58 protein-coding genes (2 of these 58 cut by a window edge) are annotated in these 53,747 nt (G+C 68.3%); 31 read left to right on the plus strand and 27 right to left on the minus strand.

The genetic code is table 11. The annotated features are described in order from the left end of the window. On the minus strand, positions 1–986 hold the 5' portion of the coding sequence (locus FOF45_RS08350) for a pyridoxal phosphate-dependent aminotransferase (RefSeq protein WP_158983857.1). 265 nt of this gene lie to the left of the window's left edge; only the first 986 of its 1,251 coding nucleotides appear in the window; it begins with the start codon at positions 984–986; its stop codon lies off the left edge, out of view. A gap of 192 nt (positions 987–1,178) precedes the next feature. Between FOF45_RS08350 and rsgA the strand changes: the two genes are divergently transcribed. The 4 genes from rsgA to FOF45_RS08370 all read left to right on the plus strand — a co-directional run bounded on the left by rsgA (position 1,179) and on the right by FOF45_RS08370 (position 6,857). Beyond that, positions 1,179–2,312 (plus strand): ribosome small subunit-dependent GTPase A, encoded by a 1,134-nt coding sequence (rsgA, locus tag FOF45_RS08355; RefSeq protein WP_425481906.1) that lies wholly within the window; start codon positions 1,179–1,181, stop codon positions 2,310–2,312. A 323-nt stretch (positions 2,313–2,635) separates the two neighbouring features. Next, positions 2,636–3,898, plus strand: a complete 1,263-nt coding sequence (locus FOF45_RS08360) for a flavohemoglobin expression-modulating QEGLA motif protein (protein ID WP_158983859.1) — start codon at positions 2,636–2,638, stop codon at positions 3,896–3,898. 320 nt (positions 3,899–4,218) lie between these two features. Further along, the gene (locus FOF45_RS08365; protein WP_158983861.1) at positions 4,219–6,522 is read left to right on the plus strand and encodes an NADP-dependent malic enzyme; all 2,304 of its coding nucleotides are present in this window, start codon (positions 4,219–4,221) and stop codon (positions 6,520–6,522) included. 128 nt (positions 6,523–6,650) lie between these two features. After that, positions 6,651–6,857 (plus strand): hypothetical protein, encoded by a 207-nt coding sequence (locus FOF45_RS08370; RefSeq protein WP_158983863.1) that lies wholly within the window; start codon positions 6,651–6,653, stop codon positions 6,855–6,857. A 197-nt stretch (positions 6,858–7,054) separates the two neighbouring features. On the opposite strand, the gene FOF45_RS08375 is transcribed toward FOF45_RS08370, so the two are convergent. Continuing rightward, entirely contained in the window at positions 7,055–8,881 is a 1,827-nt protein-coding gene (locus FOF45_RS08375; protein WP_158983865.1) for an SLC13 family permease, read from the minus strand. 148 nt (positions 8,882–9,029) lie between these two features. Here FOF45_RS08375 and FOF45_RS08380 point away from each other — a divergent pair, with 148 nt between their 5' ends. Beyond that, complete coding sequence (locus FOF45_RS08380) at positions 9,030–10,148, plus strand: DUF1254 domain-containing protein (protein WP_233264099.1); 1,119 nt, start codon at positions 9,030–9,032, stop codon at positions 10,146–10,148. A gap of 6 nt (positions 10,149–10,154) precedes the next feature. Here the strand turns inward: FOF45_RS08380 and FOF45_RS08385 are convergent, their stop codons facing one another. Continuing rightward, positions 10,155–12,227: a TonB-dependent receptor family protein gene (locus FOF45_RS08385; RefSeq protein WP_158983867.1), complete on the minus strand. Its 2,073-nt coding sequence runs from the start codon at positions 12,225–12,227 to the stop codon at positions 10,155–10,157. Positions 12,228–12,321: 94 nt separating this feature from the next. On the opposite strand from FOF45_RS08385, the gene FOF45_RS08390 reads away from it, so the two are divergent. The 4 genes from FOF45_RS08390 (at position 12,322) to FOF45_RS08405 (ending at position 17,645) form a co-directional block, all read left to right on the plus strand. Further along, on the plus strand, positions 12,322–12,657 hold the full coding sequence (locus FOF45_RS08390) for an EF-hand domain-containing protein (RefSeq protein ID WP_158983869.1): 336 nt from the start codon (positions 12,322–12,324) through the stop codon (positions 12,655–12,657). A 462-nt stretch (positions 12,658–13,119) separates the two neighbouring features. Further along, complete coding sequence (gene aceE, locus FOF45_RS08395) at positions 13,120–15,819, plus strand: pyruvate dehydrogenase (acetyl-transferring), homodimeric type (protein WP_158983871.1); 2,700 nt, start codon at positions 13,120–13,122, stop codon at positions 15,817–15,819. A 226-nt stretch (positions 15,820–16,045) separates the two neighbouring features. Next, a complete protein-coding gene (locus tag FOF45_RS08400; RefSeq protein WP_233264100.1) occupies positions 16,046–17,053 on the plus strand; it encodes an alpha/beta fold hydrolase in 1,008 nt (335 codons plus the stop codon). 352 nt (positions 17,054–17,405) lie between these two features. Further along, complete coding sequence (locus tag FOF45_RS08405) at positions 17,406–17,645, plus strand: XAC0095 family protein (RefSeq protein WP_158983873.1); 240 nt, start codon at positions 17,406–17,408, stop codon at positions 17,643–17,645. 9 nt (positions 17,646–17,654) lie between these two features. On the opposite strand, the gene FOF45_RS08410 is transcribed toward FOF45_RS08405, so the two are convergent. The 6 genes from FOF45_RS08410 to FOF45_RS08435 all read right to left on the minus strand — a co-directional run bounded on the left by FOF45_RS08410 (position 17,655) and on the right by FOF45_RS08435 (position 22,456). Next, the gene (locus tag FOF45_RS08410; protein WP_158983875.1) at positions 17,655–18,593 is read right to left on the minus strand and encodes an HNH endonuclease; all 939 of its coding nucleotides are present in this window, start codon (positions 18,591–18,593) and stop codon (positions 17,655–17,657) included. A 115-nt stretch (positions 18,594–18,708) separates the two neighbouring features. Beyond that, positions 18,709–19,038, minus strand: a complete 330-nt coding sequence (locus tag FOF45_RS08415) for an excalibur calcium-binding domain-containing protein (RefSeq protein WP_158983877.1) — start codon at positions 19,036–19,038, stop codon at positions 18,709–18,711. 80 nt (positions 19,039–19,118) lie between these two features. Continuing rightward, a complete protein-coding gene (locus tag FOF45_RS08420) occupies positions 19,119–20,588 on the minus strand; it encodes a tetratricopeptide repeat protein (protein ID WP_158983879.1) in 1,470 nt (489 codons plus the stop codon). A gap of 118 nt (positions 20,589–20,706) precedes the next feature. Then, positions 20,707–21,594 carry a hypothetical protein gene (locus tag FOF45_RS08425; RefSeq protein ID WP_158983881.1) on the minus strand — a complete coding sequence of 296 codons (888 nt, stop codon included), beginning with the start codon at positions 21,592–21,594 and terminating at the stop codon, positions 20,707–20,709. Positions 21,595–21,652: 58 nt separating this feature from the next. Beyond that, positions 21,653–22,060 (minus strand): DUF2784 domain-containing protein, encoded by a 408-nt coding sequence (locus tag FOF45_RS08430; RefSeq protein ID WP_158983883.1) that lies wholly within the window; start codon positions 22,058–22,060, stop codon positions 21,653–21,655. Between the two features lie 9 nt (positions 22,061–22,069). Next, positions 22,070–22,456: a hypothetical protein gene (locus FOF45_RS08435; protein WP_158983885.1), complete on the minus strand. Its 387-nt coding sequence runs from the start codon at positions 22,454–22,456 to the stop codon at positions 22,070–22,072. A 248-nt stretch (positions 22,457–22,704) separates the two neighbouring features. On the opposite strand from FOF45_RS08435, the gene FOF45_RS08440 reads away from it, so the two are divergent. Beyond that, entirely contained in the window at positions 22,705–23,931 is a 1,227-nt protein-coding gene (locus tag FOF45_RS08440; protein WP_158983887.1) for an MFS transporter, read from the plus strand. Between the two features lie 3 nt (positions 23,932–23,934). On the opposite strand, the gene FOF45_RS08445 is transcribed toward FOF45_RS08440, so the two are convergent. Next, positions 23,935–25,155 (minus strand): serine hydrolase domain-containing protein, encoded by a 1,221-nt coding sequence (locus FOF45_RS08445; RefSeq protein WP_199244457.1) that lies wholly within the window; start codon positions 25,153–25,155, stop codon positions 23,935–23,937. A gap of 162 nt (positions 25,156–25,317) precedes the next feature. Here FOF45_RS08445 and FOF45_RS08450 point away from each other — a divergent pair, with 162 nt between their 5' ends. After that, complete coding sequence (locus tag FOF45_RS08450; protein WP_158983889.1) at positions 25,318–26,457, plus strand: PAS domain-containing sensor histidine kinase; 1,140 nt, start codon at positions 25,318–25,320, stop codon at positions 26,455–26,457. Between the two features lie 9 nt (positions 26,458–26,466). Here the strand turns inward: FOF45_RS08450 and FOF45_RS08455 are convergent, their stop codons facing one another. Beyond that, entirely contained in the window at positions 26,467–27,000 is a 534-nt protein-coding gene (locus FOF45_RS08455) for a DUF6630 family protein (RefSeq protein WP_158983891.1), read from the minus strand. A gap of 124 nt (positions 27,001–27,124) precedes the next feature. On the opposite strand from FOF45_RS08455, the gene FOF45_RS08460 reads away from it, so the two are divergent. Beyond that, positions 27,125–27,283: a hypothetical protein gene (locus FOF45_RS08460; protein ID WP_158983892.1), complete on the plus strand. Its 159-nt coding sequence runs from the start codon at positions 27,125–27,127 to the stop codon at positions 27,281–27,283. A 21-nt stretch (positions 27,284–27,304) separates the two neighbouring features. On the opposite strand, the gene FOF45_RS08465 is transcribed toward FOF45_RS08460, so the two are convergent. Next, the gene (locus FOF45_RS08465) at positions 27,305–28,078 is read right to left on the minus strand and encodes a response regulator transcription factor (protein WP_158983894.1); all 774 of its coding nucleotides are present in this window, start codon (positions 28,076–28,078) and stop codon (positions 27,305–27,307) included. A gap of 383 nt (positions 28,079–28,461) precedes the next feature. Here FOF45_RS08465 and FOF45_RS08470 point away from each other — a divergent pair, with 383 nt between their 5' ends. From FOF45_RS08470 to FOF45_RS08480, 3 genes are read left to right on the plus strand one after another with little or no spacing between them, the layout of a single operon-like run. Next, complete coding sequence (locus FOF45_RS08470) at positions 28,462–28,863, plus strand: SRPBCC family protein (protein WP_158983896.1); 402 nt, start codon at positions 28,462–28,464, stop codon at positions 28,861–28,863. 46 nt (positions 28,864–28,909) lie between these two features. Beyond that, complete coding sequence (locus FOF45_RS08475) at positions 28,910–29,296, plus strand: YybH family protein (RefSeq protein ID WP_158983898.1); 387 nt, start codon at positions 28,910–28,912, stop codon at positions 29,294–29,296. A 49-nt stretch (positions 29,297–29,345) separates the two neighbouring features. Next, positions 29,346–30,482, plus strand: coding sequence for a helix-turn-helix domain-containing protein (locus FOF45_RS08480; RefSeq protein ID WP_158983900.1), 1,137 nt, complete (start codon positions 29,346–29,348; stop codon positions 30,480–30,482). Here the strand turns inward: FOF45_RS08480 and FOF45_RS08485 are convergent. Beyond that, the gene (locus tag FOF45_RS08485; protein WP_158983902.1) at positions 30,394–31,050 is read right to left on the minus strand and encodes a DUF2306 domain-containing protein; all 657 of its coding nucleotides are present in this window, start codon (positions 31,048–31,050) and stop codon (positions 30,394–30,396) included. The two genes, FOF45_RS08480 and FOF45_RS08485, sit on opposite strands and share 89 nt — an antisense overlap. 81 nt (positions 31,051–31,131) lie before the next feature. After that, a complete protein-coding gene (locus FOF45_RS08490; RefSeq protein WP_199244458.1) occupies positions 31,132–31,551 on the minus strand; it encodes a GFA family protein in 420 nt (139 codons plus the stop codon). 135 nt (positions 31,552–31,686) lie between these two features. On the opposite strand from FOF45_RS08490, the gene FOF45_RS08495 reads away from it, so the two are divergent. The 5 genes from FOF45_RS08495 to FOF45_RS08515 all read left to right on the plus strand — a co-directional run bounded on the left by FOF45_RS08495 (position 31,687) and on the right by FOF45_RS08515 (position 35,782). Further along, complete coding sequence (locus FOF45_RS08495; protein WP_158983905.1) at positions 31,687–32,289, plus strand: TetR/AcrR family transcriptional regulator; 603 nt, start codon at positions 31,687–31,689, stop codon at positions 32,287–32,289. Next, positions 32,286–32,744, plus strand: coding sequence for a PaaI family thioesterase (locus tag FOF45_RS08500; RefSeq protein WP_158983907.1), 459 nt, complete (start codon positions 32,286–32,288; stop codon positions 32,742–32,744). Before FOF45_RS08495 ends, FOF45_RS08500 begins: the two co-directional genes overlap by 4 nt. Before the next feature lie 42 nt (positions 32,745–32,786). Beyond that, complete coding sequence (locus FOF45_RS08505) at positions 32,787–33,977, plus strand: acetyl-CoA C-acyltransferase (protein WP_158983909.1); 1,191 nt, start codon at positions 32,787–32,789, stop codon at positions 33,975–33,977. Positions 33,978–34,014: 37 nt separating this feature from the next. Next, complete coding sequence (locus FOF45_RS08510) at positions 34,015–34,728, plus strand: SDR family oxidoreductase (RefSeq protein ID WP_158983911.1); 714 nt, start codon at positions 34,015–34,017, stop codon at positions 34,726–34,728. Between the two features lie 67 nt (positions 34,729–34,795). Further along, positions 34,796–35,782 (plus strand): NAD-dependent epimerase/dehydratase family protein, encoded by a 987-nt coding sequence (locus FOF45_RS08515; protein WP_158983913.1) that lies wholly within the window; start codon positions 34,796–34,798, stop codon positions 35,780–35,782. A 118-nt stretch (positions 35,783–35,900) separates the two neighbouring features. On the opposite strand, the gene FOF45_RS08520 is transcribed toward FOF45_RS08515, so the two are convergent. The 3 genes from FOF45_RS08520 to FOF45_RS08530 form a co-directional block, all read right to left on the minus strand. Beyond that, complete coding sequence (locus FOF45_RS08520; protein WP_158983915.1) at positions 35,901–36,485, minus strand: hypothetical protein; 585 nt, start codon at positions 36,483–36,485, stop codon at positions 35,901–35,903. Positions 36,486–36,645: 160 nt separating this feature from the next. Then, the gene (locus FOF45_RS08525; RefSeq protein WP_233264101.1) at positions 36,646–36,981 is read right to left on the minus strand and encodes an RcnB family protein; all 336 of its coding nucleotides are present in this window, start codon (positions 36,979–36,981) and stop codon (positions 36,646–36,648) included. A gap of 289 nt (positions 36,982–37,270) precedes the next feature. Then, on the minus strand, positions 37,271–37,645 hold the full coding sequence (locus FOF45_RS08530) for a YciI family protein (protein WP_158983919.1): 375 nt from the start codon (positions 37,643–37,645) through the stop codon (positions 37,271–37,273). 188 nt (positions 37,646–37,833) lie between these two features. Between FOF45_RS08530 and FOF45_RS08535 the strand changes: the two genes are divergently transcribed. From FOF45_RS08535 to FOF45_RS08545, 3 genes are all read left to right on the plus strand, one after another. Beyond that, positions 37,834–38,094: a DUF2798 domain-containing protein gene (locus FOF45_RS08535; protein WP_158983921.1), complete on the plus strand. Its 261-nt coding sequence runs from the start codon at positions 37,834–37,836 to the stop codon at positions 38,092–38,094. A gap of 125 nt (positions 38,095–38,219) precedes the next feature. Next, the gene (locus FOF45_RS08540) at positions 38,220–39,158 is read left to right on the plus strand and encodes an ABC transporter ATP-binding protein (protein ID WP_158987368.1); all 939 of its coding nucleotides are present in this window, start codon (positions 38,220–38,222) and stop codon (positions 39,156–39,158) included. Next, on the plus strand, positions 39,155–39,916 hold the full coding sequence (locus FOF45_RS08545; protein ID WP_158983923.1) for an ABC transporter permease: 762 nt from the start codon (positions 39,155–39,157) through the stop codon (positions 39,914–39,916). Before FOF45_RS08540 ends, FOF45_RS08545 begins: the two co-directional genes overlap by 4 nt. Positions 39,917–39,922: 6 nt before the next feature. On the opposite strand, the gene FOF45_RS08550 is transcribed toward FOF45_RS08545, so the two are convergent. Beyond that, entirely contained in the window at positions 39,923–40,474 is a 552-nt protein-coding gene (locus tag FOF45_RS08550; RefSeq protein WP_158983925.1) for a DUF3016 domain-containing protein, read from the minus strand. 256 nt (positions 40,475–40,730) lie between these two features. Between FOF45_RS08550 and FOF45_RS08555 the strand changes: the two genes are divergently transcribed. After that, a complete protein-coding gene (locus FOF45_RS08555; RefSeq protein WP_158983927.1) occupies positions 40,731–41,447 on the plus strand; it encodes a M23 family metallopeptidase in 717 nt (238 codons plus the stop codon). A gap of 30 nt (positions 41,448–41,477) precedes the next feature. Here the strand turns inward: FOF45_RS08555 and FOF45_RS08560 are convergent, their stop codons facing one another. The 3 genes from FOF45_RS08560 to FOF45_RS08570 form a co-directional block, all read right to left on the minus strand. Beyond that, positions 41,478–41,726 (minus strand): DUF3297 family protein, encoded by a 249-nt coding sequence (locus FOF45_RS08560; RefSeq protein WP_158983929.1) that lies wholly within the window; start codon positions 41,724–41,726, stop codon positions 41,478–41,480. Positions 41,727–41,792: 66 nt separating this feature from the next. Next, complete coding sequence (locus tag FOF45_RS08565; protein ID WP_158983931.1) at positions 41,793–42,263, minus strand: DUF4019 domain-containing protein; 471 nt, start codon at positions 42,261–42,263, stop codon at positions 41,793–41,795. 49 nt (positions 42,264–42,312) lie between these two features. Continuing rightward, positions 42,313–42,597 (minus strand): DUF4031 domain-containing protein, encoded by a 285-nt coding sequence (locus FOF45_RS08570; RefSeq protein WP_158983933.1) that lies wholly within the window; start codon positions 42,595–42,597, stop codon positions 42,313–42,315. 243 nt (positions 42,598–42,840) lie between these two features. Here FOF45_RS08570 and FOF45_RS08575 point away from each other — a divergent pair, with 243 nt between their 5' ends. Then, positions 42,841–43,050, plus strand: a complete 210-nt coding sequence (locus FOF45_RS08575) for a cold-shock protein (protein WP_158983935.1) — start codon at positions 42,841–42,843, stop codon at positions 43,048–43,050. 139 nt (positions 43,051–43,189) lie between these two features. Here FOF45_RS08575 and FOF45_RS08580 read toward each other — a convergent pair whose 3' ends face one another. From FOF45_RS08580 to FOF45_RS08590, 3 genes are all read right to left on the minus strand, one after another. After that, a complete protein-coding gene (locus tag FOF45_RS08580; RefSeq protein ID WP_158983937.1) occupies positions 43,190–43,597 on the minus strand; it encodes a DUF3037 domain-containing protein in 408 nt (135 codons plus the stop codon). Beyond that, entirely contained in the window at positions 43,584–44,351 is a 768-nt protein-coding gene (locus FOF45_RS08585) for a HipA family kinase (protein WP_199244552.1), read from the minus strand. Before FOF45_RS08585 ends, FOF45_RS08580 begins: the two co-directional genes overlap by 14 nt. 96 nt (positions 44,352–44,447) lie before the next feature. Next, on the minus strand, positions 44,448–45,722 hold the full coding sequence (locus FOF45_RS08590) for a CynX/NimT family MFS transporter (protein ID WP_158983941.1): 1,275 nt from the start codon (positions 45,720–45,722) through the stop codon (positions 44,448–44,450). Positions 45,723–45,999: 277 nt separating this feature from the next. On the opposite strand from FOF45_RS08590, the gene FOF45_RS08595 reads away from it, so the two are divergent. Continuing rightward, positions 46,000–46,446: a PepSY domain-containing protein gene (locus FOF45_RS08595; protein ID WP_158983943.1), complete on the plus strand. Its 447-nt coding sequence runs from the start codon at positions 46,000–46,002 to the stop codon at positions 46,444–46,446. A 170-nt stretch (positions 46,447–46,616) separates the two neighbouring features. Beyond that, positions 46,617–48,278: a M28 family metallopeptidase gene (locus FOF45_RS08600; protein ID WP_158983945.1), complete on the plus strand. Its 1,662-nt coding sequence runs from the start codon at positions 46,617–46,619 to the stop codon at positions 48,276–48,278. A 60-nt stretch (positions 48,279–48,338) separates the two neighbouring features. Here the strand turns inward: FOF45_RS08600 and FOF45_RS08605 are convergent, their stop codons facing one another. Further along, positions 48,339–48,911 carry a cysteine hydrolase family protein gene (locus FOF45_RS08605; protein WP_158983947.1) on the minus strand — a complete coding sequence of 191 codons (573 nt, stop codon included), beginning with the start codon at positions 48,909–48,911 and terminating at the stop codon, positions 48,339–48,341. A 96-nt stretch (positions 48,912–49,007) separates the two neighbouring features. Here FOF45_RS08605 and FOF45_RS08610 point away from each other — a divergent pair, with 96 nt between their 5' ends. After that, positions 49,008–49,442: an Lrp/AsnC family transcriptional regulator gene (locus tag FOF45_RS08610; RefSeq protein WP_158983949.1), complete on the plus strand. Its 435-nt coding sequence runs from the start codon at positions 49,008–49,010 to the stop codon at positions 49,440–49,442. A gap of 4 nt (positions 49,443–49,446) precedes the next feature. Here FOF45_RS08610 and FOF45_RS08615 read toward each other — a convergent pair whose 3' ends face one another. After that, entirely contained in the window at positions 49,447–49,773 is a 327-nt protein-coding gene (locus tag FOF45_RS08615; protein WP_158983951.1) for a DUF6249 domain-containing protein, read from the minus strand. Between the two features lie 142 nt (positions 49,774–49,915). On the opposite strand from FOF45_RS08615, the gene FOF45_RS08620 reads away from it, so the two are divergent. The 3 genes from FOF45_RS08620 (at position 49,916) to FOF45_RS08630 (ending at position 52,365) form a co-directional block, all read left to right on the plus strand. Beyond that, complete coding sequence (locus tag FOF45_RS08620) at positions 49,916–50,491, plus strand: RNA polymerase sigma factor (protein WP_233264102.1); 576 nt, start codon at positions 49,916–49,918, stop codon at positions 50,489–50,491. Further along, positions 50,488–50,994 (plus strand): hypothetical protein, encoded by a 507-nt coding sequence (locus FOF45_RS08625; protein ID WP_158983953.1) that lies wholly within the window; start codon positions 50,488–50,490, stop codon positions 50,992–50,994. The genes FOF45_RS08620 and FOF45_RS08625 overlap by 4 nt, the downstream gene beginning before the upstream one ends. Before the next feature lie 87 nt (positions 50,995–51,081). After that, on the plus strand, positions 51,082–52,365 hold the full coding sequence (locus FOF45_RS08630; RefSeq protein ID WP_158983956.1) for an aminopeptidase: 1,284 nt from the start codon (positions 51,082–51,084) through the stop codon (positions 52,363–52,365). A gap of 202 nt (positions 52,366–52,567) precedes the next feature. Here FOF45_RS08630 and FOF45_RS08635 read toward each other — a convergent pair whose 3' ends face one another. Further along, positions 52,568–53,747, minus strand: the 3' portion of a protein-coding gene (locus FOF45_RS08635) for an RtcB family protein (protein WP_158983958.1). 44 nt of this gene lie beyond the right edge of the window; the window shows 1,180 of its 1,224 coding nt (coding positions 45–1,224); its start codon lies beyond the right edge, outside the window — the gene reads right to left on this strand; it ends in the stop codon at positions 52,568–52,570.

Below are 53,747 nucleotides of genomic sequence, written 5' to 3' on the forward strand. Positions count from 1 at the left end.
GCGACCAGCTGCAGGTGGCTGCTCTGCGCGACCGATTCGATCACCGCGCGGCGTGCCTCGAACAAGCGGCCGCCCGGCGCGCACAGCGGTGCGATGGTGTCCTCGCCGTGCAGCGCCGCTTCGATCGCGAACTGACCCGGCACGTTGGCGCACAGGCGCAGCGCGCCGAGCAGGTCCATCGCGTGATGCAGGTTGCCGCTGGCGACGGGGTCGCCCGACAGCACCGCCCAGCCCACGCGCCAGCCGCAGGCGCGATGCACCTTGCTCAGGCCACCGAACGACAGGCACGGCAGGTCGCCGGCGATCGGTGCGATCGGCGTGAACTGCGCGTCGCCGTACAGGATGGAGTCGTAGATCTCGTCGCACATCAGCAGCAGCTTGTGGCGCTGGGCGATGGCGACGATCTTCTCCAACAGCTCGCGCGGATACGCGGCGCCGGTCGGATTGTTCGGGTTGATCAGGACGATCGCGCGAGTGCGGCTGGAGATCAGCGAAGCGATCTCGTCCGGATCCGGCAGGAAGCCGTTCTCCGGCAGGCAGCGGTAATAGACCGGGCGACCGTCGTTGAGGATGGTCGCCGCCGACCACAGCGGGTAGTCGGGCGAGGGCAGCAGCACTTCGTCGCCCGGATTCAGCAACGCGCGCAGCGACAGGTCGATGAGCTCGCTCACGCCGTTGCCGACGAACACGCGTTCCGGACTCGCGTTCGGAGTGCCGCGCTGCTTGTGGAACGCAGCAATGGCCTCGCGCGCCGCCGGCAGGCCCTGCTGGTGGGTGTACGGATCGGTGTCGGAGATGCGGTCGGCGATCGCGCGCTGCAGGTGCTCCGGCGCGCGGAAACCGAATGCGCCCGGATTGCCGATGTTGAGCTTGATCAGCCTGCGCCCCTGGGCCTCCAGCTCGCGAGCTCGCCGGGCCAGTTCTCCGCGGATTTCGTAACGGACTTCGGAGAGGCGTTCGCGGGTCTTCACGGGAGGCAGGGACATCGCAGCAGGACAGGTAGGGGATGGAACCCCAGACTAGCCGAAACTTTGGCCGTTAACAGCGAAAATGGCCGCACTGGCGTGCATCTTCTTCGAAACATCGCGACCGGTTCCGATATCGGGAGCGGACGCGAACCGCCCCATGTGCGGCGGCCCGCACTAGAATCCGGGCATGACCTCGACCGCCCTCCGCCCTTGATCTCCGCGTTCGACGCGCTCCGCGCGATCGGCTGGCCGCTGGGCGCGGACGAGCCGGCGCCTTCCGGCGCGCACCCCGAAGACGCGATCTGGCGCGAGCTGATGGCCGCACATCCGCAGGCCCGTCCGGCGCGGGTGGTCGAACAGCACCGCAGCGGCTACGTCGTCGCCGACGGTCCGGAGCATTCCTACCGGGTCGAATCGCTGCCCGAATGGCAGCGCCCGCCGGGTTTCCGCAAGGGCACTGTGGGCATCGACCAGCGCCCCGGCGTGGGCGATTGGCTGCTGGTCGAAGGTCGCAAGGCCGTGGCGCTCCTGCCGCGTCGCACTACGATCAAGCGCGGCGCGGCCGGCGAGCACTACCAGCAGCAGCTGATCGCAGCCAACGTCGACACCGTGTTCGTGGTGTGCGGGCTGGACGCCGACTTCAACCCGCGCCGGATCGAGCGCTACCTGCTGCTGGTCCGCGGCGGCGGCGTGGAGCCGGTGATCGTGCTGACCAAGGCCGACCAGACCGCCGCGATCGACGCCGATGGCGCGATGGCCGCGCTGGTCGAGCTGGCCGCGCAGGGCGTGGCCGTGCGCGCGGTCAACGCCAAGGATCCGGACAGCGTGGCCACGCTGGACGAATGGCTCGGCCCGGGCCGCACCGCGGTGCTGATCGGCAGCTCCGGCGCCGGCAAGTCCACGCTGACCAACACCCTGCTCGGCATCGAGAGGATGAAGACCGGCGAGGTGCGCGAGCACGACTCGCGTGGTCGCCATACCACCACCCACCGCGCGCTGATCCCGCTGCCGACCGGCGCCTGCCTGATCGACACGCCCGGCATGCGCGAGCTCAAGCCGACCGGCGAGGAAGACGTCGCCGAGAACTTCAGCGACATCGAGGTCCTGGCCGAGCAGTGCCGCTTCCGCGACTGCAAGCACGCCAAGGAGCCCGGCTGCGCCGTGCGCGCGGCGATCGAAGGCGGAAAGCTCGATCCGCAGCGCTTCGCCAACTACCTGAAGTTGAGCGACGAAGTGGCCGGCGCGGCGAACCGCCTCGCCCACCGCCGCGCGCAGAAGGCGGAAGAGAAGGTGCTCGGCAAGGCGCTCAACAAGCGCCTGGACGAGAAGTATGGAAAGCATTGACGCCAAAGTGCCGCGCGTTTTTCCCTCCCCCCTCGTGGGGGAGGACAGATCGCCGGAGGCGGTCGGGCACGTCGCCCCCTCTTCCGGCGCTTCGCGCCACCTTCTCCCGCGAGGGGAGAAGGGAATCGCAACAGCAACAGCTGCAGCAATGGCAACGACGACCAGCGTCAATGCGCTTCCCCTCTCCCCTTGCGGGAGAGGGACAGGCCGCCGCAGGCGGCCAGGGAGAGGGGTGGGGCGCAGCAACGGTACGTCGCTGCGGATCGCCCCCTCATCCGGCGCTTCGCGCCACCTTCTCCCGCGAGGGGAGAAGGAGTAGCGACATGACCGACCTCGCGCCCGACATCGCCCATCACGCCGCGCTCGATGCGCGCATGGTCGAGGCGGCGCGCGAGATCCGCCTGCTCGCGCGGGTGAGCTGGCCGGCGGGGCAGGAACAGCATTTCCTCGCCGATTACGCGCGCGGCGTGGTCAAGCTGCCGCAGCCGGAGTATCCCAAGCTCGACAACAGCGCGACGCGCGCCGAACTCGACGCCATCGCCGCGCAGGCCGATCCGCAGCATCCGCTCGGCCAGTACCTGATCGAATCCGCGCGCAGCTGGTCGATCGCCGCCGCGCTGTGCGAGCGTTTGGGCACGCCGGAGGTCTGCGAGCAGTCGGTGATCCTGTTCGGTCGTCCCGACGAATGCCTGCCCGGCGACGGCCCGACCACGCGCGACGCCGCGCGGCACTTCATTTCCATCGCCGACGAACTCGACCACGAGCTGATGGCGCCGGCCGAGCACGTCACCATCTCGGCCACCGCGCTGCAGCTGCAATTGCAGCGTGAGCTGGACGATTACTTCGACGGACGCATGATCGAAGTGGTGCTGGACCCGGACCTGATCGCCAAGGCCGCGGCCGGCGCGACCCGGATCCGCCTGCGCCACGGCGCCGCGTTCAGCGACTACGACCGCCACCAGCTGCTGCAGCACGAGGCGTTCGTGCATTCGCTGACCGCGTTGAACGGCCGCGAACAGCCTGTCCTGGCGAGCATGGCCCTGTCCTCGCCGCGCATCACCGCGACGCAGGAAGGGCTGGCGACCTTCGCCGAGCAGATCACCGGCGCCATCGACATCGGCCGCATGAAGCGCATCAGCCTGCGCATCGAGGCGGTGGCGATGGCGTTGGGCGGGGCGGATTTCATCGAGGTCTTCCGCTACTTCCTCGGTGCCGGGCAGACCCCGGAGGACAGCTTCGCCTCGGCGCAGCGCGTGTTCCGCGGCGTCCCGACCACCGGCGGCCACGCTTTCACCAAGGACACCGTCTACCTGCGCGGGCTGGTCGGCGTGCACACCTTCTTCCGCTGGGCCCTGCGCGAACAGAAGCTGCAACTGTGCCGCTGGCTGTTCGCCGGCAAGATGACCCTGGCCGACGTGCAGCGCTTCGAGCCGCTGTTCGCGGCCGGCGTGCTCAAGCCCGCGCGCTGGCTGCCGCAGTGGGTCGCCCGCGCCAACGGCCTGGCCGGGATGCTGGCGTTCTCGCTGTTCGCCAACCGGATCCGCCTGGACCGGATCGTGGCCGACGGCCACGTACCGGATCTGTGACCGCGCGAACCCGCCCCGTAGCCCGGGTAAGCGAAGCGCACCCGGGAAACCACGAGCGAGGGCAAGCCCCGGGTGCGCTTCGCTTACCCGGGCTACTTCGTCCTGGTTTGCGAAAAACGGGCACTGCGGCCCAGCTTCGCCATACCCCTGCGTCCTCGCCGTTCACTCGAAGCAAGCCCCGGGTGCGCTTCGCTTACCCGGGCTACTTCGTCCTGGTTTGCGAAAAACGGGCACTGCGGCCCAGCTTCGCCATACCCCTGCGTCCTCGCCGTTCACTCGAAGCCGCTAGAATCGGCGGCCCGTCCGTGGTTTCCGCCCTGATGTCCGAACAGTCGCCGTCCGCCGCCAACGAGCTCAAGCAAGCCGCGCTCGATTACCACCGCCTCTCGCCTCCGGGCAAGATCAAGGTCACCGCGACCAAGCCGATGGTGACCCAGCGCGACCTCGCCCTGGCGTACTCGCCCGGCGTGGCCTTCGCCTGCGAGGCGATCGTGGAGGACCCCAACCGCGCCAGCGAGCTGACCGCGCGCGGCAACCTGGTGGCGGTCATCAGCAACGGCACCGCCGTGCTCGGCCTGGGCGACATCGGCCCGCTCGCCGGCAAGCCGGTGATGGAAGGCAAGGGCGTGCTGTTCCAGAAGTTCGCCGGCATCGACGTGTTCGACATCGAGATCGACGAGCGCGACCCGGACAAGCTCGTCGACATCATCGCCAGCCTCGAGCCCACCTTCGGCGGCATCAACCTCGAGGACATCAAGGCGCCGGAATGCTTCATCGTCGAGCGCAAGCTGCGCGAGCGGATGAAGATCCCGGTCTTCCACGACGACCAGCACGGCACCGCGATCATCGTCGGCGCCGCGGTGCTCAACGCACTGGCGGTGGTCGGCAAGGACATTGGCACGGTGAAGGTGGCCACCACCGGCGCGGGCGCGGCGGGCATCGCCTGCCTCGACATGCTGGTCGCGCTGGGAGTGAAGAAGGAACACATCACCGCGTTCGACCGCGACGGCGTGATCTACGCCGGCCGCGATCATCTGGACCCGGACAAGGCCCGTTACGCGCGCGATACGAACGCGCGTTCGCTGGCCGAGATCGTGGCCGGCGCGGACATCTTCCTGGGCCTGTCGGCCGGCGGCATCCTCAAGCCGGAGATGGTCGCGACGATGGCGGACAAGCCGGTCATCCTCGCGCTGGCCAATCCGTATCCGGAGATCCTGCCGGAGGACGCGAAGAAGGTCCGCCCGGACTGCATCATCGCGACCGGCCGTTCGGACTACCCGAACCAGGTCAACAACGCGCTGTGCTTCCCCTACATCTTCCGTGGCGCGCTCGACGTCGGCGCGACCGGCATCAACGAAGCGATGAAGCTCGCCTGCGTGCACGCCATCGCACAGCTCGCGCGCGAGGAATCGGCCGACCTCGGCGCGGCCTACGGCGGTGAAGCGCCGGAGTTCGGCGCCGAGTACCTGATCCCGCGTCCGTTCGATCCGCGCCTGCTGGTCAAGCTCGCGCCGGCGGTTGCGCGCGCGGCGATGGAGTCGGGCGTGGCGAAGCGCCCGATCGAGGACATGGTCGTCTACGAGGAAAAGCTCGGCCAGTTCATCTACCGCACCGGCCTGGTGATGAAGCCGGTCTACGACCGCGCGCGCAGCGATCGCAAGCGCGTGGTCTATGCCGAGGGCGAGGAAGAGACCGTGCTGCGCGCCGTGCAGACCGTGATCGACGAGAAGCTCGCCGATCCGATCCTGATCGGCCGCCCGGACGTGATCGACACGCGCATCAAGCGCCTCGGCCTGCGCATGCGCGCGGGCGTGGATTTCGAACTCACCAACATCAACGACGATCCGCGCTTCAACGACTACTGGCAGCAGTACCACGCGCTGACCGAACGTCGCGGCGTGTCGCCGGCCGCGGCGAAGAACCTGCTGCGCTCGCGTCCGACGCTGATCGCCGCGCTGATGGTCGAGCGCGGCGAAGCCGACGCGATGATCTGCGGCCTGGTCGGCCGCTTCCACAAGAAGCTGGGCTACCTGCGCAGCGTGTTCGACTTCGACCGCGGCGTCACCGGCACCGCGGCGATGACCGGCGTCATCAACGACCAGGGCGTGTGGTTCTTCCTCGACACGCACGTGCAGTGCGAGCCCACCGCCGAACAGATCGCCGAGGCGACGCTGCAGGCCTCGTTCCGCCTGAAGCTGTTCGGCATCGAGCCCAAGGTCGCGCTGCTCTCGCACAGCAACTTCGGCAGCCACGACAACGCGTCGGCGGCGAAGATGCGCAAGGTGTTCCAGCTGATCAAGCAGCGTTATCCGAAGCTGGAAGTCGACGGCGAAATGCAGGCCGACACCGCGTGGGACGAGGAGCTGCGCCACCGCATCTTCCCGAACACGCTGCTCAAGGGTCGCGCCAACCTCTTCGTGATGCCCAACCTCGACGCCGCCAACATCACCTACAACATGGTGCGGGTGATGACCGAGGGCGTGGCGATCGGCCCGATCCTGATGGGCCTGGACAAGCCGGCGCACATCCTGACGCCGGCTTCCACCCCGCGTCGCGTGGTCAACATGACCGCGATCGCGGCCGTCGACGCGCAGATCCGCGCGTCGCTGGCGCATACGCCGTAAGGCCAGCAGGCCGTGCGGCGACCGCGCCGCACGGCCACGACCTCCCGTCGGATCGACGGCCGGGAACGCCCGTTTCCCGCCGGCGACGGCTTATGCTCCGGCCAGCGCTTTCCACAAGGAGGTTGGCCATGAAGCTGCGAACGATCCCGGCCCTGCTGCTGTTGCTCGTCCTCACCGCCTGCGCCACCGACATGTCGCGCACGGCGAGCGTGTCGTCGGCCGCGCCTTCCGCGCAGGATGCCGCCGCAACTGCCGAAGCCCGCCAGCAGGCGCGCAAGCAATTCCAGGCGAGCCCCATCGTGCATCCGCCCACCATTCCTGTAGGCGATAAGTAAGGTCGTATCGCGAAATCGCGTTCGCGCTGACAGTTTTGCTCGCCATCCCCGCGAAGGTGGGGATCCACGCTTGCGCGCATCACGCTCCAGCCAGACCTGACGCATCGGACAGTTGGATTCCCGCCTTCGCGGGAATGACGAGCAAGGGCAAAAGGTCGCCGTAGCCCGGGTAAGCGCAGCGCACCCGGGGTCCGTTTCTAGAAGCCAAAGAACAGCGGCACCAGTGCGACCGTCACCACCATGACGAGCACCGCGAGCGGTGTGCCGATGCGGATGAAATCGATGAAGCGATAGCCGCCGGGACCGACGACGAGTGCGTTCACCGGCGACGACACCGGCGTCATGAACGCGGTCGATGCGGCCAGCGCAACGGTCATCGCGAACGCCTGCGGCGATGCGCCCATGTGGTCGGCCAACGCCAGCGCGACGGGCGCCATCAGCACTGCGACGGCGGTGTTGGAGATGAACATCCCCAGCACGGCGGTGACGAAGAACAGCGCTGCGAGCACCACGCGCGGACTGGCCTCGCCGACGGCGCCGAGCAGCACGGAAGCCGCAAGGTCGACGCCGCCCGTGCGCTGCAGCGCGATCGAGAACGGCAGCACGCCGACGATCAGTACCAGGCTCGGCCAGTGAATCGCGCGATACGCACTGCGCAGGTCGACGCAGCCGAACGCGCCCATCAGCAGGCAACCGATCAGTGCCGCGTGCACGTTGGGCACGATGCCGGTCACCATCATCGCGATGGTCGCCAGCAGGATCAGCAGCGCGAACGGCGCGCGCGCCGCGGCCGGTGCGACGTCGTCGAACTCCGCCGGAAGCCCGAGCAGGATCAATCGGCTCGGACCCGATCCAAGCGCGCGGATCACCGCCCACGGTCCGGCGACCAGTAGCGTGTCGCCGATCTCGAAGCGCTCGTCGCCGACGTTGCGCACTTCCGCGTTGCGTCCGTGCTTGAGGCCGATCACCGCCAGCTCATGGCGCGCACGCAGCCGTGCCTGCCGCGCGGTCGCGCCGACCAGCGGCGAATTCGCGGGGATCATCATCTCCGCCATGCCGATGTCGTTGGTGTATCCGGAAAAATAGCTGCCCGACAGCGGCAACGGTTCCACCCGCAGGCCACGGAACAGCATCACCGAGTCCACGCGCGGATCCTGGATGTCGAGCAGCAATGCATCGCCCGCGCTCACCCGCGCGCCCATCGGCGAGGACAGCAGCGTGCGCCCGAACCGTCCCGGCTGTTCCACCGCCAGAACCAGCAGACCCTTGAGCTCGTCGTCTTCCAGTTCCGAAGCCGCACGCCCGACCAGCGGCGAATCCTCGCGCACGCGCACCCGGTACGCGCGCGCGGCGAGGGCGTAGTCGTGGATCCAGTCGGCAAGACGCGGCTGGCTGGAGGGGCCGTGCGTCGTCGCACCGGTCGCGAGCCAACGCCGCGCGATCAGCATGTAGCCGATGGCGACGATCAGCACGATCACGCCGAACGGCGTGAAGTCGAAGAACTGGAAGCCCTGGTGCGCGTCGCGGATCAGTTCGGCATTGACGACGAGGTTGGGCGCGGTCGCGACGAGCGTCATCATGCCGCTCACCAGCGCCGCCGCGCTGAGCGGCATCATCAATCGTCCCGGCGCGATCCCGCTGCTGCGGCAGATGCGCAGCACCACCGGGATGAAGATCGCGATCACGCCGGTGGAACTCATCACCGATCCGACGATCGCCACTACCGTCATCAGTGCGACGATCAGCCGCGTTTCGCTGTCTCCGGCATGGCGGACGATGAGTTCGCCCAGCCGCTGCGCGACGCCGGTGCGCACCAGCCCTTCGCCGATCACGAACAGCAACGCGATCAGCACGATGTTCGGATCGGAGAACCCGGCGATCGCATCGCCGATGTCGATCGCGCCGGTGAACGGCAGCACCGCCATCATCATCAGCGCGACCACGTCCGTGCGCGGCCGTCCCAGCGAGAACATCACGATCGCGCCCGCCAGCAGGAACAGGACCAGCTGCAGTTCGGTGGACATCGTCGGGCCCGTGCCTCGACCGGTCGGGGCGTCCGCACAATGTAGGCGCGACCGCCATCACCATCCTTCACGCGCCCTTGGCAAGCGCCGGAGTTGACTGCTGGCCCGAACGGCCGCCGCCGTGGTGGTCCGTACAAGGAGCGTCGCCATGCGTATGCGTCTCGCCGCGAGTGCAGTGGTCCTGGCCCTCGTTTCCACTGCATGCGGGCCGCGCGATGCACCTCAACCCACGGGCGATGCCGCGCAACCGGCACCCGTGCCGACACCCGCGGCCACACCGCCGGAGCCCGCTGCGACGCCTGCACCGGTGCCGGGCGCGATTCCGGTCACGGTCGACAACTTCGTGCGTGCCGAGTCCGACAGCTACATCGGCTCGATGGTCAAGGACGCTGGTGGGCTGGGCAAGCTGCTGCACCGGCGCGAACCGGCGCCGCTCGACAAACAGACCGTCATCCGCCTCAACCGCGACACGCTGTACAGCTCGGCGGTGTTCGACCTGGACGCCGGTCCCGCGACGATCACGCTGCCTGATGCCAAGGGGCGCTTCCAGTCGCTCCAGTTCATCAACCAGGATCAATACGCGTGGACCGAGTACGGCGCCGGTCCGCACACCGTCGACAGGAAGAAGGTGGGCACTCGCTACGTCGTGGCCGGCATCCGCACGCTGGTCGATCCCGGCGATCCGAAGGATGTCGAGGCCGTGCATGCGCTGCAGGATGCGATCACCGTGAGCCAGCCAGGCGGGCCGGGGTCGTTCGAGGCGCCGAAGTGGGATGCGGTCAGTCAGAAGAAGGTGCGCGACGCGCTCCTCGCGTTGGGTTCGACCTTGCCCGATTTCCGGCACGCCTTCGGTTCCAAGGAGCAGGTCGATCCAGTGCGCCGCCTGATCGGCGCCGGCGCGGCATGGGGCGGCAATCCCGACAAGGACGCGGTCTACCTCAACATCACGCCGACCGGAAACGACGGCAAGACGGTCTACACGCTGGACGTGAGGGACGTGCCGGTCGAGGCGTTCTGGTCGGTCAGCGTCTACAACGCGCAGGGCTATTACGAGCAGAACGCGTACAACGCCTACACCATCAACAACCTCACCGCGAAGAAGGAAGCCGACGGTTCGGTGCGGATCCAGTTCGGCGGCTGCGATGGCAAGATCGCCAACTGCCTGCCGATCGTGCCGGGCTGGAACTACACCGTGCGCCTGTATCGTCCGAAGGCGGCGATCCTCGACGGCAGCTGGAAATTCCCGGAACCCAAACCCGTCGGCTGACGGGTTTCATCCGTCCCAGCCGAGTCCGAGCGTGAAGCCGCGGCCAAGGCCCGGTTCGAAGTAGCGTGCGTTGCCTTCGTTGACGATCACCGAGCCGACGTAGTCGCGGTCGAACAGGTTGTCCGCGCGCGCGAACGCATGCCAGCCGGTGTTCGCCGCACGCCACTGCAGGCGCAGTGCGAACGTCGCGTAACCGGGCGTGGCATCGGTGTTGCGGTCGTCGGTGGGCATACCGTCGCTGGCGCGCATCTCCAGTGCGGCGACGGTGCGCGCATCACGCGAGTTCCAGGCCAGTTCCGCGTAGCCGTCCGCGCGCGGAATGCCGGGAATGCGATTGCCTGCGTCCACCACCTGCAGCTGTTCGACGCCGCCGCTCAGCACGCGATAGCGGAACGCTTCGGTGAAACGCGCGCGCAGCCAGTTGAAGGTGAGCGCGTACGACCACTGCGGATGCAGGCGGCCATCGAAGCCCGCCTCGATGCCCTCGCGTCGAGTGCGGCCGGCGTTGGCGAAACTTGCGCGGCCGCCGCGGTTGTCGGCAGGCACGATCTCGTCTTCGCCGTCGATGCGGTAGATCGCGAGGCTCGCGTTGTGCGCGTCGAAACGCCAGCGCGCACCGAGCTCCGCGCTGTCGAAATGCGCCGGTTGCAGCGCCGTGTTGAATCCGGCGCCACCGTCGGGGCGGTACGCGAGTTCCGTCACCGTCGGCGTTTCGAAGCCGCGGCCGAGGCTCGCGTACACCTCGCCGTGCGTGAAGCCGCGCGACACGCCCAGCGCGGTGGCCGTCTCGCTGTAATCGAGATCGCCGCTGTCGTCGCCGTTGCCGGGCGCGATGTAATGATCGTCGGAGGAGAAATCGAGTCGTGCGTGCCGCACCGCGCCCAGCGCGGTCCATTGCGGCGCGATGCGCCATTCTCCCAGCGCGAACGCCTCGTTGCTGCGGATGCGGTTGTCCTCGTCGCGACGCAGGCGGCCGCGCACACCGAGCTGATCGCCGACGAAGTTCTCGTAACCGCGACGCTGTTCGTCGAGCCATCCGCTCTCGACGCCGAGCGTCATTGCGCCGGCATCGCCGCTCCAGCGATGGCCCGCATCGACGCCCGTCGAACGACGGCCGAGGTCGATCACGCCGCCCGCGCTGCTCGGCGCGCGCTGCGCGACGACGGGAATCGCGAGGAACTGCACCACGTCGCGCGCGACGGCATAACCGCCGATCCAGTACTCGCGACCCGGCGCGTACGCGTCTTCCCAGCGTGCGCCGAGCTGCGCGTTGTCGATCTTCTTGCGCGTGTCGAACTGCTCCGCGACCGGATCGGTCCCGTGCGGATCGCGCTGCCACTGCGCGCGCGTGAGGCCGAGCGGGTCGTCGGTGTACGGCTGGCTCAATCCGCCGCCGACAAGGCGCAGACGCGAATCCGCGTCCGGCGACCACTGCGCCACCGCATCGAGCTGCGCGCGCTGCGCCGAACTGTGCGGGCGCTCGCCGCCGGTGGTGAACGCGCTGCCGAGCGCGCGCCATCGCCATGTGTCGCTCGCGTTCGCGCCTTCGATGCCGGCGGCGAGGCGCGCGCTGGCGCGGGAACCGATCCAGCCGTTTGCCTCGATCGCGTGTTCGCCATCGAGCGCGGTCTCACCGACGATCGCACCACCGGCCGCGTTGCCGTACTGCAACGCGAGCGGCCCGCGCAGCACCTGGATGCGGTCGAGCGCGCTCAGCGGGAAACTCGCCGCCTGGCCCTGGCCGTCGAGTGCGGACGATGGCACGCCATCGACGATCAACTTGATTCCGCGAATGCCGAAGGTGGAGCGCGCGCCGAAGCCGCGGCTCTGCACCTGCAGGTCCTGCGCGTAGTTCTGGCGATCGAGCACGGTCACGCCGGGCGCGCGCACCAGCGACTCCGCCAGCGATACCTGTCGCTGTCCCGCACGCAGCGCGTCGCCGTCGATCACGCTGACGGAACCGGGGAAACGGGTGAGCGGCTGGCGTGCGCCGAGCACTTCCACCGTGTCCAGCGTGGTCGCCGCGTCCTGCGCCCGGGCGGGCGTCGCACAGGCCAGCGTCACCGCAAGCGCCAGCACGGATGCGGCCGGTCGGGCCTCCACGCCACGTGAAGGTTTGCAGGCAGCCGCCCCGATAGGGTGTCGGCCGAAGTCTTTCTGATGAGGTGGGGTCATGAAAGTCGCAATCCGTGCCGTGCTTGTCCTGGCCATTGTCGCCGTCCCCATCACGATCTGGGCGCAGACCACGCCCACCACGCCCGCGCCGCCCGTTGCGGCAACACCGCCGGCGCCGGCGATGCCGCCGCCCGGCCCGCAGGAGCTGCGTCCCGACCCGCTGCCGATGGACCTGGACGGCGACGGCGTGGTCACCGCCGCCGAGCACGCGGCCGGCGCGCGCGCTCTGTTCGAGCACATGGACGCGAACCATGACGAGCGCGTGACCCGCGAAGAGATGATTACGTTCCAGCGCCAGGTGCTGGGCGCGCCGCTGCCGCCGCCGGGCCGCTGAACCCCTCTCCCTGGCCGCCTTCGGCGGCCTGTCCCTCTCAGCTCTGCACTCCCTGCGGTCGCCGCAAGGGGAGAGGGAAACGCGAAGCGTCAGGCCTCTGCTTTGTCCTTCTGCTCTGGCGGGAAAAGGTGGAAGAGGGGGTACGTGCCACGCCTTTGCTTTTCCTTCTCCCCTCGCGGGAGAAGGTGCCCGAAGGGCGGAAGAGGGGGCGCTTGTCGCACGCACCCCTCCCTGGGCTGCGCGGCCTGTCCCTCTCAGCTCTGCACTCCCTGCGGTCGCCGCAAGGGGAGAGGGAGAAGCACCACCAGCCATCCGCCAGCGTAGGGAAACCGCGCCCGCAATCCGCCTTTCGTCGCAACGCTGAAGCCCACCGCATGCGGCCCGGCGGGCCGGACAGCCCTGTTAGAATCGATGCTCTAACCCCGCCCCACACGAGGCGCGGCCATAGGGGCCGCGATACGCATGACGTCTCTCCACGCTGTCATCAACGACCTGCTCCAGAACGACCCGGATCCGACCGAGACCCGCGAGTGGATCGAGTCCGTCCAGGCCGTCATCGAGCGCGACGGTGCCGAACGCGCGCACCAGCTGCTCGAAGGCATGGTCGAAGTCACCCGTCGCGCCGGCGCACACCTGCCGTTCTCGCCGACCACCGAATACATCAACACCATTCCCGCGCACCTGGAGGCCAAGAGCCCCGGCGACCACGCGATGGAATGGCGAATCCGTTCGATCATCCGCTGGAACGCGCTGGCGATGGTCGTGCGCGCGAACCGCAAGCCGGGCGACCTCGGCGGCCACATCGCCTCGTTCGCGTCCGCCGCGACGCTCTACGACGTCGGCTTCAACCACTTCTGGCGCGGTCCGGACGGCGACCACCCGGGCGACGTCATCGGCGTGCAGGGCCACAGCTCGCCGGGCATCTACGCGCGCTCGTTCCTGGAAGGCCGCATCAGCGAATCGCAGCTCGACAACTTCCGCATGGAAGTCGACGGCCGCGGCATCAGCTCGTACCCGCATCCGTGGCTGATGCCGGACTACTGGCAGGTCCCGACCGTGTCGATGGGCCTGGGCCCGCTGGCCGCCATCTACCAGGCGCGCAACTGGAAATACCTGGAAGGCCGCGGCCTGCTGCCCAAGTCCGACCGCAAGGTGTGGGCGTTCCTCGGCGACGGTGAGACGGACGAACCCGAATCGCTCGGCGCCATCTCGGTCGCCGGCCGCGAAGGCCTGGACAACCTGGTCTTCGTCATCAACTGCAACCTGCAGCGCCTGGACGGCCCGGTGCGCGGCAACGGCAAGATCATCCAGGAACTGGAAGGCCAGTTCCGCGGCGCCGGCTGGAACGTCATCAAGACCGTCTGGGGCAGCTACTGGGATCCGTTGCTGGCGCGCGACACCGCCGGCAAGCTGCGCCAGCTGATGATGGAAACCGTCGACGGCGAATACCAGAACTGCAAGGCGTTCGGCGGCAAGTACACGCGCGAGAACTTCTTCAACAAGTATCCGGAAACCGCGCAGCTCGTCGCCAACCTGTCCGACGACGACATCTGGCGCCTCAACCGCGGTGGCCACGACCCGCACAAGGTCTACGCCGCGTACCACGAAGCGGTGAACACCAAGGGCATGCCCACCGTGATCCTGGCCAAGACGGTCAAGGGCTACGGCATGGGCGCGGCCGGTGAGTCGCTCAACCCGACCCACCAGACCAAGAAGCTCGACGACGAAGCCGTGCGCCTGTTCCGCGACCGCTTCAACATCCCGGTGACCGACGCGCAGCTGGCCGACGGCAAGGTGCCGTTCTTCCACCCGGGCGAGAAGTCGCCGGAAGTGGAATACATGATCGAGCGCCGCAAGTCGCTGGGCGGCTTCCTGCCGCAGCGTCGCCGCAAGAGCAGCCAGTCGCTGGAAGTGCCCAAGCTCGACGCCTTCGACCGCCTGCTCAAGAGCACCGGCGAGCGCGAGATCAGCACCACGATGTCGTTCGTGCAGGCGCTCAACATCGTCCTGCGCGACAAGCAGGTCGGCCCGCGCTGCGTGCCGATCGTCGCGGATGAGGCGCGCACCTTCGGCATGGAAGGCCTGTTCCGCCAGATCGGCATCTACGCCCCGCACGGCCAGAAGTACAAGCCGGTGGATCGCGACCAGCTCATGTACTACCGCGAAGACGCGGCGGGCCAGGTGCTGGAAGAAGGCATCACCGAAGCCGGTGCGTTCACCAGCTGGATGGCGGCAGCGACGAGCTACAGCACCAACGATCTGCAGATGCTGCCGTTCTACATCTACTACTCGATGTTCGGCTTCCAGCGCATCGGCGACAGCGCGTGGCAGGCGGCGGACATGCGCGCGCGCGGCTTCCTGCTGGGCGCCACCGCGGGCCGCACCACGCTCAACGGCGAAGGCCTGCAGCACGAAGACGGTCACAGCCACCTGTTGGCCAGCGCCATCCCGAACTGCCGCAGCTACGACCCGACCTTCGGCTTCGAAGTCGCGGTGATCCTGCAGCACGGCATGCAGCGCATGCTCACCGAGCAGCAGGACGAGTACTACTACCTCACCCTGATGAACGAGAACTACGCCCACCCGGACATGCCGGAAGGCGCGGCCGACGGCATCATCAAGGGCATGTACCTGCTGAAGGACGCCGGTAAGCCGAAGAAGGGCGAACTGCGCGTGCAGCTCATGGGCAGCGGCACCATCCTGCGCGAAGCCATCGCCGCGGCCGAGCTGCTGGACAAGGACTTCGGCGTCACCGCCGACATCTGGTCCTGCCCCAGCTTCACCGAACTGGCCCGCGACGGCGAAGACGCCATCCGCACCAACCGCATGAACCCGGAAGGCACGCAGCGCAAGCCGTACGTCACCACGCTGCTGGAAGGCCGCCAGGGTCCCGCCATCGCCGCGACGGATTACGTGCGCGCGTACTCCAACCAGATCCGCGAGTTCGTGCCGATGAAGTACACGGTGCTGGGCACCGACGGCTTCGGCCGAAGCGACACCCGCGCCAACCTGCGCCGTCATTTCGAAGTGGACCGCCACTACATCGCCCACGCCGCCATCGCTGCGCTTGCAGCCGAAGGCAAAATGACCGGCAAGGACGTCGCCCGCGCGATCAAGCAGTACAAGATCGACGGGGAGAAGCCGAATCCTCTGGGGGTTTGATCACATTGCGATGAACACCCTCTCCCCTCGTGGCGACCGCAGGGAGTGCAGAGCTGAGAGGGTCGGTTGCCGAAAGCAACCGGGGAGAGGGGCGACCGAAAGGTCGCCCTTTTTCGTTGGCGGTCGCCTAACGAAAACCAAGCAATCGACGCCGCGACCCCCGCTACCCTTGCCGCCGGGGTTCCCATCACAACGCCACATCCCTTCCTCACGCACGGAGCGCTGGATGAAGTCGATCACGCTGTCCACCCTCGTCGCACTTGCCGCGATGCACGCAACCGTCCATGCCGCGCCGGACGCACCGCAACAGACACCCGATGACTACGCCAAGCCGGCCCAGCGCATCGCCATCGCACCCGGCCGCTCACTCAACCTGCGTTGCACCGGCAACGGCCCGCGGACTGTCCTGCTCGAAGCCGGCGCCAATGCCGACGCCACGACCTGGTTTCGCGTGCAGTCGCTGCTTTCGCAGACATCGCGCGTTTGTTCCTATGATCGCGCCGGCTACGGCTTCAGCGACGAAGGCCCGATGCCGCGCAACCTCGACGCCGATGTCGCCGACCTCAGCACGTTGATCGACACCGCCAAGTTGAAGACGCCGCTTGTGCTCGTCGGCCACTCGCTCGGCAGCAACATCGTGCGCCGCTACGCGCAACTGCATCCGAAGAAGGTCGCAGCGCTCGTGCTGGTCGATCCACCCGAGCAAGGCGCCGACGCCTTGCTGCCCGAAGCCTGGAAACGCCAGGGCGAAGCCGGGCGCATGCAACGCAACGCCTTCCTCGATGCCTGCCTGAAAGCCGCCGAAGCCGGCACCCTCGACAAAGCCGAAGGCCCGCTCGCGTCCTGCTTGCGTGCACCGCCACCGTGGCAGAGCGCCGCCGTCGCCGCCACGGTCCGTGCCAACAAACTCAAGCCCGCCTACTGGCGCACCCTGCGTTCCGAACTCGACGCCAACACCGCGATCTTCGCCAACCCCGTACCGGTAGACGAATCGCATGGCGACATCCCCGTCACCGTCATCGCCGCCGGCTTCCAAACGCCGGGCGTACCGGATGACGTGCGGAAGGTGATGCAGGATGCGCGCGAGCAGACACAGACGCGGCTTATCGCATCTTCAAGCAAAGGCCGACGCATCGATGTGCCGGAGGCTTCGCACGAGGTGCAGTTGGATGCACCGGAGGCGGTGGTGGCAAACATAAGCGGCGGGGCAAACGGTATTGATGACGTTCGCTGACCCTGCCATCTCGACGAGTGTGCGGCTTGGGGCGATGGGTTTCGCACGTTCAAGCCTCCCTGCGGCTGCTACTTCTTCGCGTTGAAGGGATCGGTGCTCGCACGCAATCTCGATGACCAAGGAGCGTCGAATCTCCGAAAGCTAGCGGAACCCACCTCCGTTATTCCGGTGGGTTTTTTATGCCCGACATCTGGGCGTTCCGGCGCAAGAAGCTCCGCGTCGGGAGGGCGGCGAAATACAACACCTCGCAAGAGGAAATACGCCCGACCGGCTAGCTTCGGTTTCGAACCTCCCGACACCTTGCGTCCGCATTCCGCGGCGCAAGCCGGATGGATCTGTTGGAGATACCGCAATGCAAAAGGACGTTTGCTTCTCCCCCGACGCGCCCCGCGCCTACCTGTTACCCCTCCAGGCGCATGGCTCCCTCAAGCAGGCGCGCGATCAGTTGCGTCTGTACGCGCAGATGGTCGATCCGTGTAGCGACACGCCGGACGAGATCCTGGTCAACTCGATGGCGCTGGCCGATCTGTTCGACCGCATCGCCGTTGATCTGGACAACGTGATAGGCACGTTGAGCCCGACGTCCAACTAGGCCTCCGCGCTACTTCGCCGAGAACAACTTTCGGTGATGGTCCAGGTAAACGGCTTGTTCCTTCTGGAACTTGCCGACCTGCAAGACGCGAGGGATGGACCAACGCTCAAGTACGTCCGCGGGAAGTGAGGGGTGCAGCAGCATGCGCCCCTCGTCCTCGAACGAAATGAGGTGGTCGTCGAACAGCGCATCGACGTGCGGCGAAAGCATGATGCCGTTGAAGCCATCAATGCGCTCGGCGTTGGTCGAGTAACGCCAAGGCTTGATGTGGCTGGCGATCAGCAGGTGAGGCGCGGTCACACCCGTCACCCGGCAGTGAGGGTCCACCAGCATGACGCGCTTGCGGAACAAGCCTTGTCCGATTCGCGCCTTTGAAAGCTGCAGCCGCTGCGTTTCCGACAGGCTGGTGTCACCTTCGATGGCATGAAGATCGTGCAGCACCTCGGAGCCGATTTCGGGCTCCTTGATAAAGTGCTTCGCGGTGAACGCCTCTGGCGACTCGACGCCCAGCATGCCGAGTAGCAGGTTGCCCAGTGCGTCCGAGATGGCGGCCAAGTAGCAACCTTGGTTGCCGTCCCCGTTGGGCTGGATCGGCGAGTACTTGGCGGGCAAGCGCGGCCCAATGACGTCCATGCGCGTCTTAGGACGAAGCGGAATCGGCGCTGGATTGAAGTAGACGCTGACCAGCCATCCCTCATTCGACCAGTAGCTGCCGACGTTCCCAAACTCGGTCGGCTTTGGGCTGATCGACGCGGCTTCGCTGACGTGCCCAATGTCGCCGATGAAACCGTCCGCGTAGGAGAAGACGATGTCGCCCGGACGCACGAGTCGCATGTTCTCGTACGTCTGATTGAACTTGCCGTCAGCATTGCGCAAGGGCGACCACATATAGCCGCCTTGGACTTCCTGCTCTCGGGTCTGCTTGTGGTTAACCCACCAGAACGCCATGCCATGTCCCCCTTGCGTCCAGCGTACCTAGGTCGGGGCTGAGCGTCAGCCTTTCTCCCACTGCCGCGTCAGAAGTTCGGCCAGCCCCAGCGGGTGAGGCGGCAAGTGCGCGTCCCTACTCACACCCCACGCCATCCCCATCCCGATCCAGGTGCGGCCCGTAGCCCGGGTCGCCCCGGCGGACCGGTGCGGCCCCGGCGGCGCGAGCGTGGGTGCAGTTGCGGAAGGAGGTGCCCGACGGCCCGCTGGGTTGCAGGCCCTGGGCGTACGGCGAGACGACGCGGGGCGCGTAGTCGTTGGCGGGCGCGGCCGATGGCGAACGGTGGCAGTGGTAGCCGCCGTTCTTGCGGTCGTTATGGCAACCGTCCTTGTTGAGCCCGCCGCCGTGCGCCCCGGCGTTGCCGCCGCAGGCAAGCGCAAGCGCCGCGATGATCCACTTCCGCATGGCCGTTCCCCCGTTCGGCTGGCGGAGAGGGTAACGGATGCCGCCCAGCAAGTGGGACAGGTCCCGGCCGCGCGACGCGATCACTCCAGATACAGATCCCACTGCTCGACGCGGCCCACCTGGTCGATCGCCGTGCGCACGTCGTCGCGGGCGAGGAGGGTGGCGCGGCCGGAGGCTGTTACCGCATCGCCCGGCAGCTGCGGCGGACTCAGGCCCTGCTGCACCCACATCAGTACGCTGGTGCGGCTTTCCGGCGACGCCAGCATGTCGCGGACCTGGCTCGCGGCTTCGTCGATCCGGCCATCGCGCAGCAGGGCCCGCAGGAAAGCTTCCGGGTTCTCGCTGCGATGGGTGCGCAGGTAGGCCAGCGCCTTCGTCGCGACGCGCTTGTTGCCCGTCTGCACCGCCGCGCAGTGCGTCACGAAGTTGCGGACGGTCTGCCCGAAGGGGCTCATGTTGTCCTTGACCGTTGCGATCGCGCGCAACGCGTCGTCGGGCCGTTGCAGGCTGCAGTAAAGCCCACCGAGGTTGAGCGCCTGGTTGACGTTCGGCTGGCCGCGATAGGGCATCGACGCGGCGCGCGTGAGTTCGGCGACCGCCTCATCGGTGCGCCCCATGCGCAGCAGCGCGGTGGAGCGGCTGTTCATCAGCCAGATCGCTTCGTCAGCGCCGCTGAGAGCGGGTGCATCGGCCGGCGCGGATGCAATCTCCGCCTGCGTGTCGTCGACCAGCTTGAGCAACGCCTCGTGCTCGCCGGTCAGCAACAGTGCGCGGGTCAGGTGCACGCGGACTTCCATGTCGTCGGGCGACAGCTGCATCTGTTGGCGCAGCGCCTCGACTTCACGGCGCGCGGCGTTGCCCGGGTCGAAGGTCCACGTTCCGCCCTGCACGACCGAGTCGAAGCGCTTGTCGCTGAGCAGGCCGATCAGCAGCTTCGCGGACTTGATGCGGCGGATCGCCGACGCGGCGCGCACGAGGTCCTTCTGTTCGGCGCGCGCGAGGGCAAGTGCGAACCACGCGTCGTCGTCGGAGCCCACCTTGCTCGACCAGTTCGCGTCGAACAACGCCTGCAACAGGGCGATGCGCTCGGGCGACGACCATTTCGGCCGCCACACCAGCGCGTCGAGCAGGCGGTCCGGCGTCTTCGCCAGCAGTTGCGGCCAGCGTTCGACGATCTCGGTGAAGGCGGCGGCAGCGGCTTCGGGATGACCGGTGTCCAGTTCCACCGTCGTCAGTCGATACCAGCTGCCGGGCTGCGAATCGTCGGCACGCACGGCGCGGCGGTAGAGATCGAGCGCGCGGTCGACGTCGTCCGCCAGTACCAGGTCGCCGGCGGTGGTCAATGCGACGGCCTGCTCGCGCGGCGGCAACGATGCGAACAGTGGTGCATCGATCAGCTTCGACAGCCGTCGGGCCGCTTCGGCGTGCTTGTCGGCCGCCATCAGTTCGTACGCGTCGTCGAGCTCGTCGCGAAGACGTTGCTGTTGCGGGTTCGGTGTTTCCTCGGCCGTGGCGGCCGTCGTTTCCTCCGCGCCTGCCACGCCGCTCATTCCGAAGCACATGGCACATCCGATGGCCAACGCCAGCGTCCGATATCGCCGCATGCGATCCCCGTCCCGTCCCCGTTCGCCGCAGTGTGTCAGAGCGCGCTGGGCCGCACCAGCGCGGTCACGGTCCTTCGTCGTCCGCACCGAAGCGGTAACGCACCAGCAGTTCCGCGAACCCAGTCGAGCCCGCATCGACGTCGAGACGCGTGCCGAGGTCGTCCTCGAAATCGTGGTGTCGATCGAACTCGCTGCCGAGCTGTGCGCCGATCGACCAACCTTCGGCGAACGCCCAATGCGCGGTGAGCGCGGCGCGCCACGCTTCGACGGTGTAGTCGAATTCGGCGCCATCGCGTTCGTCGCTGACGACATGCCATTGCCCGCCGGCGGGTTCGACATTGACGCCGAGCCACACGCGCTCGTGCGTGCGCCAGTCGAAACGCGTGTGCGGCCAGCCCAGTTGCAGCGACGTGCGTTCGCCGCGATGCAGTGCCATCAGCACCGGATACGCCTGCGGGTCGCCGAAGCGGTCGTCGTAGCCCGCGCCGGCGCGCCAGCCCCAGCCGGTGTCGGGGATGCGTTCGGCGACGGCTTCGCCGTAGAGGTTCACGTCCTCACCGGTGCCGCGCTTGAACAGGTCTTTCATCACGTTGGACGACGTGGCGACCGTCGGCGTGAGGGTCGCGCGGAAGACCGTCGTGTCGCCCGTGTGCCAGTGCAGCGGAACGGCAAGGCGGTGCAGGTCGCGATCGCGTGAGGCGACGTCGGTGTAGGCGTAATGCGTGTAGACGTAATCCGCGCCGATGGCGAAGCGGCCGCCGAGTACATCGAATGTCGGCGATTGCAGGCTCAACCCGGTCTCACGCCCGTCCATGTGCGCATCGTCGCCGAGGCTCGCGTCTTCCAGGTGGACGTAGTGCGCGCGGATGAAGGCGGCATCGCTGGCGTGCAGCATTCCCGTCGGCGCGCAGCCGAACAGGACGACGGGCAGCAGGAGCCTGGGGCGGACCATGTGCGGTTGAGCGATCGATGCACGCCGAGCATAGCGCCGCTTCCGGCGCGTCGCGGATTCACCTTCGCGAAGGGCGACGTCGCGGCGGCACCACGAACCAAAGCACCAGCACGAACGCGGCGAAGGCGGTATACGCGGCGACGAAGGCCCACCACGGCGCGTCGAAGAAGATCAGCCGCGACAGCCAGTGCTCGATGAAGGATTCCGCGTAGACCGATTCGCCCGCGCGGCGGCGTAGCGCCTGTTCCCACACGGTCAGCGGGCACAACGCGCCCAGCCACGCCTGCAACGCGATGAACACCATCAACAGCACGTGCGCGAGCCGCCAGCGGAAACCGTGCACCCACGCCCAGCGCAACGCGCCGCCGAGTGCGATGGCGAGTGCGCCGAGAATCACGAAGGCGACGATGCCCACGTGCAGCACGAGGATGGCGTCGGCGAGCAAGGCGGCGAGCGCGGGCGTCATGCCGCGACTCTAGCGCGCGGCGAGGATCGGCCAGGGATGGCGCAGCACGATGAACCAGACGATGGCCGCCGCGAGGGCGACGGCGGACACGACGGCGGCGACCACACCGCACCGTGACCATCGCGCCTGCGCGCGCAGGAACTGGTCACGGCTGTCCCAGCGCCGATTGCGCCACGCCCATTCGCGGCCTTTTGCGGCCAGCACCACCGCGACGACGAGGTTCACGCCGGGGATCAGGCACAGCAGCCCGATCCACACGCCGTTGCCGAGCGCCCACACCCAGTTGAGGAGCAGTGCGCCCCAGCTCCAGCCGGCCACACCGGGCGGAAGCGCGGCGATGCGACCCATGCCCGAGGTGTTGTAGTAGCCGCTGATGAGCGACGGCGGGTTTTCCATTGCGATGACTCCGGGAGTGCGGCCGGCCCGGCTTCGCGGGCGCCGGACGCAGCGGGATTCGGGGCCGCACGTCGTCCAGGGCATGCGAGGTGCGCCTCGCGGGGAGGCGGCAGGCGCACAGGTTCGATTTGCCGGGTCGGGCGAACTATCAGAGGAATCCCAAAGCGCGCCGCTTCGCCCTGAACGCCAATGGCGGCGGGCTCGGCGCCGGGGTCGCGTTAGATGCTGCAATGCAACATAATGTCCCTATGGCTGCCTCACCCAATCTCGGCGTGCCCGTCGCGCCGCCGGTCCTGTCGCCCCGACAGGTCGCGCTGATCCTGTTCGCCCTCGCGATGGGTGGCTTCGCCATCGGCACCAGCGAATTCGTGGTGATGGGGCTGATCAGCGAGATCGCGCGCGGGCTCGGTGTGACCGAGCCGCAGGTCGGTCACGTCATCAGTGCTTATGCGCTGGGCGTGGTGGTCGGCGCGCCGCTGCTCGCGATCCTCGGCGCGAAGCTGCCGCGCCGGACCCTGCTGCTGGCGCTGATGGGGTTCTACGCGCTGGGCAATGTCGCCAGCGCACTCGCACCGGGCTATCACTCGCTGATGCTGGCGCGCTTCGTCGCCGGTTTGCCGCACGGCGCGTACTTCGGCATCGCCGCACTGGTCGCCGCGCGCATCAGCCCGCCCGAACAGCGCGGCGCGGCGGTGGGTCGGGTGATGCTGGGCCTGTCGATCTCGCTGCTGGTCGGCAATCCGCTGGCGACCTGGCTCGGACAGAACTTCGGCTGGCGCTGGTCGTTCGCGGTGGTGTCGGTGATCGCGTTGGCGACGGTTGCGATGACCATGCGCGTGCTGCCGCCGGGCATGCATGCGCCGCGCCCCGATGCGCTGCGCGAACTGCGCGACTTCAATCGCAAGCCGGTGTGGCTGGCGCTGGGCATCGGCGCGATTGGTTTCGCCGGCATGTTCTGCGTTTTCAGCTACCTCACGCCGACGCTGGTGCACGTGACCGGCGTGCGCGAGTCGTTCGTGCCGTTCGGCCTGATCGCATTCGGCATCGGCGGCATCATCGGCACGCTCGCGGGCGGCTGGCTGTTCGACCGCCTGCAGTTCCGCGCCGCCGCGGTGGTACTCGTGTGGTCGGTGATCGTGCTGCTGCTGTTCCCGCTCGCGGCGAAGTCGCCGTGGACGGTGCTGCCGGTGGTGCTGGCCGTGGGCACGATGGGCGCGCTGGCGACGGTGCTGCAGGCCCACCTGATGGACGTCGCCGCCGAAGCGCAGACGCTCGCCGCCGCATCCAACCATTCCGCGTTCAACGCCGCCAACGCGCTCGGCCCCTGGCTGGGCGGCATGGCGATCACCGCCGGCTACGGCTGGACGTCGACCGGTTTCGTCGGCGCGGCGACTGCTGTCGCAGGCCTGCTGGTCTTCGCCTGGGCATGGCGCGAGCAGCGTCCCTCGCGACTGGCGCTGCGCGAGTGCGAGTGACGATCAGTCGTTGACGGCCTCGCCGCGCGCGAGGTCTTCCTCCACCGCGGTGAACGCCGAATCCTCACCACGCGGCGCATCGGGCACGCCGGTGGCGAAGTACGCCACGCCGGTACCCGCCTTGCGATCCACCCAGACGCCCGACAGCAGGCCGTACGCCGCGCCCGCGTGGCCGACGCGCGCGACGCCATCGCCGAAGGGATCGTCGCGGCAACCATCGCGCGGCGTCGCCAGCGTCTGCACCGCCAGCCCGTACCGACAATAGAAGCCGCGCTGCGACTGGCTGCTGTCGTCTTCCTCGACGGTCACGCCATTGCCGGGCGCATACGTCCACGCCGGTTGCACGAGTTCGCGCACCGACGCGCGCGAAAGGACGCGCACGCCATCGACCTTGCCATCGCCCAGCAGCAGGCGGCCGATCTTCGCCAGCCCGTTCGCGGAAATGCGCAGGCCGCCCTGCGGCGAGAACAGCGCGCCGTTGCGTCCCGCCTGCCAGTGCGAAAAATCGCAGTCGTCGCGCGTGGAACGGTTCACCGAGCATGCGGGCTTGCTGCCGCGATTGTCATCGCGCACCGCCTCGCCTCTGTCGTCGTACAGCACGACCGCACGCGCCGCCGTCGCGTCGTCGCACGAATCCCAGTTGAAGCAGGCGTCGATGCGCAATGGACGTAGCACAGTCCGCTGCATCAACTGATCGAAGCGCTCGCCGGTCGCGCGTTCCATCAGCGTGGCGACCAGCGGAAAGTTGACGTTCGCGTAGCGGAAGTAGGTGCCCGGCGTGTGTTGCGGATCCCACGCGCGCGCATCGTTGGTAACGTCGCGGAAGGCACCGTCGAGCGGAACCGCGTAATAACCCGCCGCATCGGTGAGTCCGGCGCGATGGGAGAGCAGCATGCGCAGGGTGATCGGCGTGTCGGGGAACGCGGGATGGCGCAGGCGCCAGCCGAGTTGCGTCGAGACGTCTTCATCGAGATCCAGCTTGCCTTCCTCGACCAGTCGCATCGCGCCAATCGCAGTCACCAGCTTGGAGATCGAGGCGATACGCACCGGGTCGTCCGCGGTGGCGCGCCGTTGCGCGGCGACATCGGCGAATCCTTCCGCGTCCGTGGACACGACGCCGTCGCGATCGAACGCGACGCGTACCGAAGCGACCGGCCCAGCGTGCGCGACGTGCATGGCGAACAGCAGCGGAATCAGGGCGATGCCGGAACCTGCGAAGCGCATGGGCGGAACCGTTCGGGGACCGGCCGACAGCCTAGCCGGGTCGGCGTCGTGTTGCAGGAGTGAAACGTCGGCCGGGATGGGCTGGATCGCGACACGAGGCCTTCACGCGCGGGTTCCACCGGCCGCGCGCAGACTGGTCCAACTGTCCGCGGGAGCGTGGCGATGTCCATCGAGGCATGTCATCCAGCGGTCGACGATCAGGTCATCCGCGACATGCTCTGGGCATTCGCGGTGCGTTCGCCCGAGCACGCGATCCTGCTGCTCGACTCCAGTGGCGAGATCACCTGGAACAACACCGGCGCGGAAGTCATCCTCGGCGCGGGCAAGGGCGAACTGCTCGGTCTGAGCACCTCGCGCCTGTTCACCCGGCGCGATGCGGCGGCCGGCATTCCCGAACACGAACGCCTGGAGGCGCGTGCGCGCGGCACCACCTCCGACGACCGCTGGCTCGTACGCCTGAACCGCTCGCGGTTCTGGGCGTCGGGCGTGCTGGTGCACCTGGGCGAGGAAGCCGACTGCTGCAGCTACCTGAAGCTGTTCCGCGATCTTACTGAAGTGAAGATGCAGCTGGAATCCAACCGCGCGCGCTGCCGCGCCGCGAGCGAGGCCAGCGAGGCGAAGAGCGCGGCGATCGCACTGCTCGCGCATGAACTGCGTAACCCGTTGGCCGGCATAAGCCTCGCCGCGTCGCTCATGCATCAGCGCAGCGGCGAGGACCCGGCGCTGGACGAGCCGGTCAAGGTGGTCACGCGCAATGTCGCGCTGGCGACGCGCCTGATCGAGGACCTGATGCAGCACACGCGCATCAGCTGCGGCGCACTGAGCCTGGAGCGCAGCACCAACTGCCTGCGCGAGCTGATCGAATCGTCGGTCTCGATCGCCAAGCACCAGATGCACCAGGAAGAGCGCAACGTGCGCATACTCGTGCCGGCGATGGAGATCGAGGTGCACGTCGATCGCATGCGCATGCAGCAGGTCATCGTGAACATGGTGACCAACGCGCTGCGTTATACGCCCGAACCCGGCCGCATCTGGGTGAGCGGCACGCTGGAGGGCGCCGAAGCCATCGTGCGCGTGTCCGACGAAGGCGATGGCATCCACCCGGACCACCTCGTCACGCTGTTCGAGATGTTCACGCTGCCGCGCCTCAAGGGCTCGCGGCTCGGCCTGGGGCTTGGGCTGGCGCTGGTCAAGCAGATCGTCGAGCTGCACGGCGGCAGCGTGCAGGCGCGCAGCGAAGGGCTCGGCAAGGGCAGCCAGTTCGTTGCGCGCTTTCCTGCGCGCAACGGCAACAACGTCTGAGTCGCGCGGTTACATCGCGCCGGTGCGAACGTGGAAACCGAGCGCGCCGGCGACCATGCGCACGGCTTCGTCGTCGCGCTGCAGGGCGATCCAGCCGGCGCAGGTTTCCTCGCCGGTTTCCCAGGTCCACACCGTGTAGTGGTGCTCGCGCAGCCGATCGAAGGCGATGTTGACCAGCACCGGCACTTCCGCCTCGGCGAGGAACTCGTCGTCGAACGCATCCTCCACGCCCCAGTCGATGCGCAGGTTGAAGCGCGCAGCGAGCTCGTCCATCACTTCGATCAGCCCGGTCGCGTCGTCATCGGCGATGTGGAAGCCGGCCTTCCAGTCGATCGCGTCGCGCAGCGCCGGCACCGGATCGGCGCCGTCGGCGATGGCGTCGCGGCACGCGGCAAACTGTTGCATCGCAGCGTCCTCGTCGCCCGGATTGACCAGCAGCAGGAACTGCCAGACCAGCGTCTCGAGCGCGGCTTGCTCGTCGACGTCGGATTCCGGATGGAACGTGCGGGCGAAGTTGTCGTCGGGGTCGTACTCGGTGTGCATGGTCGTGGCGCGCGCGAAACGGGGCGACAGGATACGGCGCGCAGGCGCGGTCGCGGAGGACGCCCAGCGGCTGCGTCGCGGCGGACGCAGGCGCTAAGCTTCGCCGCCTCAGGGGGAGGAAACGATGAAGACGAAGGGATATCCGGGCGCAGGCTGGCGTCGCGACGCGGTCGCGGTCGCGGGCGGCGCGTCGGCGCCGCTGCTGGGCGCGGCCCTGCAGCCGCTGCCGTTCATCGACGACGAGACCTGGCTGTTCTGCTGGTACGTACTGCCCCCGCGCTGAGGCGGGGGCAGTGTCGTGGTGTCAGATCGGCGCGACCGCACCCTGTGGGTAGGTGAAGGTGCGTGGCACCGCGCGCTCCGGTTCCGGTGCCGGCGGCTGTGCCGGACGCAGGTCGGCGACCTTGTAGCCCGCGGTCTGCATGGTATGCAGCAGCGGATGGTCGAACGGCCGGTCGATGGTCTTGCGCAGGTTGTAGAGATGGCTGCGCAGGGTGTCCGAATCCGGCGCCTCGCCCTTCCAGATCTCGCGTTCGATCTCCTGCCGCGATACCACGCGCGGCGATTCGCGCATCAGGATGTGCAACAGCTGGAAACCGGTCGGCGACAAGCGCAGTTCCTGACCGGCGCGGTGCACCGTCATCGCTTCCGGGTCGAGCACCAGATCGGCCACGCGCAGCGTGCCGCCGCCCATCGCCTTGCGATCGCGGCGGATCAGCGCACGCACGCGCGCTTCGAGTTCCTGGATCGCGAACGGCTTGGTGAGGTAATCGTCGGCGCCGGCTTCCAGTCCGGTGACCTTGTCGTCGAGCGTGTCGCGCGCGGTCAGCATCAGGATCGGCGTCGAGCAGCGCTGGTCCTTGCGGATGCGCCGGCACACGTCGAGGCCGTCCAGCCGCGGCAGTGAGCGATCGAGGATGATCGCGTCGTAGTTGGTTTCGTGGGTGAGCCGCAGGGCGTCCGTTCCGTCGCGGGCGAAGTCCACTTCGTAGCCAAGGGACTCCAGGTATTCGCCGACCATCTCCGCAATGGCCAGATGGTCTTCAACGATGAGAATCAAGCCGCCGGTGTTCTTCATGCACTGCGCCTCCCGTAAGTGCGTGAAGGCTGCGAAGACCGCCGTGAAAAGCAGGTGAGCGCCTGCATGAATCCGGTGCGTCGTCACACTCGCGTGACGCTGAACCGACAAATCGTGCAAAGAAGCGGCGCGCGCGCTAGGTGCGATGCGCAAAAAAAAGCTGCCGCGACGGTCGCGGCAGCTCGTGGGGGAAAGAGAGGCGTCCCTGCGACACCCCGGCCGGACTCGCATTCGGCCGCAGTCAGAATCGTTGTCCCACGCTGGTCGACCCATCGGACGAATCCGAAAGCGCGCGGACCGTTGGTCGGGAAGCGTGCGCGCGCACTGTCGTGCGCATCGCGATGCACGCAGGCTGGGCTCGGCTCGCGTCGACGGGAGGCCGCATGGCATCGATCCAGCAGGACATCGAGGTGGACGCGCCGCTTGCGCAGGTGTGGGACGCGCTCGCCGACGTCGGCCGCATCCACGAACGGCTCGTTCCGGGCTTCGTCGCCGAGTGCCGGATGGAAGGCCGCGTGCGCGTGGTGACGTTCGGCGACGGCACGGTCATTCACGAACCCATCCTCGACATCGACGCGTCGCGCCATCGCGTCGCGTGGTCGGCTGGCGAGCCGTTCCAGCACTACAACGCCTCGGTGCAGGCGCTGGATGTCGGGCCGGATCGCACGCGCATCGTCTGGATCGCCGACCTGCTGCCCGACGAACTGGGCGGGCGGGTCGCGGAGATGATCGGCCAGGGCCTCGCGGTGATGAAGCGGACGCTGGAGCGTGCGACGAGAGGGTGACGCCGCGCGCGCTACCCTGCGGCCTTCGCAAGCGAGCGGAGCCGGCATGGGCAGCGACGAACAGCAGATCCGCGACCTGGTGCGCACGTGGATGCAGGCCACGCGCGAAGGCGACGTCGCGATGGTGCTTGGCCTGATGACAGACGACGTCGTCTTCCTCGTGGCCGGGCAGGCGCCGTTCGGCAAGGCCGAGTTCGCGCAGGCCATGCGCCAGCAGGCGAGCGCGGCGATGAGCTTCGACGGCGAGAGCGACGTCGAGGAAGTCCAGGTCCACGGCGACTGGGCGTTCATGCGCGCGCACCTGACCGTACGCGTGAACCGTCCGGGTGCCGCGCCAATCACGCGCACCGGCCGCACGCTCACCGTGCTGCGGCGCGAGGACGGTCGCTGGCGCATCGCCCGCGACGCCAACCTGCTGGTCGCCGCCGGATGAGGCGCCGACGCGCGGCATAATCCCGCGACCTTTCCTGGCACGGCGGCGCATGGCCTTCTGGAGTCTCGTCTTCGCGATCGCCGCGGCGCAGGCCGTGCTGCTCGCGCTCGCGCTGTGGCGGCGTCCGGTCAACGCGGGCAGCAATCGCGTGCTGGCGGTGTGGATCGGGTTGATCGGCTTCGACCTGGCGGTCAAGGCCGCGTGGTTCCACGGACCGTCCGCGACCCTGTTCCGGCCGTACCGCTTGGCGCAGCTGTTCCCGTTCTTCTACGGCAGCTTCTTCTACCTCTACGTGCGCACGCTGACGCAGGCGCGCGGTTTCGTGCGGCGCGACGCGCTGCACCTGCTGCCGTTCGCGCTGGTACTGCTGCTCAACCTCGAGGTGTTGCTGATGCCGCGCGCGGAGGTGGAAGCGCTGCTGGCGCGACTCGCCGCGGGCGGGCGCTGGCCGCAGTCGCCGCGGTTGGACATCGCGCTGTACATGGCGGGCGTGTCGTACGTGGTGGCGGGGCTGGTCGTGGTGCGCGGCTATCGCCGGCGACTGCTGCAACGGCGATCGGACGCGGACCGCATGTCGCTGCACTGGATCGACGTGATGGCGGCGTCGCAGATCGTGATCTGGTGCATCGCCCTGGCGCAGTGGCAGTTCCGCATCCCGTGGATCGACTTTCCGCTGATCTACGGCGCGGTGGCGGCGTGGGTGTTCGCGGTCGGTTACCTGAGCCTGGCGCAGGCGCCCGTGCTGGCGAACGAGCCGGCGCAGGCCGTGCGTGACGTGATGGTGGACGATGCGCCGGGCACGGAAGACCCGCGCTTCCCCGAAGTCGAGGCGCGGCTCGCGCAGCTGATGGCGCGCGAACGCCTGCATCGCGAACCGGCGCTGACGATCGGCGAGGTCGCGCGGCGCAGCGGTTATCCCGAATACCTCGTCTCGGCGGTGATCAACCGGCGTTTCGAGGGCAACTTCTGGGCGTACGTGAACCGCCATCGCATCGAGGACGCACGCGCCTGCCTGGCCGATCCCGGCGACGCGCGCACCGTGCTCGACATCGCCTACGCCTGCGGATTCACCTCCAAGTCCACGTTCAACGCCGCGTTCAAGCGGGAGACCGGCGAAACGCCGACGGCATACCGCGCGCGCTGCGCGACTGCCGATGCAGCAGCAGCTCGCACACCGCCAGGTTGATCGTCCAGCAGCTCCACGCGGCGAACACATAGACCGACAGCGGCGGCAAGTGCAGGGCGCCGATGCCGACGCCCATCGTCAGCCGCAGGGTGATCGCCGAGGCGGTCAGCGCGACGCTGCGCCACATCCAGCGGCGATGCGCCTCGTGCCGGCGTGCGATCGCGTGGGCGATGCCGATGGTCGTCACCGTCAGCCAGGTCACCGCGAGCAGGGTGAACGCGACGCGGCTCGGCCATCCGCCCTGCGCGTGCTGGGCCAGCGACAGCCCGGCCAGCCCGCCGACCAGCACGCATGCCGTGTACAGCCCGCCGCCGATGCGATGCAGTCGCGGCCAGCGTCGCCGCAGCGACGTGCTCAGCTGCATCGGCGACAGCAGCAGGGCAACGCCGCCGCCGAACAGGTGCGCGGGGACGTCCAGCCCGGAGCGGGCGAACTGCTCGGCAAAGCGGTTGCCCGCTTCGAAATCGCGGAACAGGTACACGAACGCCCAGCCCGCCACGCCCGCGCACAGGACCGAAAACACCAGGTTCGACGACCAGACCGCCGACGAACGCAACGACACCGCCATGACGCTCTCCCTCACTGATGAGGGGTGCAGGCTCGTCGCTGTGGGGTATCGCGTCGTCCGAGCCGGCGGAGTCGTACGCCATCAGGCCGTTTCGGACGCCATCGGCGGGAACTCGGGGTGGTGCGGCAGAGCATCCGACGTCGCCATCCACGGCAGCCGCTGCGAGGTCCAGTAATGGAACTGCGGCGCGATCCGTTCCGGCTCGTCGAAGCTGCCCAGGGTCAGGTCGACCATGTCCGGCAGGTAGTCGGCGGTAAAGCTCAGCGAGGTCCCGCAGTGCGGGCAGAAGCCGCGCCGCACGCCGGGGGAGGGCGTGTGTTCGGCTGGTGTCGAGCCGGTGAACGCCACCTGCGACGACGCGAACAGCGCCCACGCCACCGCCGGCGCGCCGGTCGAGCGCCGGCAGTCCCGGCAATGGCACAGCGCGCTCATCAGCGCCTCGCCGCGAGCGCGGTACCGCACGGCGCCGCAGCGGCAGCCGCCTTCCAGAATGTCCGACATGCCCGAGGCCTCGACGATGGGGGCCTTCAGGCTGGCAGCGATGGCTTGATCGGGATTGCTGAATCGGCATCGCCGGACCCTTGAAGCCGACCGTTGCCGTCGTTATATGATCAGCATCATATAAAGCACCGGCCGATGCGATACGACCCCGACCACAAGCAGCAGACCCGCGATCGCGTGCTCCGCGCCGCCGCGCGCGCGATCCGCGACGACGGCCCGCACCGCGTCGCCGTCGCCGGCGTGATGCGCGAGGCCGGGCTTACCCACGGCGGCTTCTACGCGCACTTCCGTTCCAAGGGCGAGCTGGTCGCGGCGGCGATCACGCGCATGTTCGACGACGCGTTCCGCACCTGGCAGCGCTGCAGCGAACAGCCCGATGCGCGCGCGCTGGCCGACTACATCGGCCTGTACCTGTCGATGGCGCACCGCGACGCACCGGGCAAGGGCTGCCCGATCGCTGCGCTGTCGAGCGACCTGCCGCGACTCGAACCCGAATCGCGCGACGCCTTCGCCGCCGGTGCACGCCGGCTCGCCGACGCGCTCGCGCAGCCACTGGGCCGCCTCGGCCATGAAGACGCCGATGTGCTGGCGAGTTCGGTGCTGGCGGAGCTGGTCGGCGCGATCACGCTCGCGCGCTGCGAACCGTCGCGCACGCGCGCCATCGCGCACCTGGATGCATCGCGGATGCAGCTGTTGCGCCGCCTCGATCTGAACGACCTTCCGGAGAACCCCGCATGAGCCTGGTCAATGAAGTCGCCGCCGGCGCCGATGGACTGTCGCAGTTGCGCGCGCTGATCGCGTCGGGCCGCAAGCCCGGCATCCTGAAAGCGCTGGACTTCGACTTCATCGAGGTCGAGCCCGGCCACGCGGTATTCGTGGGCACGCCTGGCGACCACGCCTACAACCCGATCGGCACCGTGCACGGCGGTTACGCAGCGACGTTGCTCGATTCGGCCTGCGGCTGCGCGGTCCATTCGCGCCTGGACGCGACGCAGGCGTACACCACGCTCGAACTCAAGGTCGCGTACCACAAGGCCATCACCCGCGACAGCGGACCGCTGCGCGCGGAAGGCCGCGTGCTGTCGATGGGCCGTCGTGCCGCATTCGCCGAAGCGCGCCTGATCGATGCCGAGGGCCGCCTGTACGCCTCGGCCACTTCCACCCTGCTCGTGTTCGAACGTCCCGCGAACTGAGTTCCCGCACGCATCTGCGTGCATTGCTTACGTGAGTCCCCCATGACTGCCCACGACCCCATCGTCATCGTGTCCGCCGTGCGCACGCCGCTCGGCCGTTTCCTCGGCGACCTCTCGCCCGTCACCGCGCCGCAGCTGGGTTCGCAGGTCATCCGTGCCGCGCTCGAACGCGCCGCGCTGCCGCCCGAACGCGTCGACGAAGTCCTGATGGGCTGCGTCCTCCCGGCGGGACAGGGCCAGGCGCCCGCGCGTCAGGCGATGCGCGGCGCGGGCCTGCCCGATGCGGTCGGCGCGACCACGATCAACAAGGTCTGCGGTTCAGGCATGAAGGCCACGATGCTCGGCCACGACCTGCTGCGCGCCGGTTCGGCCGACATCGTCGTCGCCGGCGGCATGGAGTCGATGTCGAACGCGCCCTATCTGTTGGCGAAGGCGCGTGGCGGCTATCGCGTCGGCCACGACCGCATCTTCGACCACATGATGCTCGACGGACTGGAGGACGCGTACGAACCCGGTCGCGCGATGGGCGAATTCGGCGAGGCCGCCGCGCAACGCTACGGCTTCGATCGCGAGGCGCAGGACGCCTATGCGATGGAAACCCTGCGCCGCGCGCGCCACGCGATCGAGAGCGGGGAATTCGTGGATGAGATCGTCCCGATCGCGGTGCCGGGCAAGGGCGGCGACCGCGTCGTGGACGCCGACGAGCACGCGATGAAAGTGTCGCCGGAAAAGATCCCGCAGCTCAAGCCGGCGTTCGCGAAGGACGGCACGATCACCGCCGCCAGCGCATCGGCCAACGCCGACGGTGCCGCGGCCCTGGTGCTGACGCGGCGTTCGGTCGCCCTGCGCGACGGCCTGCCGATCCTCGCCGAGATCCGCGGACACGCCACCCACAGCCAGGAGCCGGCCTGGTACACCACCGCGCCGATCCCGGCCATCGACAAGCTGCTCGGTCGCGTCGGCTGGACGGTCGCGGACGTGGACCTGTTCGAGATCAACGAGGCGTTCGCCGTGGTCGCGATGGCCGCCGCGCGCGAGCTGGGCATCCCGGCCGAGCGCCTCAACGTGAACGGGGGCGCATGTGCGCTCGGACATCCTATCGGCGCAACCGGTGCGCGGCTCATCGTCACGTTGTTGCACGCGCTGCGCAGGCGGGGCCTTCGCCGCGGCGTCGCCGCACTGTGCATCGGCGGCGGCGAGGCGACCGCGATCGCCATCGAACTCCCTGCCTGACCCGCCGACGACCCAACTTCCGCGAACGAGGTGACGCATGGACATCCGCAATGCCGTGGTCCTGGTGACCGGCGCCAATCGCGGCCTCGGCCGCGCGCTGGTCGATGCTTTCCGCAGTGCCGGCGCGAAGAAGATCTATGCCGCCGCACGTGATCCTTCGAGCATCGATGCCGGCGGCGGCGTGGTGCCGCTGGCGCTGGACGTGACGTCGCCCGACAGCATCGCGGTCGCCGCGCGCACGTGCTGCGACGTCAACGTGCTGGTCAACAACGCCGGCATCGCGCAGGGCGGCCAGTTGTTCTCCGACGAAGGCGAAGACAAGGCGCGCGCGGAGATGGAGGTCAACCTGTTCGGCCCGTGGCGCACGACGCGCGCCTTCGCCGCGACGCTCGAAGCCAACGGCGGCGGTGCGGTGGTCAACGTGCTCTCGGTGCTGAGCTGGCTCAGCATGCCGGGCAGCGCGACCTACTGCCTGTCGAAATCCGCCGCCTGGTCGCTGACCAACGGCCTGCGCAACGACCTCGCCGGGCAGGGCACGCAGGTCACCGCGGTCCACGTCGGCCTGATGGATACCGACATGGCCGCGGGCTTCGACGCGCCCAAGATCTCGCCGCGCGAGGTTGCCGAACAGGTCGTGCGCGCGGTCCAGGACGGGTCGCCGGAAGTGCTGGCCGATAACACCTCTCGCATGGTCAAGTCGAGCCTGTCCGGCGCGCAGGCGGCCTATCTGGCGCCTCCCGGGCGCGAGTAGCGTCGCGCCCCGGCGCGCGACGCCGCTGTCTGCATAATGGGATCCCACGTCGCCTCGGGATCCCACCATGACCCTCCTCGTGACCGGCAGCGCCGGCCATCTGGGCGAAGCGTTGATGCGCGAACTGCGCGCCGCCGGCCGCGATGCGGTCGGCATCGACATCAAGCCGTCCGCCTTCACCGACCACGTCGGCTCCATCGTCGATCGCGACTTCGTGCGCCGCTGCATGCGCGGCGTGCGCGCTGTGGTGCACGCGGCCACGCTGCACAAGCCGCACGTCGCCACGCATCCGCACCAGGAATTCATCGACACCAACGTCACCGGCACGCTGGCGCTGCTGGAGGAAGCGGTCGCCAACGGCGTGCAGTCGTTCGTGTTCACCAGCACCACCAGCACCTTCGGCGCGGCACTGACGCCGGCACCGGGCGAACCGGCGGCGTGGATCGATGAGGACGTCGTGCCGATCCCGAAGAACATCTATGGCGTGACCAAACTTTCGGCCGAACAGCTGTGCGAGCTGTTCTACCGCAAGCGCCGCCTGCCGGTGCTGGTGCTGCGCACGTCGCGTTTCTTCCCCGAGCCCGACGACAGCATCGACGTGCGCAACGGGTTCTCCACTGCCAACGCGCAGGCCAACGAGCTGCTGTACCGCCGCGTCGACATCGAGGACGCGGTGAGCGCGCACCTGCTGGCGATCGATCGTGCGAAGGACATCGGGTTCGGCCGCTACATCATCTCGGCGACCACGCCATTCGAGCCGTCAGACCTGCCGGAACTGCGCCGCGACGCGGCGACGGTGGTGGCGCGGCGGTTCCCGGAAGCGGCCGCGCTGTACGCGTCGCGCGGCTGGCGATTGTTCCCGCACATCGACCGCGTCTACGTGAACGCACGTGCGCGCGAGGCGCTGGGCTGGAAGCCGCGCTACGACTTCGCGCGCGCGCTCGACGCACTGCGCAGCGGCGCGGATTTCCGCAGCCCGCTCGCGGAGGCCGTCGGCAGCAAGGGCTACCACGCGCAGGTGTTCGAGCAAGGGCCGTACCCGGTCGCGTCCTGACCCATCGACCCGGAATCTGTACGTGGCGTATCGGACAGATGGATTCCCGCCTTCGCGGGAATGACGAACGTGGAAGGGCGGCCAACAGGCCGCCCTTTGCGCACGAGGGACGCGCGACTCAGCGCCCCTTCGGACGCACTTCCACCGCCGCCGCCTCGGTGAAGGCGATGCGCAGCATGTCGCCGACCTTGAGCTGCGGCAGGCGCGCGCGATGTTCGGGTTTGACCACGTCCAGCGTGACCACGTTGCCGCGCGGCCCCTCGACGGTGACCGTGTGGTTGGCGAGGTCGATGGCGCGGATCGGCGCGAGCACGGTCACCACTTCCGACGCGCCGGCGCGCGGCTTCTCGCCGGTCTTGGCCACGTCCTGGTCCTGCTTGATGTACGCGCCCGGTTCGGCGCTGCCGGCCGGCTGGATGTCCACCGTCACCGCGCGCAGGTAAGTCAGGTTGACCACGTCGCCGACGCGGATCTGGTCGAAATTGCGCACCGAGTCGTCGGCGTGCACTTCCACTTCCCGCCCGTCCGGGCCGCGCACGGTGAACAGGCGCGAGGGAGTGTCGAGCTTGGTGATCTCGCCGTCCACGCTGAGCTCCACCGCGGCGGTCTCCCGCGGTCCGGTATCGGCGGGCGTGGTCGAACAACCGGCGCCGAGCGCCAGGGCGAAGGCGAGGGCAAGAGGGGCGAGCCGGAAGGACGTCATCACTGATCTTCTCCATGAGCCGTGAGGGTGGGCGACGCCCCGAGGGCGGTCCGGTTCAGTGTGTGCAGCATTCCGTGAAGACCGGGTGTGGCGTGCGGCGACCCCGCGGGCAAAAAAAAAGCCCCCGCGAGGCGGGGGCTTCCGTGGAACCGTGATGCGCTCAGTGGTGCAGCAGCACGTCGGCGATGATGCCGGTGGCAACGGCGATCAGCACGTAGCGACCGTCGTCGCTGCGGACCCAGCGGTGGCCGCGCGGCGGCTCGTGCAGGTGGTAGCGCGGGTAGTCGTCGACGTACACGCGGCGCTCCACGTAGACCACGCCGCGGCGGTAGTCCTTGTGGTGCCCGCGATGGCGGCCGCGATCATGATCATGATCGTCGTCGTGATCGTGGTGGTCGTGGCGATCGTGATCGTGGTGGTGCTTGCCCTTCGCGGTGGCGGCCACCGGGGAGAGCAGCAGGAAACCGATCGCGAGGGCCGACAGCAGGTGCTTCATGGGATCCCCTGGACGCATATGAATGGGTGCGACTGCAAGGCGATCCTGACCGCACGTCGTGCGCTGGCAAGTGGGGACGTCACCGAACCATGACGCAGTTCGCGGTTCGCGCCCGATTCGCTTCATGCCGCCTTTAGGTAAGCGGTTTCAGGACGCGTTGCGCGCGTTCGATGGCGCAAAAGCGCCGGAGCGACGCGCGGGGCCCAGTCCGCGCGCCGCTCCGGGATCTCCCTGACGAGGAGGCGGCCAGTGTCGCGGCCGGCCGTCGCAGGGAACGAGACGGAAGGACTCAGGCGCCCACGCGCACGCGGACGGCATCCATGTCGCGCACGGGGCGCACTTCGATGGAACCGGTCCGCGACCACGGGAACGAATGCGCGATGCGTACCGCTTCCTCGATGTCGGCCGCCTCGATCAGGTTGAATCCGGCGAACACTTCCTTGGCCTCGGCGAACGGCCCGTCGAGCACCGCGGTCGAGCCGTTGCGGGTGCGCAGCGACCGTGCGGCCGTAGGTTCCTCGAGCTGCTGCGAATCGAGCAGCACGCCCGCGGCACGCAGTTCGTCGGCCTTCTGCAGACAGCCGCGCATCAGGCGTTCGAACTCGCCTTCGGGCAGCGCGTCCATCAGGACCGGATCGGTGTAGACCATCAGCAGGAATTTCATGGCGCTCCAGCGGTGGGGTCGTCGGGACCGGCATTGTGGCCCACGCGCGGGACGCGGCCGTGTCCCGAAAGGCACCCTTCGGCGCATTCGCCCGCTGGCGGGACGATTCTTCCCCCGAATGCCGGCTTATCGCGCGCGCCGCCGCTGCCTAACCTGTCGCCTCCCCCGAACACGCAAGGATCGCCGCCATGCTCACGCCGAAACAGGCGCAGTTCGCTTTCGTCCCGCTCGTGGTCACGCTGATGTCGGGCGTGATGAGCTTCGCGATGACCGCGCTGCATCATGGAGTGCGCCCCGGACTGGTGAGCGCATGGCTGCACGGCTGGCCGGTGGCGTTCGTCGTCGCGCTGCCGACCGCGTGGCTGGTGCTGCCGGGCGTGCGCGCGCTGCTCGCGCGAGCCACCGTCGACTCCGTGCCGGCGCGCGAACGCGTCGGCCGCCTGGGCTGATCCGCGCGCAGCGCAGGCACGTGCACGAGAACCGCACCGCGCTCCGGTACGATGCGGCGGATTCACCGCAGGAAAAGGAACGCGGCATGCCGTCGGCCGTCGATACGCCCGCCCACGACCCCGCCATCGACGCCATCATCGATGTGCGGGGCCTGACCAAGACCTACGCATCGGGCTTCCAGGCGCTCAAGGGCGTCGATCTGTCGATCCGCCGCGGCGAGATCTTCGCGCTGCTCGGTCCCAACGGTGCGGGCAAGACCACGCTGATCAGCATCGTCTGCGGCATCGTCAACGCTTCCTCCGGCACGGTCAGCGCCGACGGCCACGACATCGTCCGCGACTACCGCGCTGCGCGCAGCAAGATCGGGCTGGTGCCGCAGGAACTGTCCACCGACGCCTTCGAGAGCGTCTGGGCCACGGTGCGCTTCTCACGCGGGCTGTTCGGCAAGCCGCGCGACGACGCGTACCTGGAGAAGGTGCTGCGCGACCTGTCGTTGTGGGACAAGAAGGACAGCAAGATCATGGCGCTGTCGGGCGGCATGAAGCGGCGCGTGCTGATCGCCAAGGCGCTCGCGCACGAGCCGCAGATCCTGTTCCTCGACGAGCCCACCGCCGGTGTCGACGTCGAACTGCGCCACGACATGTGGGAGATGGTGCGGCGCCTGCGCGAGAACGGCACGACCATCATCCTGACCACGCACTACATTGAGGAAGCCGAGGACATGGCCGATCGCATCGGCGTGATCAACCGCGGCGAGCTGATCGTGGTCGAGGACAAGGCCACGCTGATGCGCAAGCTCGGCAAGAAGCAGCTGGCGCTGCAGTTGCAGGCGCCGCTGGAGCAGGTTCCCGACGCGCTGGCCTCGTACCCGCTGGAGCTCAGCGCGGACGGACAGACGCTGGTCTACACCTTCGACGCGCAGGCGCAGGAAACCGGCATCGCCGCGCTGCTGCGCCGCCTGCACGACCACGGCATCGACTTCAAGGACCTGCATTCGAGCGAGAGTTCGCTGGAGGAGATCTTCGTGAGCCTGGTGCGCAAGGGCCGGGAGGTGCGCGCATGAACCTGCACGCGATCCGCGCGATCTACCGCTTCGAGATGGCGCGCACGTTCCGCACGATCATGGAGAGCATCTTCTCGCCGGTGCTGTCCACGTCGCTGTACTTCGTGGTGTTCGGCGCGGCGATCGGTGGGCGCATGGGGGATGTCGACGGTGTCAGCTACGGCGCCTTCATCATCCCCGGCCTGATCATGCTGTCGCTGCTGAGCGAGAGCATCTCCAACGCGTCCTTCGGCATCTACATGCCCAAGTGGGCTGGCACGATCTACGAACTGCTGTCGGCGCCGGTGTCGGCGTTCGAGATCGTGATCGGCTATGTCGGCGCGGCGGCGACCAAGTCGCTGATGCTCGGCGCGCTGATCCTGATCACCGCGCGCTTCTTCGTGCCGTACCACATCGAGCATCCGTTCTGGATGCTGTGTTTCCTGGTGCTGACCGCGCTGACCTTCAGCCTGTTCGGTTTCATCATCGGCTTGTGGGCCGACAGCTTCCAGCGCCTGCAGCTGGTGCCGCTGATGATCGTGACGCCGCTGACGTTCCTGGGCGGTGCGTTCTACTCGATCAGCATGCTGCCGCCGGTCTGGCAGAAGATCGCGCTGTTCAATCCGGTCGTGTACCTGATCAGCGGATTCCGCTGGAGCTTCTACGGCGTGGCCGACGTCAACGTCGGCATCAGCGCGGCGGCGATCCTCGCGTTCCTGCTCGCGTGCCTGACCGTGGTGTGGTGGATCTTCCGCACCGGCTGGAAGCTCAAGGCCTGATCGTGATCAGGCGTCGGGTGCGGTGAGTTCCTCGCGCACCCAGTCGTCGATCATGCGTTTCTCGAAGCGCAGCGGATCGCTGTTGGACGGCGAGTCGTTCATCAGGAACGCGGAGTCGCGCAGCTTGCGCTCGCCTTGCGCGAGCACGCGACCGTCGGCGCCGGTGAGCGTGACGTTGAGCGTCATCCGCGGCGGATAGAGGTCGCGGATGATGCGCGTGGCGTACAGGTCCGGGCCGTGCCAGGGTTCGTAGGAACCCGCGCGGCGGATGTCGAGGATGTCCACGTCCAGGCGCTGGCCTTCGGGCAGCTGCTTCGCAGCGCGGTCGCGCAGGTACACCGCGAGTTCCTCGACCCAGTTGCCGCGCGCGGCTTCGTAGCGGTTACCGCTGTAGCGCAGGTCGCTGAACTTCGACGGGTCTTCCCAGCGCACGCTGACCGGACCGGCGTCCGGCAGGCTGCGCGGCGCATCCTTGTCGGTGACGTGGCGCGCGCCCGCCATCGCGGCCGTGGTGGACAGCAACAGCGCCAGGGACATCACGAACAGTCGCGGCTTCATGACGGGGCTCCGGTCCGGGGACTGGTTGGATTTTCGCACCGCGCGGGCACGCCGCGCCGCCGCGGGCGCTGCTCGTACAGCGTGCGTTTCCATGCGCGTGGCGGGTGCGAATCTGAACGTCGTCCGCATCGGGCAATGGACTGAATGGGCGTGCGCTCCTACCGCGAGTTTTTTCGGACAGTTCCCATGTGGTTCGCCGCACCCGTCAGGAGAATCCGCCGCGCGCCCCGCAGGGCGTGTCGTGATCGGAGTTCCCATGTTTCCCGCAGTTCGCACCACCCGCGCGCCCGGCGGCAGCACACCTCGCAGCAGCTTGATCGCCAGTCTGCAGGCGCTGGCCGCGCTCATTCTCCTGGCATTCGCCGCGCAGGCCGGATCTGCCTGGATCCCCAGCCGTGATGCCCCACGCGTAAAGGTCGCCGCAGCGCGGGGCGGACCCTATGTCCCGCTGGGATCCGCGGCAAGCACGCAGGCGTCGATCGACGAGCTCGATGCGCCGGATCTGACGGTGCCCGCCCAGTACAGCCTGCCCGACGCTGCGTTCGATCTGTGGTCGTCGCCGCTGCTCGACCGCGAAAGCCTGCCGCAGCTGCTGCCGGTGACGCCGGTGCGCATCACCTCGGGCTTCGGTCGCCGCCACGATCCGTTCGGCCACGGCGATGCCTTCCACAGCGGCATCGATTTCGCCGGCGTCGTGGGTACGCCGATCCATGCCTCGGGCGACGGCGTGGTCATGCAGGCCCGCTACAGCCGCGACTACGGCAACGTGGTGATGATCGACCACGGCCAGGGCGTGGTGACCCTGTACGCGCACAACAGCCGCCTGGAAGTGCATCCGGGCGAAGCGGTGATCGCGGGACAGGAGATCGCGCGGATGGGGTCGACCGGTCGTTCGACCGGCCCGCACCTGCATTTCGAAGTGCGCCAGTACGGCCAGCGCATGAACCCGGGGCACTGGATCGCCGGGCTGTGACGCGCCGCCGTCGCGGCGGCGCGCTGGGTGTTACTCGGCCTGTTCCTCGCGGTACCAGGCTTCGACCTTGCCCTTGGCCTTCATCGTCATCGGATTGCCGCGACGGTCGAGCGACTTGCCGACCGGCAGGCGCACCCAGCCTTCGCTGATGCAGTATTCCTCGACGTTGGTACGTTCCACGCCGTTGAAGCGGATGCCGATGCCGCGTTCGAGCACGGTCTCGTCGTAGAACGGGCTGCGCGGATCATTGGAGAGGCGGTCGGGAGGCGTGTCGGTCATGGCATGGTCCATCGGGTCGTCGGTGCGCCGCCGGGCGAGCCAGCGGGCGCACAGGATACGCGACCGCTACTTGAGCACGTAGCCGCTCAGGCGCCAGGTGCCGTCTTCGTCCTGGCGCAGCGAGACCAGTTCGAGCCCCGTGCGGTTGCCGGCGAAGCGGGTCTCGAACTCCACGTTCGCGTACGTGCCCTGCGGCAGCTGCTGGTTGCCGGCCGTGGAATGGCGACTGACCGAGGTCCACCGCCGCGCCGACACGGCGCCCAGCGGCTTGCGCTGCGCGGCGATGGTGTCGACGAACTTCTTGCGGTCCACGCTGCGCTTGGCGACGGCGGAGGCGCCGTCCCAGAGCTCGCCCGCGCGGCCGCCGTCGACCAGCGCCAGGGCCTGCAGGGCGGCGTTGGCCAGCGTGTTGGGGTCGATGTCGCGGGCTGCGGCCGGGGCGGCTGGCTGGGCCTGCTGAGCCTGCTGAGCCGACGCCGGCGTCAGGCCGAGGCAGAGCAGGACGCTCAACAGGGCAATGGGGGCGAGGTTCTTCATGGCCGGCTCCGGGCCGTGGGGGAGTGCCGAGTATCCCGCCATCGCCGTGTCAGGGATGCTCACCGCGTCCCTGGGCCTTGGCAATGCGTATCACCGCGCGGACCCGTTCGCGGTCCTGGTGGCGGGAGATGGGCACCGCGCCCAGCGCGATCGCCCGCTCGCGCAGCTCCGAGGGGACGTCGTAGTGCGCGCCGGAGGTCTTGTTCTGGAAGGCCCGGCGGGGGATTTCCAGCCGCTCGGCCATGCCGTGCAGCTCGTCGAGGGTGTCCGCCATGAGGTGGGCCCAGCGCCGGCCGCGCCACAAATGGACGGCATCGTCGACGTAAACCGTCATGGGGCGGGGGTCGGGATCAAAGGGTCTGAACCTGAATGGAGGGGGTGAATATGAACCGGAGAGGCCCCCGGCATTGCATCGGCGGCTTTAAGCATCTAAGGTGCGCGCTGCTGCGTTAGCCAAGGGTCACTGTGATCGTGGCCCGATGTGGAACAGTTTCTTCATCGTTGCTCCTCGCTTTCTCCTTGCAACCAGCCTCATCGCCGCTCAAGCGGCTTCACCTACGTTCCAAGGAGCAAAGAAATGTCGAACCGTGAAACCGGTACCGTCAAGTGGTTCAACGATGCCAAGGGCTTCGGCTTCATCAGCCGCGAGAACGGCGAGGACGTTTTCGTCCACTTCCGTTCGATCCAGGGCAATGGCTTCAAGAGCCTGCAGGAAGGCCAGAAGGTCACCTTCACCGTCGTCCAGGGCCAGAAGGGCCTGCAGGCCGACGCCGTGCAGGCGCTCTGAGCCAACCACGCGTTGATTGAAAAAGCCCGGCTTCGGCCGGGCTTTTTCTTTTGGGGCATCCGTCCACGTGAATCGCTGACGTGCGGACGACTTGTTGGAACTCGTGAGCGATTGGCTGGGCCCGCGCGGGGACTGAGCCTCAGCCGCGCGGCACGCGCACCATGCGGTCCATCAGGTGCTCGATCGAATCGCCCGTGTGGGTGCAGCGTCCCAGGTGCACCGGCGAGGTCTGGATGATCGAACTGCGCTTGGCCGTGAGCCAGTGGAAACGCGCGCGCTGCGGCAGCAGGCCGATCGGGCCGCTGCCCGGTCCGCCGCGGCAGACCGCTTCCATCGCCGCGAGGTGGCGGCGCACGGTGTCGAGGTCGATGTCCGGCGCGAGCGCGCGCAGGCGCGCTTCGTCCACCTCGATGCGCGCTTCCAGGAACTTCGCCGCCGGGCACGACATCAGGATGCCGACGTTGACGAACTCCTCGCGCTCCACGCGCGGGACCACGCGGATCACCGCGTAGTCGTAGGTGTCGCGCGACGGGTCAGGGGCGTGCATGGACGGCCTCCTCGACGAAGCGCTGGCGCTGCGCCAGCCGTTGCATGAAGTGTTCGACATAGGCGGCGCGATGCTCGGCCGGATCGTGCGGCGTGTCGCTGCCGCCCAGCCACGATTCCGGCACCTGCGCGAGGATCTCCTCGAACGTCGCGCGTGACAGCTTCGGCGCCAGGCGCGCGTCCGCTCCGGCGATGTCCTCGGCCTGCGGCAACAGCACGTGTTCGCGGATCATCGGGAACGCACTGCCCGCATGCGACGGCGAACCGTCCCAGCCGTGGTGGAAATACAGCGCCGCACCGTGATCGATCAGCCACGTCGCGCGATGCCAGACCAGCAGGTTGGGATTGCGGAAACTGCGGTCGACGTTACTGACGAAGGCGTCGAACCAGACGATCTCCGACGCCAGCGCACCCGGCACCTGTTCGGCGACCGGATCGAAATTGATCGCGCCGGGCAGGTAGTCCAGTGCGAGATTCAGGCCTTCGCTGGCGCGGATGAGGTCCTGGATTTCGGGATCGGGCTCGGTGCGCGCGAGTTCGGGGTCGAGTTCGACGAACACCAGCTCGGGGATCGGCAGGCCGAGCGCACGCGCGATGCCACCAGCGACGAGCTCGGCGACCAGCGCCTTCGGACCTTGTCCGGCGCCACGGAACTTGAGCACGTACAGGCCGTCGTCGTCGCCTTCGATGACGGCAGGCAACGAGCCGCCCTCACGCAGCGGCGTGACGTAGCGGGCAACGTTGATGGTGCGCAGGGGCATGATCGCGGCGATCTGGAGAGGTAACCGAAAAGCCGCGACAGGTTACCCGCAGTCGCCGTCGCGCGCTGCGCATTCGATGAAAGTCGCCGCTTACCAGGTGTCTTCGAGCATGCGCGGACGGCTCGCAAGCCACCCGCCGTACGCCAATGCGAGCAGGCACAGCGCGAGGAAACCGAACGGCCACCACCAGCCATGCGTGGTTTCGTGCAGCCAGCCGAACAGCAGCGGGCCAAGGCAGCTCAGGCTGTAGCCCGTGCCCTGCACGAAGCCCGACAGGCGCGAAGAACCGCTCTGCGTGCGCGTGCGCAGGTTGATCAGCGTGAGCGACAACGGGAACGTACTCGGCCCCAGGCCCAGCAGCGCGACCCACAGCAGCGGCGCGGCCATCGGCGCGATCAGCAGTCCCGCGAACGCGCCCAGGTACGCGACCACGCAAGCGAGCACCAGCGGGAATGGATTGGCGATGCGCACCGCCAGCGCAGGCAATGCGATCGCGCTGAGCAGGCCCATCGTCGAGAACAGCGCGACCATGCTGCCGCCGAGCGCCGGGCTCGCGCCGGCTTCGACCATCAGCTTCGGCAGCCACGTGAACATCGAATACGTGGTGAGCGAGGTCATGCCGAACATCAGCGTCAGGCCCCACGCCACCGGCGAGCGCCAGACGCGACCGGTGTTGCGCGTGCAGGCGAGCTCGGGCGCTTCGTCGCCACACGCCACCGCGCGATCGTGCGTGTGCGCGAGCGCCTGCGCTTGTTGCGAATGGCCGAAGCGTTCCATCCACAACACCGCGATCCACGGCACCGCCGCCGCGGCCGCTACCAGCGACCACGCGCCCAGCGACACGCGCCAGCCCGCGCTCTGCGCCAGCGGCACTGCGAGCAGCGCGGGCAGGATCGTGCCCAGCTGCAGCACGGTGATGTACAGCGTGCTGACCGTGCCGACGCGATCGGCGAAGTAGCGCTTCACCAGCGGCGGCAGAACGACGTTGCCCATGCCCATGCCCGACAGTGCGATCGCCGAGGTGAGCAGCAGCATCGACGTGTCGCCGACGAAGGCGCGCGCGAACAACCCGAGCGTCGCCAGCACCATCGCCAGCAGCGCGGTGCGTTCCAGGCCGAGGCGGTGCGCGATCGACGGCGTCACCACGCCGAACAGCGCGAACGCCGCGGTCGGCACCATGCCAAGCACGCCGGTCATCGTCGCGCCGAAACCGAAGTCGCGGCCGAGGCTGTCGAGCAGCGGCGTCAGCGACGTCACCGCGGTGCGCAGGTTGAACGCCGCCATGACGATGCCCGCGAGCACCAGCGCACGGTCGCGCCACAACGGGCGGACGAGAGGCGGGGCGACGGCGGTTCTGGCGTCCATGTGGGGATTCGTTCCGGGTGTGGCGCGCCGCGGGCAAGCGCGACAATCGCCGGCTGCGCGGCGATGCGGGGGAGGAATGTGCATGGCAGTGTGCGTGACCGACGCGCGCGAAACCACCCGGCGCGCGGCAACACTGGGTTCCATTGCGGCGTCGGCGAGCCGGCCTTTCACCGTGTCCTCACCATCCTGAGTCCTGCGTGCACGCTGCGCAGCGGATTCACCGGGGATTCGCGGCGCTGGCACAAGACTCCAATCCACTTCCACACGAGGACTGGAGATGACGATCAAGAACACCAGGCACACCGTGATCCTGGGCGCGCTGATGCTCGCGGCCGGCGCCGCGTTCGCGCAGAGTGCGCCGCCGAAGGCGTCGTTGACCGAGGCGCAGGTGCGCGCGCGCCTCTCCGAGCAGGGCTACACCAAGGTCAACGACGTGAAGTTCGAGGACGGTGTATGGAAGGCCGATGCGCGCAGCGCCGAAGGCGAGCGCGTCGACCTGCGCCTGGATGCGAAGACCGGCGCGGTGTATCCGGACCAGCAGGTCGCCAACCTCAGCGAGGCCGACGTGCGCGCGCGCCTGTCGGCGGCCGGTTACACCAACGTCCACGATGTCGACTACGAGGACGGCATCTGGAACGCCGAAGCCGACGATCCGGCCGGCAAGGACGTCGAACTGAAGATCGATCCGGCGAACGGCAAGGTGATCGGCAAGGAAAAGGATTGATCGGACGCGACCGCCGGGTGCCCGAAACCACTCACGGCGCAAAGTCGCGCTCCCGCCCCTCCCCGTTCATCGGGGAGGGGTTTTCCCATCCGGCCACATGCATTTGGTTGGCTGGCGGCCCGGCGCCCGCGCCCCTACTATCGGCCGGCAATCCCGACCAGGCGTCCACCATGAAAGTACCGGCTGTATCGCTGCTCGCGCTGTCCCTCTCCGTCGCCCTGAATCCCGCGCTTGCCGCGAAGGGCCCCGACATCGACGCCAAGCGCCTCTCGCAGGACGTGAAGGTGCTGTCTTCCGATGAGTTCGAAGGTCGCGGCCCGGCCACGGCCGGCGAAACCAAGACCATCGACTACGTCGTCGCGCAGATGCGCACCGCCGGCCTGCAGCCGGGCGGCGATCTCAAGGACGGCAAGCGCGAGTGGACCCAGGCGGTGCCGCTGGCGCGTTCGGAGATCAAGGGCACGCCGGCGCTGTCGGTGAGCGTGAAGGGCAAGGCACAGCCGCTGATGCAGGGCGAGCAGGTCGCCGTGCGCGCGGCGCAGGACGGCACCACGGCGGTGAACATCGCCAACGCGCCGCTGGTGTTCGCCGGCTACGGCGTCAACGCGCCGGAGCGCAACTGGGACGACTTCAAGGGCGTGGACCTGAAGGGCAAGATCGCCGTGGTCCTGATCAACGATCCGGACTTCGAAGGCGGCGAAGGCGACTTCGGGGGCAAGGCGATGACCTACTACGGCCGCTGGACCTACAAGTACGAAGAGGCCGCGCGCCAGGGTGCGCTGGGCCTGCTGATCGTGCACGAGACCGAGCCGGCGTCGTACGGCTGGGCGACGGTCAAGAACTCCAACACCAACACGATGTTCGACGTCGTACGCGACAAGCCGGCCGCGGTGCATCCGATGATGGAAGGCTGGATCCAGCGCGATTTCGCGGTCGACCTGTTCAAGCGCGCGGGCCTGGATTTCGATGCGCTCAAGGCGCAGGCGAAGACGCGCACGTTCAAGCCGGTCGAACTCAAGGGCGCGACGCTGAGTGCGAAGTACGACGTCAACCGCGAGATCATCACCTCGCACAACATCGTCGGCCGCATCGACGGCGCCAAGCGTCCGGACGAAACCGTCGTCTACTCCGCGCATTGGGACCACCTCGGCGTCGGCCAGCCCGATGCGAAGGGCGACCGCATCTACAACGGCGCAGTCGACAACGCCACCGGCACCGCCGCGCTGATCGAACTCGGCCGCGCGTTCGCCAAGGCGCCCAAGCCCGACCGCTCGATCGTGTTCCTCGCCGTCACCGCTGAGGAGAAGGGCCTGCTGGGTTCGGAGTACTACGCGTCCAAGCCGCTGTATCCGCTGGGCAAGACCGTGGCCGTGCTCAACATGGACGCGCTCGACCCGCACGGGCCGGCGCGCAACTTCACCACGTCCGGCAGCGCGAAGCAGGAACTGCTCGACCAGCTCGTCGCGACGGCGAAGCAGTGGAACCTGGATTACGTGACCGATCCGAAGCCGGAAGCGGGCCACTTCTTCCGCTCCGACCACTTCCCGTTCGCCAAGCGCGGCGTGCCGGCGATTTCGTTCGGCTCGGGCAACGACCTGGTCGACGGCGGCCTCGAAGCCGGCAAGAAGATCGAGGACGCCTACGTCGCCGACCGCTACCACCAGCCGGCCGACCAGTGGGAAGCCGACTGGACCTTCACCGGCATGGCGCGCGACCTGCAGTTGCTCTACACCGTTGGCCACGACCTCGCCGATTCGGACAAGTGGCCCAACTGGGACGCGTCGTCGGAGTTCCGCGCGGCACGCGATGCGAGCGCGTCGGATCGCAAGTAAGCGTCGTCCGGTTACCGGTCGAACGAAACCCCCTCTCCGACCGGAGAGGGGTTTTGTTTTTCAGGCGGCTTTCGTCGACAGCGCGGCGACGACCTCGTCCGTATCCAGCACCGTCGCGAACTCCGTCCGCAGCGTCGCCAGATGCGCGCGCTGGATCGCGTCGGCCGGAATCACCGAGCCGTCCGCATCCTTGAGATCGAAACACGCGCAGGCATCGCCCACGACCACCGTGCGATAACCCAGGTTCGCCGCGACGCGCGCCGTGGTCGACACGCACATATCGGTGCTGATACCGAACAGCACCACTGTGTCGATGCCGAGCCGGCGCAGGCGCAGATCGAGGTCGGTGCCGATGAAGGCGGCGTTGACCGACTTGGTCACCAGCGCTTCGCCGTCGAGCGGCACGAATCCCGGACGATGCGCGTTACCTGGATGCCTCGGCGCGAGCACCGAACCTTCGACCACGGAATCGTGGCGCACATGGATCAGCGGCAATCCCGCGCGACGCCACGCGTCGAGCAGGCGCAGGCCGTTGGCTTCCATCGATGGATTGTTGCGCGGCGGCCAGGGCGGCAGATCGAAGCCCTGCTGCACGTCGATGGGGATGAGCACGCTGCGCGAATCGAACGTCATGGCGGTGTTCCGTGGCGGGAGACGACCACGATGCGCCCTCGCGCGCGCCGGTCTCAACCCGGCACAATGCCGGTCACGCCGGCACTCTTCGAGCGCATGAAGACCCTCGACGCCATCGATCGCCAGCTCATCGCGTTGCTGCAGGACAACGCGCGCCTGTCGACCGTCGCGCTGGCCAAGGCGGTGGGACTGGGTCGCAGCACCGTGCAGGAACGCCTGCAGCGGCTGGAAAACGCGGGCGTGATCGCCCAGTACACGGTGCGCTTGGGCAGCGGCGGCGATCCGCTGCAGGCCTGGCTGATGCTGCGTTACGCCGATGGCTTCAGTTGCGACGACGTGATGCCGCTGCTCGTCGAACTGCCGCAGGTACGGCTGTGCCACAGCGTCGCCGGCGAACTCGACCTGCTGGTGCTGGTGCAGGCCGATACGCCGGGCGAACTGGCCGACCTGCGCGAACGCGTGGCCGGCTTCAAGGGCGTGGACGACGTCACCACGGTGCCGGTCCTGCGTACCACGCTGGACCGGCGCTGAGGGCTCAGCCGAGCTTGCGCGACGCCGCGTAGGCGATCAGGTTGCCGGCGCCGGTCACGCCGAGCAGCACCGCGATCACGCCCGGGGTGACTTCGCGCCAGCCGAAGCTTTCGATCATGCCGAAGCCGATGCCCAGCGCGAGCAGCAGGATGCCCCAGCGCAGCGAGGCGTGGCGGCGCTGCTGCGATTCGGCCTGGACCAGCGCACGGATCAGCTCTTCGGAACCGTTGCCGGCGATCAGCTTGGCGCGGGTGCGGGCATCGACCACCGCCTTGATCGCGTAGGTGATGCAGATGAACAGGGTGATCGGGATCAGGATCTCGAAGGACATGGTGGCCTCTCGTGGACGTTCGGGTGGGTCTGCGGACCAGTGATACGGGCGCCGCGCGTCCGGTTGCAGCGCGGATGTGAAGACGCCGTTGCAACCATCGGGCCCCTCCACGTATCCACAAAGTCATGACCGGTGAATTCGCGTGACCGAGGACGACCGCAGGCGGGTCGAGGCCGTGCTGGGCAATGAGCCCGGCGCGTTCGAACGCCTCGTGCGCGAATACCAGGGTCTGTGCTGGCACATCATCGACCGCATGGTGCGGCACCCGGAAGACACCCGCGAGCTGTGCCAGGAGACCTTCCTGCGCGTGCACCAGTGCCTGCACCAGTACCGCGGCGAGAGCGCGCTGAAGTCGTGGATCGGGCAGGTGGCCTATTCGGTCGCCAAGCGCCATCTGGAGAAGCGCCGCATAGCGATCGTCGACGTCGGCGCCGACGCGGAGGACGACGGCCTGTCGCTGCTGGACCAGATCGGCGACGGCTTCGACCTGGAAGCGGCCTGTGCCGACGCGGAGATCGCAGCGGGCCTGCACGAGGAAATCGAAGCCCTGCCGCCGCTGCAGCGCACGCTGCTGACGCTGTATCACCTGGACGAGGTGCCGATCGTGGAGATCGCCCGCATCACCGGGCTCGCCGAGGGTACGATCAAGAGCCATCTGTTCCGGAGCCGGGCGCGCTTGCGCGAACGCCTGCAGGCCCGGATGGGAGAAATCGCATGAACACGCCGAACGACCGCAACGACGCTTCCGGCCCGAACCCGCGTTCGTGGCGCGGCCTGGACGCCCTCCGACTCGAAGCCGAATGGCAGGCGCAGGAACACGCGCGCGAGCAGGAGCGCCGCGGCGTGCCGCTGGATCCGGCCGACCCGCGTTTGGGCGAGTACCGCCTGATCGCCCGTGCCCTGCGCAATCCGGCGATGGAACCGGTGCCGGCCGACCTGACTGCGCAGATCGTCGCCCACGTGGAAGCCGCGCAGGGCTTCGGCGAGCGGCTGGAACACTGGCTGCTGCGCCTGCTTGGCATCGGCCTGGCGCTGATCGCGCTAGTCGCCATCGCGATCTACGGGCAGGACTGGACGCCCGCGTTCGCCGACCTGGTGCCGGACTGGTCCGCGCAGTCGGCCGACTGGAGCGGGCTCGTGATCGGCTGCCTGGCGTTGTCGCTGGCGTGGCAGGGCGTGGTCCGGTTCATGCGCACGGTGGAGCCGCTCCACCCGGCGTGATCGCTGCGGGCGGGGGATGACCGTCCGCGGCGGGGTCGTGCGTTGGTTCCAGCGCCCCGGCTTCGTGACCGGGGGCGAGCCCCCGCCATGAACCGTCGTCCCCTTGCGGCCGGACTGGCCGCCGCGTGTGCCTGCATCCTCTTCGCCGCGTGCCAGCGCCCGGCCGAAACCGACACCGCCACATCCACCGCACCGCCCCCGCCGGACGCCGCGCCCACGACCGGCACGGTCGAACCGGCCTCCACCGCGCCGCGCGCGACCACCGACCTGGAGCAACTGGCCGGACGGCTGGTGAACCAGTCCGCTGGCGTGAAGGAAGGCGAGATCGTCCTCATCACCGGTCGCACCCAGGACGCCGAACTGCTCGAGAACATCGCGGTCAACGTGCGCAAGGCCGGTGCGTTCCCGCTCGTCACCTACGGCAGCGACCGCCTGTCGCGGCGCCTGTTCTTCGACGTGCCCGACCAGTACGACTCGCAGACCGACGCGATGGTGATGAAGCTCGCCGGCATGGCCGACGTGGTGATCAGCCTGAGCAACAACACCGACGAGAACCTGTTCGAAGGTGCCGATCCCAAGCGTCTGGCCGCGCGCGCCAAGGCCGATGAACCGATCGGCCAGGCGTTCCTGAAGAACAACGTGCGCACGGTCGAAGTCGGCAACAACATGTACCCGACCGCGTGGCGCGCCGAGCGGTACGGCATGAGCGCCGACGACCTCGCCAAGGCATTCTGGAATGGCGTCAACCTCGACTACAGCGACCTGCAGGCGCGCGGCGAACAGGTGCGTACCGCGATCGCCGCCGGCAACGAAGTCCACGTCACCCATCCCAACGGCACCGACCTGAAACTGCGCGTGCAGGGTCGCAAGGTGCTGGTGAGCGACGGCATCATTTCCGAAGCCGACCGCAAGGCCGGCGGTCCCGCACTCGCCGCGTACCTGCCTGCGGGCGAGGTCTATACGACGCCGGTACCCGGCAGCGCCGAAGGCAAGCTGGTGCATACGCGCTCGTTCTACCAGGGCAAGCCGATCGACAACCTCACGCTCACCGTCAGCGGCGGCAAGGTCACCGCGATGACGGGCTCGGGCCCGGGTTACGACGACTTCAAGGCCGAGTACGACGCCGTCGGCGACGCGCGCAAGGACCTGATCGGCTTCATCGATTTCGGCATCAATCCGAACGTGACGCTGCCGACGAACAGCCAGGTCGGCAACTGGATGCCTGCCGGCGCGGTGACCGTCGGCACCGGCACCAACACCTGGGCCGGCGGCGACAACTCGGTGCCCTACGGCATCGTCGTATTCCTGCCTGGTGCGTCGGTGACGCTGGACGGGAAGCCTGTGGTGGAGAAGGGGGCTTTGAAGCTTTGAGGTTTTGAAGCGATGAGGTCTTGATGTATCACGGCGCGGTTTTCCCTCTCCCCTTGCGGGAGAGGGACAGGCCGCGAAGCGGCCAGGGAGAGGGGTTTGAGCGCTGCGAGCGCCCCCTCTTCCGCTCTTCGGGCACCTTCTCAGCTCTGCACTCCCTCCGGTCGCCGCGAGGGGAGAAGGAAGGGCAGACCCGACGAAGGCGTCATCCTTTAACGCACACCACCTGTCTTAGCGTGTGCACCACGTCCACCAGGTCGCGCTGCGCCGCCATCACCGCGTCGATGTCCTTGTACGCGGCCGGTGATTCGTCGATTACGCCTGCATCCTTGCGGCACTCGACGTGTGCGGTCGCCTCGCGGTGTTCCTTCAGCGTGATGCGGGCACGCGCAGCGGTGCGGCTCATCACCCGGCCCGCGCCGTGGCTGCAGCTGTGGAAGCTGTCTGCGTTGCCCTTGCCGCGCACGATGTAGCTGCGCGCGCCCATGCTGCCGGGGATGATGCCCAGCTCGCCCTCGCGCGCGCTGACCGCACCCTTGCGCGTGACCAGCAACGACTCGCCGAAGTGGTCCTCGCGCTGCACATAGTTGTGGTGGCAGTTCACCGCGGTCTTGTCCGTCTGGAACTTCGGCAGCCGGTGGCGCATCTCGTGCAGCACACGCGCCATCATCGCCTCACGGTTGGCACGCGCGTAGTCCTGCGCCCACGACACCGCCTGCACGTAGTCCTCGAACAGCTCCTCGCCCTCGAGGAAGAACGCGAGGTCGCGATCGGGCACGTGGAAGCCGAGCACGCGCTTCTCCAGCCCGCGACGCGCCAGCTCGATGAAGTACGTGCCGATCAGGTTGCCTGTGCCGCGCGATCCCGAATGCAGCATCACCCACACCGCATCGCTCTCGTCGAGGCAGATCTCGATGAAGTGGTTGCCGCCGCCGAGCGTGCCGATCTGCCGGTCGACCTTGTCCGGTCGGATCTTCGGATGCTTCTGGCGGATGATCTCCAGCCGTGCGATCAGGTCCGACTGCACCAGCTTCGTCTCGATGCTGTCCGGGATGCGCCGGTGCTCGCCGCCCGGGCCATTGCCGACCGGGATGCTGCGCTCGATCGAGCTACGCAGCAGTGCGAGGCTGTCCGGCAGGTCGTTCGCGCGCAGCGTCGTGCGCACCGCGGCCATGCCGCAGCCGATGTCGACGCCGACCGCGGCGGGGATGATCGCGCCCTTCGTGGGCACGACCGAACCGACGGTGGCACCGATGCCCAGGTGGACGTCGGGCATCGCCGCGACCCACGGCCCGACGAATGGCATCGCGGTGATGTTGCGCAGCTGCTGCCGCGCCTGCTCCTCGACGGGAACGCCGCGCACCCAGCCCTTGATCGGCGTGGTC

It is taken from the genome of Lysobacter panacisoli, assembly GCF_009765165.1.
Classification (GTDB): Bacteria; Pseudomonadota; Gammaproteobacteria; order Xanthomonadales; family Xanthomonadaceae; genus Lysobacter_J; species Lysobacter_J panacisoli.

Excerpts from the sequence above, each read along its gene's own strand:
- FOF45_RS08610 (WP_158983949.1), top strand. The coding sequence starts at position 49,008 with ATGAAGACCCTCGACGCCATCGATCGCCAGCTCATCGCGTTGCTGCAG.
- FOF45_RS08465 (WP_158983894.1), bottom strand. The coding sequence starts at position 28,078 with ATGAAGAACACCGGCGGCTTGATTCTCATCGTTGAAGACCATCTGGCC.
- FOF45_RS08475 (WP_158983898.1), top strand. The coding sequence starts at position 28,910 with ATGGGCAGCGACGAACAGCAGATCCGCGACCTGGTGCGCACGTGGATG.
- FOF45_RS08575 (WP_158983935.1), top strand. The coding sequence starts at position 42,841 with ATGTCGAACCGTGAAACCGGTACCGTCAAGTGGTTCAACGATGCCAAG.
- FOF45_RS08445 (WP_199244457.1), bottom strand. The coding sequence starts at position 25,155 with ATGCGCTTCGCAGGTTCCGGCATCGCCCTGATTCCGCTGCTGTTCGCC.
- FOF45_RS08600 (WP_158983945.1), top strand. The coding sequence starts at position 46,617 with ATGAAAGTACCGGCTGTATCGCTGCTCGCGCTGTCCCTCTCCGTCGCC.
- FOF45_RS08615 (WP_158983951.1), bottom strand. The coding sequence starts at position 49,773 with ATGTCCTTCGAGATCCTGATCCCGATCACCCTGTTCATCTGCATCACC.
- FOF45_RS08550 (WP_158983925.1), bottom strand. The coding sequence starts at position 40,474 with ATGAAGCCGCGACTGTTCGTGATGTCCCTGGCGCTGTTGCTGTCCACC.
- FOF45_RS08505 (WP_158983909.1), top strand. The coding sequence starts at position 32,787 with ATGACTGCCCACGACCCCATCGTCATCGTGTCCGCCGTGCGCACGCCG.
- FOF45_RS08480 (WP_158983900.1), top strand. The coding sequence starts at position 29,346 with ATGGCCTTCTGGAGTCTCGTCTTCGCGATCGCCGCGGCGCAGGCCGTG.
- FOF45_RS08535 (WP_158983921.1), top strand. The coding sequence starts at position 37,834 with ATGCTCACGCCGAAACAGGCGCAGTTCGCTTTCGTCCCGCTCGTGGTC.
- FOF45_RS08485 (WP_158983902.1), bottom strand. The coding sequence starts at position 31,050 with ATGGCGGTGTCGTTGCGTTCGTCGGCGGTCTGGTCGTCGAACCTGGTG.
- FOF45_RS08625 (WP_158983953.1), top strand. The coding sequence starts at position 50,488 with ATGAACACGCCGAACGACCGCAACGACGCTTCCGGCCCGAACCCGCGT.
- FOF45_RS08420 (WP_158983879.1), bottom strand. The coding sequence starts at position 20,588 with ATGAGCGGCGTGGCAGGCGCGGAGGAAACGACGGCCGCCACGGCCGAG.
- FOF45_RS08360 (WP_158983859.1), top strand. The coding sequence starts at position 2,636 with ATGACCGACCTCGCGCCCGACATCGCCCATCACGCCGCGCTCGATGCG.
- FOF45_RS08455 (WP_158983891.1), bottom strand. The coding sequence starts at position 27,000 with ATGCACACCGAGTACGACCCCGACGACAACTTCGCCCGCACGTTCCAT.
- FOF45_RS08520 (WP_158983915.1), bottom strand. The coding sequence starts at position 36,485 with ATGACGTCCTTCCGGCTCGCCCCTCTTGCCCTCGCCTTCGCCCTGGCG.
- FOF45_RS08375 (WP_158983865.1), bottom strand. The coding sequence starts at position 8,881 with ATGTCCACCGAACTGCAGCTGGTCCTGTTCCTGCTGGCGGGCGCGATC.
- FOF45_RS08470 (WP_158983896.1), top strand. The coding sequence starts at position 28,462 with ATGGCATCGATCCAGCAGGACATCGAGGTGGACGCGCCGCTTGCGCAG.
- FOF45_RS08555 (WP_158983927.1), top strand. The coding sequence starts at position 40,731 with ATGTTTCCCGCAGTTCGCACCACCCGCGCGCCCGGCGGCAGCACACCT.
- FOF45_RS08410 (WP_158983875.1), bottom strand. The coding sequence starts at position 18,593 with ATGGCGTTCTGGTGGGTTAACCACAAGCAGACCCGAGAGCAGGAAGTC.
- FOF45_RS08560 (WP_158983929.1), bottom strand. The coding sequence starts at position 41,726 with ATGACCGACACGCCTCCCGACCGCCTCTCCAATGATCCGCGCAGCCCG.
- FOF45_RS08495 (WP_158983905.1), top strand. The coding sequence starts at position 31,687 with ATGCGATACGACCCCGACCACAAGCAGCAGACCCGCGATCGCGTGCTC.
- FOF45_RS08380 (WP_233264099.1), top strand. The coding sequence starts at position 9,030 with ATGCGTATGCGTCTCGCCGCGAGTGCAGTGGTCCTGGCCCTCGTTTCC.
- FOF45_RS08630 (WP_158983956.1), top strand. The coding sequence starts at position 51,082 with ATGAACCGTCGTCCCCTTGCGGCCGGACTGGCCGCCGCGTGTGCCTGC.
- FOF45_RS08370 (WP_158983863.1), top strand. The coding sequence starts at position 6,651 with ATGAAGCTGCGAACGATCCCGGCCCTGCTGCTGTTGCTCGTCCTCACC.
- FOF45_RS08500 (WP_158983907.1), top strand. The coding sequence starts at position 32,286 with ATGAGCCTGGTCAATGAAGTCGCCGCCGGCGCCGATGGACTGTCGCAG.
- FOF45_RS08440 (WP_158983887.1), top strand. The coding sequence starts at position 22,705 with ATGGCTGCCTCACCCAATCTCGGCGTGCCCGTCGCGCCGCCGGTCCTG.
- FOF45_RS08400 (WP_233264100.1), top strand. The coding sequence starts at position 16,046 with ATGAAGTCGATCACGCTGTCCACCCTCGTCGCACTTGCCGCGATGCAC.
- FOF45_RS08460 (WP_158983892.1), top strand. The coding sequence starts at position 27,125 with ATGAAGACGAAGGGATATCCGGGCGCAGGCTGGCGTCGCGACGCGGTC.
- FOF45_RS08450 (WP_158983889.1), top strand. The coding sequence starts at position 25,318 with ATGTCCATCGAGGCATGTCATCCAGCGGTCGACGATCAGGTCATCCGC.
- FOF45_RS08530 (WP_158983919.1), bottom strand. The coding sequence starts at position 37,645 with ATGAAATTCCTGCTGATGGTCTACACCGATCCGGTCCTGATGGACGCG.
- FOF45_RS08605 (WP_158983947.1), bottom strand. The coding sequence starts at position 48,911 with ATGACGTTCGATTCGCGCAGCGTGCTCATCCCCATCGACGTGCAGCAG.
- FOF45_RS08580 (WP_158983937.1), bottom strand. The coding sequence starts at position 43,597 with ATGCACGCCCCTGACCCGTCGCGCGACACCTACGACTACGCGGTGATC.
- FOF45_RS08425 (WP_158983881.1), bottom strand. The coding sequence starts at position 21,594 with ATGGTCCGCCCCAGGCTCCTGCTGCCCGTCGTCCTGTTCGGCTGCGCG.
- FOF45_RS08515 (WP_158983913.1), top strand. The coding sequence starts at position 34,796 with ATGACCCTCCTCGTGACCGGCAGCGCCGGCCATCTGGGCGAAGCGTTG.
- FOF45_RS08590 (WP_158983941.1), bottom strand. The coding sequence starts at position 45,722 with ATGGACGCCAGAACCGCCGTCGCCCCGCCTCTCGTCCGCCCGTTGTGG.
- FOF45_RS08525 (WP_233264101.1), bottom strand. The coding sequence starts at position 36,981 with ATGAAGCACCTGCTGTCGGCCCTCGCGATCGGTTTCCTGCTGCTCTCC.
- FOF45_RS08435 (WP_158983885.1), bottom strand. The coding sequence starts at position 22,456 with ATGGAAAACCCGCCGTCGCTCATCAGCGGCTACTACAACACCTCGGGC.
- FOF45_RS08405 (WP_158983873.1), top strand. The coding sequence starts at position 17,406 with ATGCAAAAGGACGTTTGCTTCTCCCCCGACGCGCCCCGCGCCTACCTG.
- FOF45_RS08390 (WP_158983869.1), top strand. The coding sequence starts at position 12,322 with ATGAAAGTCGCAATCCGTGCCGTGCTTGTCCTGGCCATTGTCGCCGTC.
- FOF45_RS08545 (WP_158983923.1), top strand. The coding sequence starts at position 39,155 with ATGAACCTGCACGCGATCCGCGCGATCTACCGCTTCGAGATGGCGCGC.
- FOF45_RS08570 (WP_158983933.1), bottom strand. The coding sequence starts at position 42,597 with ATGACGGTTTACGTCGACGATGCCGTCCATTTGTGGCGCGGCCGGCGC.
- FOF45_RS08415 (WP_158983877.1), bottom strand. The coding sequence starts at position 19,038 with ATGCGGAAGTGGATCATCGCGGCGCTTGCGCTTGCCTGCGGCGGCAAC.
- FOF45_RS08490 (WP_199244458.1), bottom strand. The coding sequence starts at position 31,551 with ATGTCGGACATTCTGGAAGGCGGCTGCCGCTGCGGCGCCGTGCGGTAC.
- aceE (WP_158983871.1), top strand. The coding sequence starts at position 13,120 with ATGACGTCTCTCCACGCTGTCATCAACGACCTGCTCCAGAACGACCCG.
- FOF45_RS08565 (WP_158983931.1), bottom strand. The coding sequence starts at position 42,263 with ATGAAGAACCTCGCCCCCATTGCCCTGTTGAGCGTCCTGCTCTGCCTC.
- FOF45_RS08430 (WP_158983883.1), bottom strand. The coding sequence starts at position 22,060 with ATGACGCCCGCGCTCGCCGCCTTGCTCGCCGACGCCATCCTCGTGCTG.
- FOF45_RS08595 (WP_158983943.1), top strand. The coding sequence starts at position 46,000 with ATGACGATCAAGAACACCAGGCACACCGTGATCCTGGGCGCGCTGATG.
- FOF45_RS08365 (WP_158983861.1), top strand. The coding sequence starts at position 4,219 with ATGTCCGAACAGTCGCCGTCCGCCGCCAACGAGCTCAAGCAAGCCGCG.
- FOF45_RS08510 (WP_158983911.1), top strand. The coding sequence starts at position 34,015 with ATGGACATCCGCAATGCCGTGGTCCTGGTGACCGGCGCCAATCGCGGC.